Below are 57,671 nucleotides of genomic sequence, written 5' to 3' on the forward strand. Positions count from 1 at the left end.
TGGACGATGAATAACGGCTAGAGTTACTTCGGATACAAAGATCACGTCAGCATTGATGTCGATCATGGCTTTATTCGGCTCTATTCAGTGACCGATGCAGCCGTGCACGATAGTCAAGCCTTCACAACTGTGCTCGATGACGACAATGAAGACGATAAAGTATGGGCTGACAGTGCTTATCGGTCGGTGGCCCTGGAAGGGTTGCTAGCCGTCTTAAAATTCATCAGCCACTTCCATGAACGAGCCTATCGCAATCGCCCCTTGAGTGTAGAGCAGAAAGCGGCCAACCGAGAGCGGTCTCAAACCCGTGCCTAGGTCGAGCATGTCTTCGGGGCATGGGTGATGCAAATGGGCGGCAAACTGGTGCGCTCGATTGGGTGGGAGCGGGCTAAGGTGCAGTTAGGGTTGAAAAACTTGACCTACAACTTGCTGCGCTTAGTGTTCTGGCAAACGCGCCCACTTGAGGGATAGATCTGCCCAAAATCGGGTATTGAGTCAGGTTAGACGCTCTATGCGCCGCAGATTTTGCTGGCAGAAGCCCAGCAATTGACCATGAGACTGTTATGAGACTGAAAATTGCTAGAAAACCAATTAATCGAGGTGCCCGTAAGTAGGAGTAAGTTGATGATACCCCTTGCTTGATAAGCCGTTTTGCCAGATGTTGCTCTGAGTCCTGCTGACAGACGGTTCCTTTCTGCTTTGCAACTTCCAATCCCTTGCGTACTTTTTTCAGTACATACAAATCGAACGAGCAGAACTCGATGTGTGGTTGTCCGGGTTCCCAGGGGGGGCACGGCTGGTGGATACCTGGGAGCTACCGATTCCGCGTCCTCAAGATTATGACGAGCAAAGAGCTTACTATTCCGGCAAACAAGCAGATCACACGCGCAAGCATCAACTGATTAGCCTGCCCAACAGCCCAGATATTGTCGATGGGGTCATCGGTGAAAAAGGTCTATTGGTTCGGTTTCACCATGATTGGCAGTCCCCGGTGAACATATGTTTTACTATGACGAAATACAAACTCTATTTCAATGCCTCCTGTTACTCCAGCCAGGCTTCTGTTGAGATTCATTTGACTGTTCAAGCGAATCGTTAATAACAAGGTATAGTCAAGCCGTGGAACAGTAAGGAGGCACCTATGAAGTCGTCTAAACCAAGTAAAATCCTGGTCGTATTGAACGGCAAGGGTGGGGTTGGCAAGACGACAACTGCCGTTAACCTGGCAGCCACCCTTGCTGCGAAAAATCGCGTTTTGCTGGTCGATGCGGATCCACAAGGGTCAGCGACCTGGTGGGTTGAACGGGGTGATAAGGGAATGAACTTTGATTTGGTAAAGGAAACAGACCCGGCACTGTTGAGCAAACTCCGCCATTTGGGAGACTATGAAGTCGTGGTCGTTGATACTCCCCCTGCTTTAGACTCTAGTGCCCTGGCGGCGGTGGTTCCTGCCGCAGATTATGTCGTGTTACCGACTCCTCCGGCTCCAATGGATCTGGCAGCGCTGATTGAGACGGTGCGGGAAGCGGTGATGCCTTGCAAAGTTGCCCATCGGGTTCTACTGACACGGGTGGATCCGCGTAGCTTGAATGAAGCTCTGGAAGCCCAAAATACTCTACTGGAATTGGGTATTCCAGCCTGCAATGCCTTTATCCGAGCATACAAAGCCCATGAGCGGGCAGCTCTGGATGGGGTTGCTGTTTCCCAGTGGCGGGGTAAAAATGCACGGGAAGCGGAGGCAGATTACCGGCGAGTGGCGGAGGAGATTCAGCGAGACTGGAAGGGGTAAAGGGTTATGTTGCTGAATAGCAGGATGAAGTGGCACGAAGTTTGAATTCATCCAACGCTAAATTCATCCTTAGAATCGGCAATGCTGAAGGGTTAGGGAGAGGGTAGAGTGGGAGAAGGAGCGGAGGGATAGCGCACCGCTAATCACGAAACAGGACTGGAGGAATTCATGGCGAGGAAGCGATTATCGGATCTGTTGCGAGAGGAGGCACAGAAGCCAGCCGAGGAAAGAGATACAGCATCCTCAGAGGGGGCAGATGGAGAGCGCAGAAGCACCCCCTCATCCCGTTCACGGAAACAGGCTGGGGCGAGTACGGCAAAGTCTAAACCCACGGAACCGGCTGACCCCCCCCCGACTTCTGAGACGGAGGAGGAGCTAGGTCAGGTGAAAGATGCGCTGGAGCGATCGCAGCAGCGAGAAACTTCCCTCAAGCAAGAAGTTACCGAATTGCAGAGCCTGTTGGGCAAGCAGGAGGCGCTAGTGAAGTCTTTGAAGTCTGATCTGGCAAAAATAGAGGGACTCAAAACTGAGCTAGAACAGGCAAAGAAAGCCGCACTCCAGCTTGCGGAAGAAAATACCCGTTTGAGGCAGGAGTCTGAAGACGCTCAAAGCCAACCAGAACCAGAACCTGAGAAAGTAGTGGCTCCCCCTCCCAGCCCAGAAGCCAACTCCACTCTGACCCAGAGGGAAATGATTATCAAGCGGCAAACCGACTCACTGGCTCACCCGGTGTTTCCAGTGGGGAAATCTCCAGGATATTTGTCAGATCAGGATCTGGGTTGGGTGGATTAGTTAGGTGTGAGGTTGGCTCTCTATCAATGAAAAAACTATGGTTCAAAAGAGTATGGATCTGCAAACGCTCACTGTAGACATTGGTGGGAGTGGAATCAAAGTGATGGTGCTGGATACAGATGGCAATCCAGTGGTCGATCGCGATCGCCGCGACACTCCCCAGCCTGCAACCCCAGACTCCGTGATTGATATTGTGTTGCAATTGGCGGCAGATAAGGCATTTGACCGGGTATCCGTGGGGTTTCCTGGCGTAATTAAAGCCGGAGTCACGTTGACGGCTGCCAATCTGGATCCGGCATGGATTGGGTTTGACCTGGGAGGCACCCTTTCTTCTCGTCTGGGAAAGCCCGTGCGCGTCATCAATGATGCGGATATGCAGGGTTTGGGAGCCGTTGCTGGGCAAGGCGTTGAACTGGTGATTACGCTGGGGACTGGACTCGGCTCTGCCCTGTTTCTGAATGGTGTTTTGATTCCTAACCTGGAATTGGGACACCACGAGTTCCGCAAAGGATCGACCTATGAAGAACAACTGGGACGTGCCGCTATGGATAAGGATGGCAAGAAAAAGTGGAATGACCGTCTATTGAGGGCGATCGCCTCCCTTCAACCTCTTTTCAATTACGACACCCTCTACATTGGTGGCGGTAATACCAAACACATCACCGCTGAGCTACCTTCTAACGTCAAGATTGTGCCTAATATTTCTGGGTTGTTGGGAGGAATTGCACTCTGGCGAGAGTAGGGAATGAGAATTAAATAAGTTCGGAATTGGGTAGGGGCGGGTTTTACCGTCAAATCCATCGCACCAGGCAAACTGGACTGCTAAACCCGCCCGTACAGTTTGCGGGGTGATTAAATCCAGGATCCTAGGGGAGTTGGGAGCTGAAAGTTGAAAGTTGAGAATTCGCCCCCTCACCCCTTCACTCCCTTCCCCGCCTGAATTACTTGCAAACTACCACCGGCATACAGGGTTTGCTGGACAGGGTGGAAGCCGGTATCCGCCAGCAGTTTTGGTAGATCGGTTTTGATCAGTGCCCAGGCTGTTTCTGTTTCAAACAGTTCTAAAAATACGGAGACTCCAACCCAGTAAAGGGGATTGGTGGGTGCATGGAAATCGACCAGGGTGAAAATGCCCTCTGGTTTCAGTACGCGGTACACTTCCCGCAAAATCTGTTGCAGGTGTTCGGTATCCATTTCGTGTAGGGCAGTGCTGGTATGCACCAGGTCAAACTGATTCTCAGGGAACGGCATCTTTTCCGCAAAGGCTTCTACGTAGTCCGCCTGGGGAACTCGCTGTTTGGCTCGCTCAATAGCATGGGGGGAGGCATCCAGTCCGGTCACATGGCGCGATCGCTCCACCAACACCTGGGTGGCTGGTCCGGCACCACAGCACATATCCAACACCTTAGTCTCTGGCGAAATTTCCAATCCCTTCAATGCCAGCCGCCGGAACCGCCCCTCTCCTCCCACACCCAGCGCCGCCAGCCAGGAAATGCTGTCGTATAGCCACTGATATTGGTAACTCCAGTCTCTGAGGATGGTGGTCATGGGAAGGATGAAGGATGAGGGATGAAGGGTCGTTTTCCGGAGGCTGTTAAGTAGCTAAACTCAAGGATGGGCAAAGCCATGATTCCCGGTTTCTTGTGAAGCCTGTTCTATCAACCGAATGATTTTGTCAGAAACCGGGGCGCTAACAGTTATTGCACACTGCCTATCCTACCCGACAACCAATGAATGACCAATGACCAATGACCAATGACCTACTCCTCACTCCTCACCCCTCACCCTTCCCGGTGCCTGTAACTGGCTCCGACTCAATGCCGCTTCCACTGCCTGTTGCTGATCTCGACGGGTGATCCACTGGTGATAGGTGCGGGTATGGACAGCGACAGAGTGCCCCATCATGCGGGCGGCGACGGTATCGGGTAAGCCAAAGTGAATGGTGCGGACTGCCCAGGCGTGGCGCAGGTTATAGGGAGAAAAGGGCAGACCGTAACGTCGAAATTGGGAGGTCACCCGCTGCCCAATTCGTTGCAGGGTGGTACGGGTGAGATCGGTTTGAATCTGGGGTAAATTGATTTCCCGCAAATTAAACTGGTCTACCCATTCGGGATAGAAGGGCCAAACTTCATGGTCGCCTGTTTTGGTAGTGGCAAGAACCCGGACGGTGGCTTCGCGATCGCCCCTGGTCAAGCTTGAGTAGTCACAGAAAAATACTTCATGATTCCTTAGCCCATAGGTTGCCATGACACCATAAACAAACTGCCATGCCGGGTTTGGAATGGTTTTCCAGGTATCCACGATCAGTTCATCGGAGGGTAGATCGCGGAACTGGGTGCGGCTGTTACCGTACTCCCCCCAGTATTCCTTCAAATCAAGGGGCAACTCCAGGCTGACAAAGGCGGCAAAGGCACTTAAGGCGGTGCAGCATACCTGGCGACTACGGGAGTTAACTTCTGTAGAGCGGACGGTGGCGTAGATGGTTTCTAGTAGGCTAAGCCGGGGGTTGGTTTGGGCGATCGCCTCCAGCTTTCTCAGGTAAGGGGCATAGGCACTTTCCCAGGTGGTTCTGGCAGAGGCAGGATTGCCCGATCGCTTGAGTTCCATCAAAAAGGACTGCTTAAAGGCTTCAATCTGTTGCGCCAATTCCATCTGATCCAGCCGCCCCCACCCTGGACCAACCGCGTAGTGTCGCCAGTCAAAGGTTTTTTGAATCAGTTGAGCCGCAATCACCTTCACTTCCTGTTCTGCCTGCTTTAACCCAGCAGAAGTGGCGGGCAGTCCCAACCCCAACCGTTGCTGATGGGGTTTCATTTTTAAACTGCCGGGACGGGGTGGCAGGGTGCCCCGCAGATTTAGCTTTTCCCCTCGACGTTCAATTTGTAGCCCCATTTTTGCCGCTTTCAATCGTTGATTGACCTGCTCAATCCGGCTATCAATCGAGGGCTTAGGATTTGTCATACGCCGGTTGAGCCAAACCCTCCTGCTCCCCGCCTGGTGGCATCCAGATCGGGAACTTCTTCAACCCGAACATTCAGAATCGGTTTAATCACCATCTGAGCAATTTTCATACCGATCGCAACTGAAAACGGTAATTTGCCATGATTGATTAAAATAACGCCCACTTCTCCCCGGTAGCCTTCATCAATCGTCCCCGGTGTGTTTAGAACCGTCACCTGATGCTTGAGCGCCAGTCCACTGCGGGGTCTCACCTGGGCTTCTGTATAAGGTGGCAGTTGAATACTGATTCCCGTTGGAATTAAAGCGCTTTCGCCAGGATTTATCACCGTTTCCAGTGTCGAAAACAAATCTAACCCAGCATCGCCTGGGTGGGCATATTCCGGTAAGCGGGCATGGTCACTCAACCGTTTGACCTTAAGCAGATATTCCATCGGATTGGTACGAAGTTAGGAGATTTTAGCTCCCCGAAATCTCAGGGACTCCGGAGATATCGAGTAGAGGTTCTATGCTTAAATTCAGTGCTATTCTACGCTATCCACGCTTTCTAAAAGAGATCGCTCGAATTGTTATGACTGACTTCACCTGGAATGCGATCGCCGCCAGTTAAAGAATCCCTCTAGGAAATCTTGCCGCCCCGGATTGCGTTCCAATCGCTGCCGCTGCCATTCATGGGCAGTCTGGGAAATGATGTCAGCCAGGGTGGGAGAGGGTTGCACCAGCGTTGCCAGGGCTTGAATTTTGAGACGGTTCTGCATGGCGAGGGCGATCGCTCCCATCATCTCACTTGCCAGCGCTCCGACGAGCTGTGCCCCCAAAATTTCGCCATTGCGGCGCAGGATGAATTTGCAAAACCCGGTGGTTTCTGCCTGAATCTGAGCTTTTGGCACGCTTTGAAAGGGTTGGCTCAGGATGACCACATCTTTGCCGTACTGTTCCACTGCCTGAAGCTCCGTTAGTCCAATCTGGACTAATTCCGGGTCGGTATAAACCACGCGGGGAATGGTGCGATCGCTAAACTTGGTCAAGGGCAGAAACAGGGCATTTTTGAGGGCAACCCTGGCCTGGGCAAGGGTGAGATGGGGGGTATTCTGGCGATCGCTCTCCCCAATACAGGCATAAATCCGGGGATTGGTGGTCTGAAGTTTTTGATTCACCCGCAGGCTGGGATCCACTCCCACAGCAGCTAAGTTGAGAGTGGCGACATCCGCTTCCCATCCCGTTGCCAGGACAATTTCATCCACCTCCATTGCCTGATTGCCCACCTGCACCCACTTCTTGCCCTGGATCTGCTTCACCTGGGTCACAGAAGTTTCAGTCAAAATTTGGATGCCCTCTGCCTCTAGCTGTGCCTGGAGCAGACGTGCAGCCTCCAGATCAAACTGGGGCAGAATTCGGGCAGCGGGATCGACCAGCGTCACCTGCCACCCAGCACGGGCAAGGGTCTGTGCCAATTCCAGCCCAACTGGACTCGCCCCTATGATCACCAGGAAACCCGGTATCTGCCGGGATAAGTCCATTTTTTGGAGGACAGTTTCAGCCGTGAGATAGCCAGTGGTAAACAGCCCATCAATCGCTGGCAGCACTGGCTTGCAATGGGTCGCCAGCAGGTAGGTGCGCGATCGCAGATGTCGCCCATTCACAGCAAATCCAGGAGTCGGCTTGCGGCAAAACTCACCCTGCCCCTCAATCACCTCTACCCCCAACGAGGAAAGCACCGCCGGAGAATGAAGGGAATCGATTGTTTCTGACACAATCCTGCTCCATTGCTGTGCCCGTTCTAGCCACCCTGGTTGTAACGCACCAGGAGCCATCCAAATCCCAAGCTGTTCAGCCCGTCGTGCCTGGCGAATTGTCCTTCCAACTTCTTGCAGGACAGAGTGATCGAGCCAGCCAGATGGGCTTGATGATGAAATTTCCTGGGTGATCAAAGCCACCCGCGCCTTTAAGCGGGCAGCCTCAACCGCTGCATAAATTCCAGCCGTGCTGTTGCCAATTACAAGCAGATCGTAGTCAACGGGCATAGGGGGGAAGGAGCGGGGGAGTGAGGAGTGAGGGGTGAGGAGTTTATGGGCGGTGAGTACTAGCGGGATGTGCAACTAATTTGCCCTCATCCCAACCTTTCTCCCCAAGGAGAACGGCTTTGGACATTTCTGTTTCCCTCGCCCCTTGGGCTACGGTGTATACACAAGTCGTGAAAGTTGAATCGGTAGGTGATCGCAGCATTGACGGTGGGTTAGCAGAATCCTGCTTGGGGGGCTGCCCCCCCACCCCCCCGTAGCAGAGGATTTTACGGGTGAGAATACGAGGCAAGCTTTGTCAGTTCTCACTCGTAAAACAGGTTGCGTCCCCCGCACCCCCTCCAAAACGATGCAATCTCGGCGTCAATGGCACCATTCGTCCGCTTGGGTCTTCAAGCAAGGGCAAACGGGTGACAAGGGGAACGGTTGTTTTTAGATTTGAGGCAATCTGCGACCGATTTTCGTCGAGCTAGACTTGAAGACTCAGCGTCAGACCCTTAACTCCTGTGGAGACGCTACGCGAACGGGGGGTTTGGGGGAGGTAGGATCCCAAGCGGCGGCGGACTGGGGGGAAGTCCCCCAGAGCCAGATTCCAACGAAGCCAAGATCTGTATACACGGTAGCCCCTTGGGAGAGGGCTAGGGTGTAGCTTGATTCCCGAAGGGTGGGTCGTCTTTACAAGGGTTCTATACAAAGTCACACATCGCGTCATTGGTCACTATTTATTACTTACCTAAAGTATTAAACCAATAACCAATGACCAATAACCAATGACCAATAACCAATGACCAATGCTTCTATGACAGATCCCCTCCCTTCCTGGAATGATGGGGTTGCCAAACAGGCAATCCTCAATTTTGTGGCAACAGTGACCACACCGAACAGCCCATCCTTTGTGACACCCAGCGATCGCATTGCGGTGTTCGACAATGACGGTACGCTTTGGGTAGAGCAACCGCTGTATGTGCAGGCGTTCTTCGTCTTCGATCGCGTCCAGCAACTGGCACCCCAGCACCCGGAGTGGCAGACCCAGGAGCCGTTTGCCTCGGTGCTGAAAGGGGACTTGAAAGCAGCACTGGCGGCAGGCGAACCCGCACTGGTGGAACTGGTGATGGCGACCCACGCGGGGATGACAACGGATGAGTTTGCCGCGATCACGAAAGATTGGCTTGCCACAGCCCGACATCCCACCCTGAAACGACCTTACCCGGAGTTGGTGTACCAGCCGATGATAGAACTCCTCGCTTACCTGCGGGCCAATGGGTTCAAAACCTTTATTGTCTCCGGCGGTGGAGTCGAGTTTATGCGGTCCTGTGCGGAGCAGATTTATGGTGTTCCCCCAGAGCAGGTAATTGGTAGCAGTAACAAGACGAAGTATGAACTGCGCGATGACAAACCTGTAATTTTGAGATTACCAGAACTCTATTTCTTCAATGACAAAGCAGGCAAACCTGCCGCGATTCAGCATTATATTGGTAAACGACCGATCGCCGCCTTTGGCAACTCGGATGGCGATTTGCAGATGTTGCAATGGACAACGGCAGGATCAGGAGAAACCCTGGGAATGATCGTGCGGCATACAGACGGCGATCGCGAATTTGCCTACGACCACGGGGGAATGAGCAGCCTCAAGCAAGCACTGGTCGATGCCGAGCAGTCAGGGTGGGTTGTGATCGATATGAAGCGAGATTGGCAACAAATATTTGCCTTTCAATGACGTGGTTGTAATACCCATGCATATCAATTCAATCTGCCCACTTAGCTAGAAAAAAAGCAGAAAGTTATGCAGCTTTTTCAGGGGTTACGAGGGGTTAACCAGTCCGATTTACCTGCCGAGATTTTGGCGGGAGTAACCCTTGTCGCCTTGATCATTCCGTTGAATATTGGCTATGCCCAAGTCGCTGGACTCCCGGCAACGGTCGGATTGTATTCTGCCGTTCTGCCCCTGATTGTCTATGTAATTTTCTGTACCTCTCGTCAAGTTGTCGCCAGTCCCGATGCCGCGATCGCAGCCCTCCTGGGATCCTCATTGCCGGGGTTAGCGGCTCCTGACGATCCCCGCTACCTGCAACTGGCTTATGCTGTGGCGATTCTATGTGCCCTGATCTTTTTTCTGTTTTGGTTTTTCAAGCTGGGGTTTCTGGCAAACTTTCTCTCCAAAGCGGTGCTAGCAGGCTTAATTTCAGGGCTGGGGATTAAGGTGTTGACCAGCCAGATCAAACAAATTATGGGCATTTCGGTGGAAGCAGAAGGCTGGTTCCGAGAAGTGTTCGAGCTGATCAGCCAGGTGTTTGAAGCCAATCTCTATACGGTAGCGATCGGCGTTGGCAGTATCGTCATCATTTACTTGCTGAAACGAGTAGCGCCACGGGTTCCGGGAGCACTGGTGGCATTGGTGATGATGACCGTACTGGTGGCTGCATTTCATCTGGAGCAAAAAGGTGTCAAGGTGTTGGGTGAAATTCCGGCGGGGCTACCCACACTGACGATTCCTCAAGTCACTGTGAGCGATTTCGGTGATTTGTTACCCACTGCCCTAGCGGTATGTGGCATCACCCTGGCAGAAGGGTTGCTTCTGGCACGTAAATACGGCCAAAAATGGGGCTATTCAGTGCAGCCCGACCAGGAAATGTTTGCCTACGGAGCAGCCAATTTGGCCTCTGGTTTGACGGGCGGTTTGGCGATCGGTGCCAGTGCCTCTCGGACTGCTGCGATGGAAAGTAGCGGTTCCTGTAGCCAAGTTCCTAGTGTAGTAGGGGCGATCGTCGTGACGGCGGTGGTGGTGTTTTTTACCAAACAATTAGCACTTCTACCCAGCGCCGCTCTGGCGGGAATCGTGGCTAATGCTGTGATTAAATTGATCGAAGTGGGTGAACTGAAAGAGTTGTTTAGGGTGCGGCGGTCTGAGTTTTGGATTGCGATCGCTTGCCTGCTCAGCGTCCTGATTTTGGGACCCATTCATGCGGTGTTGATTGCCTTTATTCTGTCCATGATTGATTTGTTACGGCGGGCAGCCCAACCGACTACGGCTGTTCTAGTCGGTGCGCCTGGGAAAGACCGCTTCGTTGCGGCATCCCGCTATCCCGAAGCCTCCCCAATTCCGGGTTTGCTGATCTATCGCTTCAGTTCTGCTCTGATTTTTCCCAATGCGGAGTTTTTTAAGAAACAGATTCAAGACCTGGTAGAAACCTCTGATCCACCTGTGCAATGGTTTGTGTTAGATGCAGAAGCCATCAGTGATATTGACGTAACTGGATCTGAGTCATTAGAGCAAACGATTGAATGGCTGAAACATCACCACATTCACTTTGCCATGACTCGGGTTAGCCAACCCATTTATCAATTACTAAAAACTTACGATTTACTACACCACATCAGTGATGCTCAGATCTATAACACTAATCGCGAGGTCACAAAAGAGTTTCAACTGAAGACAAACAAGCGGGAAGAGGTATAGCCCTGGATTCAGAAGACTATTCAGAAATTGCTTTTCTCACTAAAGTTCAATACCCAGTTGTTAACTGTCAATTAATATCTAAAATATATTTAATTTTGCTTCTCATAGCGGTTGAACCTTTTTATGATTCTAATTTTTACAAGATTCTGATTCTTATAAAACTAGAGTTTGTTACTAAGTTAACTAATACCTGATGAATTAACAGGGTATGGAATGAAAGAGAAGCCAGAATGATAATATCCGAGGATAAATTTGCTGAAGTTTTGCAATCCGCTGTCTGAACCATAAGGTTTATTTCAATCCATTTACCTCAGAAGCCGCTATGGCGCAAGAGAAATTACGAATCTACGCCCGTCTGAAGGCACCCAAAGCCGCTGCGATCGCAGGCATTCTATTTGCGGTTTTGATCTTCATTTCCCTCGTTCTTTTACTGAATACTCTGCCTGAAAAGCCTCGCGATAGCATGGCATGGCTGACTACGAATAGTAGTACCTTGCTGCTCTCATTCAACCTGATTCCCTTTGCTGGGATCGCTTTCCTCTGGTTTATGGGTGTAGTGCGTGATCACCTGGGAGACGAGGAGGATCAGTTCTTCGCCACTGTATTTTTTGGCAGCGGGCTGCTCTTTCTGGTCATGTTGTTCATTACTGGTGCATCAACCAGTACGATCATCTTCCTGTATCAAACTCAGCCCGAACGCCTGATCACTTCCAGTATTTATGCCCTGGGTTGGGCTTTTTCGCGCAGTCTCATGCATACCTACGCCACTAAAATGGCGGGGGTCTTTATGATTTCAACCAGTTCTCTCTTCATTCGGACTGGAGCGATTCCCCGTTGGATGGCGCTGTTGGGGTATCTTCTGGCAGCCATTATGATTTTCAGACTCAGGCAGATTGATCGAGTGGGATGGGTCTTTCTATTCTTTCCCCTATGGATTCTGTTGATCAGCGTCTACATTCTGATCGCCCATTATCGAAATAAGCCTGAAGCCAAGCCAACAGAAGATTGATTCAACGAGTTTCTGACCTTGGGGATTGACGCATTATCTTTATCAATAAATAGAAATTTCATGTGTGTGAGGATCAATCGATGAAGACTGAGATCATTAATGAGATCGTTAAAAAGAAGCAGCGATCGCGCAGCCGTGGGGTACGGCAACTCAACCGATTTCAACTCAGCCTATTGGGTACGCTGCTTTTTAATCTGTCAATGACTTTATGTAGTACAACCGCCAGAGCATTAGAACCTGCACTAACGGAACCACCCCCTCTATCCCCAAAAGTAGAATTATCCCCTGTAGCTCCTACGGAACAATCCATTCCACCCCCCCCGTCAACCGATTCTGTGCCCACTGTTTCTGAAGTTCTTTTGGCAACCGAGAACATCAACTATCAAAACCAGTCAGTCCAGGAAATAGCGCCAGCACCCTCAACCAAAGTGCTTGAAGTGGCTCCGGCTACACAGAACATTAGCAAACAGTCCAGTGATTTATGGGGAGCGAGTACTCCTCAGCACATCGCGCAAGAAACACCCGCTCACATAGAGAACCCGACTCCGACTGACAGTTCATCAGATGCGAAAGATGTCACAACCAACCAATCTGTTAACAATCCCCTGATTCCTCCCCCCGGTTGGCGGTTTGATTTTGAGCCTTACCTCTTTCTGCCCCTCGACGTGCAAGGTGACATCTTCTTTGGCAGAGGTAGAAATCTCCTGTTTCCCAATCGTCCGGGGGGAAGTCCGGGGAGAATTTTAGGCAACGCAGGGATTAATTTAAATGTGAATGCCAGACTCTCTGATGTCAGGGCAAGACTCACCAATATTTTTGGTGTATCGGGGCGGTTGCAAGCCTGGAACGGGAACTTTGGCATCGTTTCTGAAGGGTTGTATGTCAATTCAGGGTTTCGGGGCAGTAGCAACGGGGGCACCCTTACCTTCCGCGATCGCTTTGAAGTCCCCATTCCAGGGTTCCAGATCGATACACGAAATACCCTATCGTCCTTCGCGCTGGGAGCCAGTTATCGCTTCTTAACCGTCCCCTTCAGAAGGATCACGAATCCCGCCGATCCAACTCAGTACTATCCGGCAATTTCCTTTGAAGCCTTGGCAGGTTTTCGCTATCTCTCCGTGTTCCAAAGTGTTGAGTTTGAGCGAGGGCCCAGCTTTGAATTCAGCGGGAGTGGGATCAACCCAATGCTAGGGGGAACTGCCAAACTCATGTTGAGCGATAAATTCGCCTTTTTCTTCAGAGGCGACACCTCTAATCTGGGAGGCGGCAATCTCAAACAGTATTACAACCTTTATGCCGGAGTCGATTGGAAGTTTTCAAGCAGTTTTGCGCTGCGGTTGGCTTATCGGTTCAATCAAATCGAGTTCGTCAAACAAGGTCGATTTGAAGGGGATAACGGCTTAAATCTCCGTAGTCAAGGTGTGCAACTGGGATTATCTTGGCAATTTTGATCCAGAATAAATTCAATGTTTATCATTTTCGGCAATGAAGGCTATACAGCAGTCTCCAATCGCTTTAAGGCAAGGGGTTTAAGCCCCGTGTTCAGTGCAGCCTCATAAAGAACTGGTTATTACGTCTGTAAGGGTTTGTATGGAATTGATGCTTGTGCATTCAATAAATTCATTCTCCCTCCAATGGCAGAATCTCCGGTCTACCCTTTGAGCGATTTGCGCTTCTAAATCGTTCAATCCCAACCTGGAGAGTGAATGAGTACCCATCCCTCCTCTCCTCCTCTCCCCACCCCCTGGCGCAAAACTGCTGCCATCAAGCAGTCATCCTACAGATCGCCAGCCAGCATCTCATACAACGTAATCAATGCTGAGTTATCCAGATCGCCTTTGCCCTGAGCCAACAGTGCATCCATCAAGCTTGTGACCTGGGCGGTTCCCAACAGGGGCAGATGGATCTCCCGTCCCGTTTGCAACACAATATTCATATCCTTCCGGTGCAGATCGAGCTTAAACCCTGGCTGAAAGTTGCCCTCCAGCATGCGTTGACCGTGAACTTCCAGAATACGGCTTTGGGCAAACCCACCCAGTAGTGCTTCTCTCACCTTTGCCGCATCCACTCCCGATTTCCGGGCAAAGGTCAGTGCTTCTGCCACTGCCTGAATGGTCAGGGAAACGACGATTTGATTGCAGGCTTTGGTGACCTGTCCTGCTCCCGCTGCACCCATGTAGACTATGTTTTTTCCCATCACCTGAAGGATGGGCAGCACGCTTTCAAAAGCAGATTCATCCCCACCCACCATGATGGATAAGGTTCCTTGCTGTGCCCCAATGTCTCCCCCAGAGATGGGGGCATCCAGCGCATCCACCCCTTTTGCTTTCAACGCCTGGTAAACTTTACGGGCAGTGGCAGGGGCAATGGTAGACATATCCACGTAGAGCATTCCTGGTTTTGCCCCTGCCATGATGCCATCGCTGCCCAACACAATAGCTTCCACGTCGGGCGAGTCGGAGACGCAAGTAATTACCACATCTGTTTGCTGAGCAACTTCCCTGGGCGACTCTGCCACCGATGCTCCTGCTGCTGCCAGTTCTTCGATTGGCGATCGGCTGCGGTTATAAACAACCAGGGAATAGCCCGCTTTGAGCAAGTTCCGCGCCATTGGCTTGCCCATGATGCCAAGCCCGATGAATCCAATCTGTTGCATAGTCGGATGAAGCGTGAGAAGGTGAGCAGAAAACTATTATCCAGAAGCCTGGGCTTCGCTTTTATTCAATCGTTGATACACGGTTGCCAGAGCATTGGCATCCCCCACATTACCGGGGAACAGCACAACGGGTAAATTGGGAAATTGAGGGTGCTCTGCTGGGGTTCGGACCATCGAAACACCGGGTAATACCTGCCCCAAGAGGTTTGCGGTTCTAAGTGCCAGTCCTTTGCTAAGGGTATCGTTTGAGGTAATGCCACCTTTGCTGATGAGAAACCCAATGTCATTGGGTAGGTGACGCAAGATATCCATCAGTAATGCGGAGACGGATTCCCCAAAATCTAAACGGCTCTGGGTATCCTCAAAAGTTAGCTCCTGGCGGCTGGTGTAGACAACGGGGGTTTTTCCTGCGGCATGGATTTGATTCACCTGTTGCACGGTCTTGGTCAGTAAAGCGGCTTGTGGATCGCCCGTTTGCTCTAGCAATTGGGCAACGTCTACTTCAACACCAACCGTGCCAGGTTCTTGCAGAAGTTTCTTCAGTTGCTCGGTGGTTTTTTGAACATGGGAACCGACGATGATTGCACCGGGTTTACCGTTACGAACATAGGTTGCCATGTCTTCTGGGGCGATCGCTTGGGGCGGGAGGGCGGCAAGGGCAGTCAGCAGGCTGGCAGCACTGCGAAACAGAAGGCGTTTGCCTTGAGCAGCGGCAGTCAGCACATCCGCCGCAAACTGGTTCAAATCTGCCTGGGTTTCGCCATCCACGACACCACACTGGTTATCGTGCAGATGCATTAACCGTTCCAATACCCCTGAACGAATGTCTGCTAACAAAAAGCGCTCGACCGAAGGAGCTGAAATTTGCCCTTGGGTCTTTTCTTCCACGTAATCTGGCAGGTAGCTGTGGTGGTAGCCAAACACCGAGTCCTGGGCAAATTCCGTTTCATGAACGGGGGTATCAACCCCATTCACCTTAAGGTAATGAATACTATCGCGGGTGGTGCGCCCTCCCTCAAAAAAGGCAGGCGTGAGGAAGTGGGCATCAAAGGGACCCAATTCCTCAGCAATGACATCGGTTTCAATTGGGTAATGCCCCCGTAGCGTTGAGTCAGAGCGGCTAACCACGAGAAAATCGTGAATGGTTTCCAGAGCGATCGCCTGCTTCAAATTGCGGCAAACTTCCCGCGTCACCATTGCTGCTTTGTCTGGGGTTAATGCCCTAGTATTGGTCAGCACAAAGAAAATCGGTGCCTCATCTGCCAACCCCAAGCGCAACGTTTCCACATCCCACTGCATCAACAGCAGACAACTATGCACCGTTTGAGAACCCGTCGGGTCATCGTCCAGAACAATAATTTTCGGTTTTGTCATGGGTGGAGGGCGATCGCTTGCACATGAAGATTAACACGGTAAGGAGCCGTTACGAAATACTGCAATAGGCTTATACAGCGGTTCTCATGCTGATGTGGTACAAGCTAGTGGTTTGTTATGAGTCATTAGTCCTTAGTCCTTTGTGGGCGACCAATGACCAATGACCAATGACCAATGACCAATGACCAATGACCAATGACCAAGAACGTACCGCACAAAGCTGAGAACTGCTATAGCTGTTGGCTAATAGCTATTAGCCAGTCAAATCGGTGAAGGTGTTGTTTAACCTAACCCTACGGGGTGTTATGAACCCCAGGGTGAACGCTCTGGTTGCACAGTTGGATAATTGGCTTTAGCAATACAAAACTTGGTGCTGACCTGACTTTTAATAGAGACTGCTTTCTACCTGGAAAAACCTGTAGCGATTCTTAAAGCCTATCCGACAAGCCTTAACTGCGATCGTGCAGCACTAAGGTAGAAAATTTTCGGACAGGCTTTAACATTTATTTGATTCATACTCGACAGTGGAGATTTCACCCCATTCAGTCCAACTCCAACCCTATGCGGCAATCAATTAAAAATATTCTGACTGGGGTCGTCTGTTTTCTGCTGATCGCGATCATGGCAGTCACCGGTTACGTCCTTTCCGGTTGGAGCCTGATTGACTCCATCTATATGGTGATCATTACCGTTTTTGGGGTTGGCTTTGGTGAAATTGGACCAATGACTCCGACACTGAGGGTATTTACGATGCTGGTCATCGTGGCTGGTTATGTGTCGGTTGTTTACATTGTGGGTGGATTCATCCAAGTGGTCACAGAAGGAGAATTCAACCGCGCCCTAGGAGCAAGACGCATGACGCGAGAAATTGCAAGTTTAAAGGAGCATGTCATCATCTGCGGATTTGGACGCATTGGGCAAATTCTAGCGCGTAAATTGGTTGAAGCCCGAATGCCCTTCGTTGTTCTGGACAGCAATCCCGATCGCATCGCCGCCGCCGAAGCCAGGGGCTATCTTGTCCGCCTGGGCAACGCCGCTGATGAAGTTATTCTGGAAAGTGCTGGGATTGAACGGGCAAAGGTGCTGGCAAGCGTTTTGCCGGACGATGCCATCAATGTCTTTATTACCCTAACTGCCCGCAACCTCAACTCTGAGCTGATCATCGTCGCACGAGGTGAGTTTCCCTCGACCGAAAAGAAACTGCGTCAGGCAGGGGCAGACCACGTTGTTTTACCAGCAGAAATTGGCGCTTTGCGCCTGTCCCACATTATCACTCACCCTGCCTCCCTCAACTTTTTGCAGGAGAGCGATGGGCGCAAGACACTGAATGAACTGTTGGCTCAGATTGACCTGCAAATGGATGAACTGGTCATTCCAGCAGGTTCCCAGCTTGTTGGCACCAGTGTTGGCACCGTTGAAGTGCGAGGGCGGGGCACCTTTCTGGTCGTCGCCCTATGTCGAGCAGATGGCACCACTATCATCCATCCCGGACGTGAAGTATTCCTGCATGAGGGTGACACTGTCATTGTGATGGGACATCAAGGTGACATGCCTAGATTTATGACAGATTACACCGTGAAGCCAAAGATGCAATATCGCGGAGCAAGGCATCGGAAATAGGGGTGAGGGGTGACGTAAACAGGTTGTTGGTTTTTAGTTGTAGTCATTAGAGGGTCAACTCCCCCTAGTACCCTGTCAAACCTTGCCTTTCAATTGAGCTAGTTCTTCTCGGATGGAGGGGGGAGTGTAGCCCAGGGCAAAGGCTTTGGAACTGTCGAGGGAAACATCGGGTGGACGGGGGGCGGATGTCTTAAAGTCTTGCTGGCGGGAGGCTATGATGCCCCTATCAGGCAACTCCAGGACTTCCACCATTAACTGTCCAAAGTCATAGCGGGAGATGCGCTCTCTGCCGCCCAGGTGGAGCAAGCCCTGTGCTGTTTGGAGTGCCAGCAGCAGTCCCCTGGCGGCGGTTGTGCCACTCACAGGAGTGCGGATCTCATCAACAAACAGGTTTAACGCTCGTCCTGCCCTCAGGGTTTGGATGAAGGGTTGCAGAAAGCTACTGGCAGTGGCAGGAACCGCCCCAAACATGAGTGGCATCCGGCAAACAGCGGTTTTGGGGTAACGTTTTAGAACTTCCTGTTCTGCGAGTGCCTTTTGTTCGCCGTAGCGTTGAATGGGCGAGACAGGATCAGTTTCCCGGTAGGGCGGATTTAAGCCATCAAACACCTGGTCGGTAGAGGTAAAGGCGCAGGGAATGCCATAGTCAGCACATAAACCTGCCACATTGCAGGCAAGGGTGACATTGAGTAGATAGGATGCTTCGGGTTCAGTCTGGCAGCGATCGAGCCTTGCCTGGGCTGCCAGATGAATCACAGCATCGGGTTGAACGGTTTGGAACAGGTCTTTCAGAGCCTGAAACTGGCGCAGGTCAGCTTTGAGCAGGGTTGTCCCCGGAATCGGAGCGGCACGGGAGAAATAGGTGCCGTAAATGTCCCAGTCAGGAGCGGCAACGTGACAAAGGTTCCAGCCAAGAAAGCCACTGGCTCCTGTAACAAGGAGTTTTTGCATAGGGAACTTAAATGTCTGAATGATTGCGCTTAAGCATAAGAAACTATTTAACCATTGGCTTTTAGTTGTTGCAGCATCGCCTTCACATCTATGATTAACCACTAAAAACTAATCATCAAACGCTTCTAAGTTTCCAGCATTTGTAGCTGATAGAGACTGGCGTACAATCCACCCTGTGCCAATAACTCTTCATGACTGCCCGATTCAACCAATCGACCACGTTTGAGCACGAGGATGCGATCGCAGTTCCGAATCGTAGACAGTCGATGCGCAATAATAATTGCCGTTCTGCCGACCAACAGGCGATCTAAAGCTTCTTGAATTAGTGCCTCGGTACCCACATCCAGGCTGGCGGTCGCTTCATCCAGTACCAGAATACGCGGGTTACGGATGGCTGCACGGGCAAATGCCAGGAGTTGTTTTTGCCCCCCGGACAGGTTAGCACCCCGTTCTCGCAAAAGTGTATCGTAGCCCTGGGGGAGTTGCTCAATCAGGCGATCGACATTGGTACTGTGAGCCGCTGCCTGAATGACCTCAAAGGGATAGGTTTCGCCCAAGGTAATATTGCTCTTGACATCTCCTGCAAACACAAACCCATCCTGGAGAATGACACCAATATGACGGCGGAGTTCCGTCTGGGGTAATTCGCGAATGTCAATACCATCAACCAGGATGCGCCCTTCGGTCGCCTCATAAAGGCGACTGAGCAGGCGAATAATGGAACTTTTGCCTGCACCTGTCGGACCCACAAGCGCCACCTTCTCGCCGGGATGAATCACAAAATTCAGGTCTTTGAGGACGTATTCATCGGGCTTGTAGCCAAACGAAACATGCTCAAATCGAATTTCGCCCGTCATGATATCGGTTTGGGGGGCAAACGATTGCGGCGTTTCCGAGTCACGGATCTCAATCGGTTCCCTCAGAACGTCGCTCACCCGTTCAATCGCGGTCAGCCCCGCCTGGATTGCCGTAAACTTTTCGGCAAACTGCCGCAGGGGGTCAAATAAGCGCTGGGCAAACAGAATAAACGTGGCTAGCAAACCAAAGTCCAGGGTGCCATCCAGGATGAAGATGCCGCCGAGCCAGAGGACTCCCGCGATCGCCACCAGCGAAATCCATTCCAGAGTTGACGAAATGGCTGAATCGTGGAAAATGGTGCGATCGACTTCCTTGATGTAGCGCTGGTTAACAGTGCGAAACAGATCGGCATTAAAGGCTTCCCGTCGAAATAACTGCACCACGCCAATGCCGACAATATTTTCTTGCAGCATCGAATTGAGGGCAGATAGTTCTTCCCTGGCGCGGTAGTTCGCCTTCCGGTACTGGTTCTGAAAGTAAATGATCAGCACTGTAACGGGCAGCAACATGACGACCAGCAGCAGCGCCAGTTGCCACTGCTGGAAAAACATGAAGACAACCAACACCAGGATGGAAAACAGATCGCCAATAATGCCGATCGCCCCCGTCGAAAACACATCCCCCAGGGCTTCTACATCACTGGTAAGGCGAGTAATCAACCTGCCAACTGGCGTGCGGTCAAAGAAGCGCATTGCCAGGGAGGTGACATGGTAAAACAGGTCATCCCGAATATCAGCGGTGATCTGCTGCCCCACCTTTTGCACCAGGAACCCCTGCCACGCATCCAGAATGCCCCGCACCAACAGGGTAAACAGTAGCAACCCAGCCAGAATATTGATTCCAGTCGATAAAGGCAACTGGCGCAAAAACTCCCAGGCAGTTGACTCCTGCCCAATCAGCGAAACAGCCTGTCCGACCAGGATGGGCTGAACGGCTCCGGCGATCGAGGAGGGAACCAGCAGCAGCATCGAAAACATAAATAGCCGCCGCTGCCGCATGCCATAGGGAATCAGGCGGGAGAATAAACGCCAGTCAGTTTCCCGCATCGGGCGTTTTCGAGAGATTTCTGAGAGGTAGGAATCCGCCATGCCACCAACGGAAAAAGTACGCCTTCTAACTGTAGCGCTACTTACTCGGTCCTTCCATCCCTGCTAGCAGTTGGGGGAGGTACCAGATCTGCTGATCCGTAGCAACCTCATTGGCTTTGACATACTCAGTGCCATCCTGGAGGGCGATCGGACCTTTGTAGAGGTTAATGCTGCCATCTCCCATGCCTTTGATGAACTGATCAATGTACTGCTTCTTGTCACCGAGGGCATTCCCTGGCAGGAAACCAATCATCGAGTCAGCCGCGTTAATGTCTTTCCAGTTGGGACCCAGCCAGACAAACTCATCGGGTTTCTGTCCATTCATAGCTTTCTGCACGGCATCGGTGTACGGCAACGCCCAGTTATAGTAGGGAACTCCAAGACAAATATCGGGGGCAAGTTCACAGCCCGTCTTCAAATCATAGTGGACGTACCTTACGGGCCTACCTGCATCTGCCGCTTTTTTTCCTTGGACGGCGGCTTCCGGGGTATCAATGCCTGACATTACGACATCGTATCCACCGTTGTAGTAGTCATCAGCGACCTTGGTGGGATCCAGGGTTTTACCAGGAATGTTAAACCAGAAGCCAATCCAGGTAACCTTAAACTCCAGATCCTCTGGTTTCTTCTTCAAGTAATTTTCCCAACAATAGCGGGCACCCAGGTAAGCAGCGGCGGAGTAGCGGCGAGTTTCATCGTTAATCAGGGGTCCAAGGTAGCCAATTTTGCCGGTTTCGGTACCCAGGGCAGCGGCGCATCCGGCAATCATTTTGCCGTACTCCATGCGCCCCATGATGTTAATCAGGTTGGATTGATTCTTGTAATTCTTACCTTCTTTCCAGGAATAGTCGCCAGAAGCATGGATGATGGGAATTTCCGGGTGCTTTTGGGCAGCTTCAAGGGCATCATCCTTAAAGTCATCAGAGTTAAAAATGATCATTTTTGCGCCTTTAGCAATTAGATCATCTGCAACCTGAACACCCTTTACGTTGGGGCGATCGCCAGGGTTGACCTTATCCACATATTCAAACTTGATCTTGAGGTCTTCAGCAACCTCTTGCATGCCCTCATAGTGAGCCTGATTCCAACCACCATCATTTCTGGGACCCACGATGACCATACCAACGGTGAAGTCGTTCCCCTCTGCCTGGGGTGAGGGGGATGCAGTGGGGGTTGGATTGCTACAGGAGCTGACGATCGCCCCCAGAGCCGCTATATACCAGAAGCGTTTAATGAATGAGCAGGAACGTACAACGGATGAGAAAACGATCGGGTTGAGAGAATTACTCATGGATTTGTCAGAATTCTTGGGTCGGATGTTCATGGTTCACTACTCAATACCACACGAGGTTCAGCGTTATAGATCAATGCCTTCAAAGGTTAAAACCTTTCCTGAAGGCAATTCACCCAATTCTTGCTTTTCCATTAATGGCGATCGCACCATTCAGAAAAGTATCCGAAGTAACATTGCAGCCGATTAAATACGGTTGTGGTCGCCCTTGCTCCCGTGCCCTTTGACGGGGTTGAGGCGGTTGGCTTTGCCGTGAGGCAGACTAAATGAGTGGGCGAATGGGTGGTTGGGAAGCGGGCGTTCCAACCGGTCCAAAAATGGGGGTTGGATCCAATCCGGTAATTTGCTGGAATTGCTCAGGGGCGATCGTACTGACAATCTCCTGCCCTTCCCAGGCTTTTAACTGCTCCTCAACTTTGGTCAGGTACTTGCAACCTTTTGGCATGGGTACTTGTAACCAGCTCTCGACCAATACTTCTACCAATGCCAGCTCAATCAACGGTGCAGGATAGACACGCAACAACTCTTCCAGGCAAGCGTTGAACGTTTCCGTTTCATCCCCTTCTAGCTGATAGCTGCTGACAATATGCTTGACTCGTTGTCTGCTCAATTGCGTTCCAAGTTCCATCGAAACCTCAATTCAGAAATGAAAATTTAATTCAGTTCCTGATTAGTAAAGGATAGGCGTTTCCAACTTACGCTTACAAAAATTCCTGGACTAAGACGTAGGGCTGAACAATCAAAGCAGTAAATCTTTTGGACTGATCCTGGTTCCAATGTTCTAATTGAGCAGAGGAAGGTTTATGGATGAGTGACTCATCGATCCAGCGTTGAACGCAAACAACATCATCACTCGCGATCGCCATCCCAACATCCACCAGATCTAGTATTTGCTCTACCACAATTACCGAATCTCGTTTGGCATGGGGAGCCAGCCAGTTCCATTCTGCTTCATCCAGCGATTCTGTTAGGGTTGCTCTTAGGTCACTCATTAGCGGACGGTGGTGGTAGGTGGTAGGTGATCGGCAATCCCTATGGGCGCGCTTTAGGTTATCACCTGCTCTGTTCAGGGCTAATTCTAGCTTACGACTCCCTAGCCATTCCATCTCCCTATTCCCATTCAGCCGTTGACCGAGTGATGGAGAAAAGGAATATGTTCCACTCCATACTGCCTGAACAAGGATTACCGAACTTACGTTGCTACTCTGCTCAGTCCTCAAAGGCTGAAATCCTGGGTAGCGTTCTAGATCTGTTGTTTGCGTTCCGTAGGGGCAATGGAATGCATTGCCCCTACCGACACCGACTTTGCTTGATAATCCAAACCCAGAAAAACCAATTTGCGAGGTTTTGAAAGGTTCGCAACCCTTCAAAATCTGCTTGGCAGACTATTAGCGCCCTTTTTTATGCAGAGCAGGGCAGGTTGTAAAGGACTTTGAGGTAGCTTGAGCAGATATTACCTGGCACATGCCCGCCATTAAACGTTTGAAGGGAGCGTGCATTGAGCACAATCACACTGGGTCCGGCTTCAGACTGGCTCACCGCACCCAAAGGGCGATATTGCGATCGCGCAACAGCAACCGTTTGGGGCAATACACCTGCCAGCAAAGCCAGCACTTCGTCCGACAAATTATCTAAAACCAGATCCCCAAAAAAGGCTTCTAACCCAGAGAACAGCTTTTCTAACCTCTGAACGGGATCGGAGTGATCGGTAATTTTCTGGAGCCAGCGAATCCATTGGATTCGGCGGCTATAAGCACGCTGCCGTTCCTCATGGGAAACCATTTCAATAATTTCCGGGGAACCAATGGCAATCACAGTCGCACACTCATCATCCACCAGCGTACCCACTGCTGCACCGGGTCCAGCAAATTCGGCATGGAAGGGCTTGCACAAAATCAAACCACTCCGCTTGTGCTCACTAACCGCTAATAGAGGTGCAGATTCCGTCACAGTTGATAATTTTTTTGCCATTAAGGCAGGAGAGATTAGAGTATCCACACGGTCACCCAAGAAGCCTTGCGCGTGCTGAAAGACACGGACGACTATCCGTGACCTAATCCTAGTGCAGGTTTACATTCCTGTAAGAATTAGTTACCCCAGCTTTGCCGAATCTATATATAGATTGATCCCAACAACAAAGTTTTATAAATCCCAGGGCTGAACGTTGATCCAATGGTTCAAACGGGAACAGGGAAAGAGCAGGACATAAGCCGGGTTCTGTTCTTCTGATGCAATGCATGAGAAGGGCGATTATCTATCTGGGACGCTTGTTACCAAACGCCTCAAGCGGACGGGCAGGAGCAGAAATCCTACGCCTGCAAGGAACCGGTAAAAGACCAACCGGGGTTCCATCTGCCTTGCTTCCAACCGGGGTTTACCGAGCCAGCACCTCTCGATACTGCTGGTACGCTCTTACCGCACCTTTGCACCCTTACCTGTGAAACGCTCAAAGCTCAAGAAAAAAGGATGAAATCTAGCCTTTAGCCTGTAACCTTAAGCCTTTCCATCGGCGGTATGTTTCTGTGGCACTCTCCTCACGGTCACCCGCACTGGGCGTTACCCAGCAAGTCTGGTCTTTGGGAAGCCCGGACTTTCCTCAAGTTGCTGAGGGTTCTCCCCAACCACCTGCAATCGCCTGCGCCTACTCTTCCCAGATCCAGTCTAGTGTAGGGAAGGGGGGAGTGGGGAGTGAGGGAGTAAGGGAGTGAGCTATTTCTTTGGATTCCAGGGTAGACCAACTGTCCAGGGGTATTTTCTGAGGATAAATTTGCTCAGGACGTAGAAGCGTTCTCCTCCCAGCGATCGACTGGGACCCACTAAGCGAAATGCCAGGTTCAAGAAAAACTCTAGCTCGATCGCCCGTTGCATAAATTTTTCATACTTCTTTTTGTCGGCTTTGAAGTCTATCAGCGGTTTGCCAACTTCAAACTCCAGGTTCAGGGGAGAGTCTTTTTCCTTTTCCTTTTTCCGTTGAAGTAAATCTTCGGCAGTGATCTTTTCTTTCAGGGTGGTGTTCGGGGTAACGGTGCTGAACACCTGGTTTTGAAATAAATCCGTTGTGACTCCAGGCATTAACCGGGTGACTCGACGCGATCGCCCTCCCAAATCCGTTAATGTGCTGTAGTCCCAGTCTACATAAATGGAATGATTACTCGATTTGTTGGTAATACTAATTTCAAGCTGTTTTAGCTTGTCAAACTCATATCGTTTGTCGAACTTAAAGCTAATTCCAATCACATCATTGAGTTTTTGTTTATCATCCAACTGTTTCTCTACCAGCAGATTTTTCAGAGCCTCTTCATCCACCTGAATACTGAACTCGTCGTTAAATGACTTGATAATTCGCGATAGGAAGTAAGCAATACATAGCAAATAAGCTACCAGGATAATAGGGTCTACCGGGTTCATTGTTGACGCAGTGCTTTAATAAATTTTTTAATCGGAGCTTGTTGATACTCTTCTTTCACGGTCATTGTAGAGAAATTTTCAAACCATCCCCTGCGCCAGAAAAAGAAGACCAGCACAATGGCAATCAAGCCCATTGCCGCCAGACAGATGGGATACCCCCAGTAAGCCTGCAATTCTGGCATATTGAATGGGGATTTTTCAGGGTTGAAGTTCATGCCGTAAACCCCTGCAATAAAGGTCAGGGGAATGAAAATGGAAGACATGACTGTCAGGAACTTCATCACTTCGTTCATTTTGTTGCTGACGGAGGAGAGGTAAACGTCCATCAAGCTGGATGATAGTTCGCGATAAGTTTCCACCATGTCCAGAACCTGAATGGTATGGTCGTAGCAGTCCCGCAGGTAGACCCGGACATCATTGCTAATCAAACTGTTGCCATCTCGAATTAGGGCATTAATGGCATCCCGTTGGGGCCAAATTGCCCGTCGCAGGGTCAATAGTTCACGCTTGAGTTCGTGAATTCTTTCCAATGTTTTGCGGGTGGGGTTAGAGACCACTTCATCTTCCAATTCCTCGATCTGTTCGCCATAGGTTTCTAAAACGGGGAAAAACCCATCGATAATCGAGTCGAGTAGGGCATAGATCAGGTAGTCGGCGCCGTGTTTCCGAATCGAACCTTTGCTGAGGCGAATCCGCTCTCGAATCGGTCCAAAGGAGTCGTACTCTGGCTCTTCCTGGACAGTCAACAGATAATGTTTACCTAAAATGAAGCTGACCTGCTCAGTAATAAAGTTGGTTCTACTGCGATTCAGCGTGACCATGCGGGCAATTACCAACAGCTGATCGTCATATTCTTCTACCTTTGGGCGTTGGGGAACGTTGACCACATCTTCCAAAACGAGGGGGTGAAGGTTGAAGACCTTCCCAAGTCGTTGCAATACATTTTCGCTACCCAACCCCTGTACATCTACCCAGGAGACGGATTCTGAATCGAGATAGGGAGCGCATTCTTCGGGGGTTGCAATTTCTGCCCGGATAGCCTTGGCTTCGCTGTAGTCAATCAGTACAATAATAGGCGGTTCAGCATCCGCAGCGATGGTCAGGGTGCCGGGTACACTACCGGGCTGATCATAGAAATAATCGACATAGGATTCTTCTTCTTCAAGCTCGTCTTCAAGTTCACTATCGGTTGGTGAATCGGATAAAGGGGAGCGGTTTTCTAACATCCAGATGGTGCCTCACGGTCTTTTATAGGGAGTCTTTCTCACCAATGTAATCGACAACATTAGCAGCGGGTTTGTAAAATACTGTGTTGTTTCAGACGGCGAGAGGAGACAAGCTAGTGTTGCAAACACTAATTTTGCAACATGGGGGTTTGGGGGCTTCGCCCCCATGAAAGGGTTCCACCCCTTCACCCCTTATAAAACTTTTGTTTTGCTGTACTAGTACCCGGGGGTGATAAGTTTGCTAACTCTTGTAAAGGTGTTAGGTGTCAGGAATGATACTTTTATTGCAGCTAGAAAGTATCAGAAAGGGAATGCTGGAATAGATTCTGACCGGGGAGGCAAACTGTTCTGCCTGGAGACCGAGGGAAAAACCAGGGAAAAACTGGCAGGTTGAAGTATAGAAAACGACATCGGTACTGGTGGTCTATTTTCGAGGCAGGAGAGGATGACGGCTATACAGAGTTATAAAAAAAAATCCGCAGAGATGATGCGATCGCCCACCGAAGTGCGGATGGAAGAAGAACGGTTGCGGGATATTTTGCTACTTCTGGATAGTCTTTTTAGACGGGAGGAAACCTCCACAAAACTAATTCTGAATTGCCTGTATGACATTGGTTCAGTCAATTTGATTAACCACAAGTTTCGTTCCCGTCCAGTGAATCGGCTGATGAAATGGATTGCCCGCCTCTCAAAACCAGCCTTTCGGGTGGTGGCACTGCGATGGATGCAGCAGAAGTGCCCTGAACTGATCACTCGCTGGATGCATTCTAAGGTGACCTTTGAGGAGCCGGAAAATACCCCAGAAGCTGCCATTATTGAGGCGGAGACTACCTCCCTGAAAAGCTCAGAGGAGTTGGAAACCTGTACGAGAGAAATTTTGCGGTTGCGATCGCAGGTCAGAACATTGACGGTTCTGTTAATTGGGGTGACGGTTTCCCTGGGTAGTGCGGTGGTCTGGTCAAGCTGGAGAACCCAGGAAAGTTCATTACAACCGATCAGGCAATCAGGAGTTACGATTGCACCATCCTTTGGTAAAAGCCTTGCGTCTGATCGGGCAGACAACAGGTGATCAGTGCCAAGCAACCCGTTGGTTGCGGTATGTTTCACCTTTGTTAACCGTAATTACCTGTACAAAACCTGCCCTGCTATCGGCTTAGAAACAGAGCTGCTGTTGTGTTTTGTAAAACTTTTAGCCCCTTTAAGGAGCCTTGAATCAGACGAGCAGCGGCAAGCGGCTGGCGGAGCATTGCGATCGCCACCTTTCCTGCCTGAAGATTGCCTTCCCCATTGAAGGCGGTTGAGAGATCGGGAAGGTCGTGATGGCAATCGTCGCTGACCACTCGCAAAGTGGCGACTGAGATCCCTAACTGACTGAAAAACTCCAGGGTCGTGTAGCCTTCCATATCGACAACATCCCCACCCTGAGCCAGCGATCGCTTCTCGGCAGCGGCACCAATCACGCGATCGCTGGTAATCGCTTTGACGAGCGTTGCCCGGTTTGCCAGTGGTTGGTGCAAAAGGGCAGTGAGGGGGCGATCGTAGGTGAGGGGTGGTCGGGTGGAGGATACCAGGTGTTGGGAGGTGGAGCGGGTGATGGACTCTTGATAAAGCACGATATCCCCAACGTTGAGATGGGGAACCAGGCTACCGCATAAGCCCATCATTAAAACTTTGGGCTGATTAGCAAAGTGACCATTTTGGTGAAGCTGCCCTAGATGACGATCAATAGGGGCAGGTCCCACGGGCACGGGTAACACGATTGGAGGACTGACAACCTGCTTTAATCCCTGACAGACTGCCCGGTACTCTGCCCCCTGGGGGACAAGAATGATTTGAACTGGATGCATGGGGGGAGAAGTTAAAAGTTGAAAGTTAAAAGTTAAAAGTTGGAAGTTGGAAGTTGGAAGTTACAGCGATTTCATTGGTTAAGCCACACGATTCCCTACTCCCCACTCCCTACTCCCCGTTTCTGCTGTGGTCTACGCATCTGAAAACTGCTGTAAATCTGAATATTCGGTCATTGGTCATTGGTCGTTAGCAATAAACTCCTACTACCTATCCACCTCTCTACAAAATTTTGCTTCATTTTGAGATTCCTGAGCTAACCTGTATGCGATATGCATTCACCTGGGCATAGAGGTTGCCAGACCCATGTTTTGAATGTTCTGGGCAGTCTCGTGGATCTTTGCTGGAATCATTTGGTGGTTGAGGAAGGAATGACCAATTCACTCGCGTTATACAGACCCTCGATTCTTGAACTGGCACAGGAAGGTAACTTCCGGGCGATCGCCTTCTGGATCAATAGTTTACTGGGTCCCTACGGCATCTATATTCGCGCTACACCAAGTCGTTCTGGGCAAATGAACATCCTGGTTGACTTCAAGCAGTCCAGGCGACGGGAGTTTTATATTGCCCTGCGGAAACATCTGGTGCGGTTTATTTGCTATCGCCTCTGGACGCTCAACTCAGAAAAAATTCGAGATGTTCGGATTATCGCCCGGATTGCTGGTGAGCAGGACATTCTCTGGAAGCAATCGATTCGGATTGTGACTCCTGCAAATCGGGAAAACCTGCTGTTGCCTAATCGCGGCAAAGAGGGTACTCCCCTGCGGAGGCTGGCACGCCGGGGCACTGCCTGGATTCGGTTTCTGATTATGCGATCGGCAGTGGTCAGCCGGTTGGCAGTCGCAAGTTTCTTGCTGTGTTATTGGTTGATGTATTGGGATGCCGCAGGTCAGCACATTGCTGATCAATCTCTGGCAGCCATGGCATCCAGCGCAATTGAGCAGCCAACCGATCCATCCTCTCCCAAAGGACAACTGCGAGCAGGCACTCCCTCCAATCAAACTCAGGAAGGTAGTCTTGCCGTGATTGGTAATCAGATTCAGCAAGAGCTGGTGCAGAAGATTGTTGCCGAGAAGTTTGTTGGACAAACTATCTACGAGGTAAAACCAGCGGATGGGGAAAAGGTCATTGCCCTTACCTTTGATGATGGTCCCTGGCAAAATACGACCGAACAGGTATTGGACATTCTGAAGGAAAATGACATCAAGGCAACCTTCTTTTGGGTTGGTCAGGCATTACAAAAAAATCCGGAGACTGCCCGCAAAGTGGCGGCGGCGGGTCATGCCATTGGTAATCACACCTGGCGGCACCCAATGGAGACTGTAAATGAAGTCACGGCAGCAGAAGAAATTAACAATACCGCACGGTTAATTTACGAAACGACTGGACTGAGAACTAACTTATTCCGTCCACCAGGAGGCAATCTAGAAGGTTCAATGGTGCCGCACGCCAAGAACCAGAAGCATGTCGTTACTATGTGGTCAGCCGAGTCGGATGATTACTATGTTTCTGCCCCCATCATTGTGGACAATGTGCTGAGACGGGCACAACCCGGAGGCATTGTGTTAATGCACGATGGTGGCGGCGATCGCACCGAAACCGTAAAAGCATTGCCCCAGATTATTACCACGCTCAAGCAGCAGGGTTATCGGTTTGTCACCGTTCCAGAACTGTTGGCAACCCAGGCAAAGGAAGAAAATATCGTTCAACCCCCTTCTACTGGCTTAACCGATCCGTCTCCGTTTGACCCCGGTTCTTCCCCTAGCGAGGGAACTGGTGAGGGAGGATCTGGGACAGAGCAGCCTCCAGTGATCGCCCCTACCACTGACCCAACCCTGGATCCAGACTACGATCCGTTCAAAAGTTTTCAAGAAGATCCTGCCCTCTCGCCAACGGTAACCCCCACCCCAGGACTCAATGACAGCGGGAATTTCCCTCAGCAAAATCCTGTCTCGCCAACGCGAACCTCAGTTCCAGAAGTGAGCGAAGAGGAGATTTCCCCTCAGCAGAATCCTTTTAGTGACCCGACCAATCCCCTGCTCGAAGGAATGCCCGGAACGCCGTCAGAAATTCCGTCTACAGCCCCCCTGAACCAGATGCCCAGTATTGACCGGGGGCTAACCGAAGGCTCCGAAGATACCCTGGCAAGTGCGCCTCACCGAGATAATTGGGAACTTTGAGTTTTGGTAAAAAGTCATACAAGCCTGGGCACACTGAGCAGTCCGCTTGGCTGAAATGGTTAGTGGCTAAACCTCACCAACTTAAGAACCCACCGTTTTTCCTTGGAAAAATCTCCAGTTCTCAACTTGGTGAGATTTATCACTGGTTGTCAGGGTTACAGGCGTGTCTGAATTACAGCGGTTTTCAGACAAGTGCCCCACAGGCGATGCCTTTAGATTCATGCGAAACAATGGATCGGTGTGGCATACACCAATGAAAATGGCTGTAAGTGTGCCTCAAGTTGGGTTTGTCTGAAGTTGTCTAGCGCTATACTTCGGAGTCAGTTCTTGCTATCAGGAATTGGCTTTTCAGATGTTTGAGCATTTCGTTCGGACATTCAGATACGGTCATTGTGCAAACTTTTTTTATCATGCTTACAAAAGCAGTTCATTCTTGCTGGGAGATTACACCATGATTAAACGTAAAGGTTGGAGTCGGTTTGTGGCGACTGTGGCGGTAACAGGGATGCTGGTGGGGGCGATCGCCAGCTTTTCCAACGCTCAGAATGCCCTTCAGTCAGGAGATAACGTCAGGGGTGGGGTTCAAAATAATTCACCCAGCTTCACGTTCAATAATCAGTCTGTGAGCGGAGCACCCGCCCAAACTGCCCGTGGTACTCAATATAACTTCACAGCTCGGCGCGGAGAAACGGTTGAAATTTCGGTTTCTCCTGCGGGAGGCGGTACACTCAGACCTACGCTCGTATTGTTTGACCCTAATGGCAGACAGGTAGGCTTTGATGCGACTTCCAATTCGCTCAGGTATCGAGTTCCCAGGTCAGGAACTTACCGGCTTCTGGTTTTGGGAGGCAACAACACTCGCGGACGGTATACCCTGTCCATGACTGGCTCAGGTAGTTCTACCTCACCCACCCAGGTTGGTCAGGCAGACCAAGTGATGACGGATGTGCTGCGGCTTAGAATCATCGGCTGTGGCGTTCCCAATGTTGCCCGCATCACGATTGGCAATGAAGAACGCTGCACCAGGGATATTGAACCCGGTATGTACACCTACGATGCAAATACCCAGCGCATTTCAATGGTGGACTCTCGCCGCGACCTGTTGGCACAGCGGCTGCAACTAAACGTCTTGGAGCGTTGTCCTTCGCCTGCCACTTCCGTTGCCCAAATTACCATGACCGATCCTCAAGACGGTAGGGACTATACTTACTGCGCTACCCCGACCCGCTTTGTTAGAGCCGGAGCCTACCGCTACAACCCCAATACAGACGATCTTTCTCCTATTAGCAGTACTGGTACACCCACCCAGCCAACCTCTCCGATTGGTACCCAACCGGACAACAGACGGCAAATGCTTCAGACGGAGTACGGTCTGACCGTTTTGGATGGTTGCCCCGCTGCCAGAACGGGTCTGGTCGTAGTTTCCTTCCCAGAGAATAACCAGAGCTATACCTATTGTGCTAATCCAAATCGTCTGGTTCGGGCTGGAGAATATACCTACAACGCATCCACCGGAAATCTGGATACCGCTCAACAGGCAGCTCCCGCCTGTACGGTGTCGATCGGGGGAGTGTGTTTAGTGAAGTAAGAGTTGAGAGTTACGTCTAATTCATCAGACGTAACTCCCCACTCTTATAAAACCGTCATCCTGGAATGGTAAGCTAACAAATGCACTCAAACTTCTAGGATGACGTTAGATGACCGGGTCAACCCAGGTTCCCTACCTATTGCGGGCTGCGCGTGGTGAAGTGTTAGATCGCCCTCCTGTCTGGATGATGCGTCAGGCGGGACGCTACATGAAGGTGTATCGAGAGTTGAGGGAAAAGTACCCTTCCTTTCGAGAGCGCTCTGAAAAAGTCGATCTGGCAGTTGAAATTTCCTTGCAACCGTTTCGGGCATTTCAGCCGGATGGGGTGATTCTGTTTTCTGACATTCTGACACCACTACCAGGAATCGGCATCCCATTTGACATCATTGAAAGTCGGGGTCCGGTTATTGATCCGCCGATTCGTAGCCTGGAGCAAATTGACCAGTTGCATCCGCTGGAACCAGAAGCTTCCCTGCCATTCATTCGTGAGATCCTGCAAACTCTACGCCGTGAAGTGGGCGATCGCGCTACGGTTCTGGGCTTTGTCGGTGCCCCCTGGACATTAGCTGCCTACGCGATTGAAGGCAAAAGCTCGAAAGATTACGCGATTATCAAGAGTATGGCGTTCAGTCAGCCAGAGATGCTGCACAAGTTCTTAGGTAAGCTGGCAGACTCGATCGCAGTTTACCTGCGCTATCAAATTGACTCCGGCGCTCAGGTGGTACAGATGTTTGACTCCTGGGCAGGACAACTGAGTCCCCAGGACTACGATACCTTTGCCCTTCCCTACCAGCAGCGCGTTGTGCAACAGGTGAAGGCAACCCATCCCGACACACCCATGATTCTTTACATCAATGGCAGTGCTGGCATTTTAGAGCGAATGGGGCAATCTGGGGTTGATATTGTCAGTGTGGACTGGACCGTAGACATGGCAGATGCCTGCCGTCGATTGGGTCCCAACATTGGGGTACAGGGGAATGTGGATCCCTGTGCTCTGTTTGGCTCCAAAGAGTTTATTCGCGATCGCATCCTTGATACCATTCGCAAAGCCAATAATCGGAAACATATTCTGAATCTGGGGCATGGTATTCTACCCAACACTCCCGAAGAAAATGCTGCCTATTTCTTTGAAGTTGGTAAGCAGGCTGATCAGTTATTAGCTGTTCATGCTTAATCCTGACCCCTATCTAACTCCTGATGACATCCAAGCGGATTTTCGTGACTGGCGCGAGTGGCTGTATAGGTCACTATGTGGTCGAATCTTTGATTCAAGAAACTAACCACGAGCTTTACTTGCTGCTTAGAAATCCAGACAAGCTAAAGGTAGACTATAGAGCGCGTCCCGGAATCACGGTTCTGCAAGCCGACATGCGCGAGATTGAGCAGTTTAGCGCTCTGCTAAAAACGATAGACTGTGCAGTGTTGATCGCCACTGCCTGGGGAGGACCAGAGGAAGTCCACGACATCAACGTGGTCAAAACCATCGGTCTGATGAATCTGCTCGACCCGGAAAAGTGTGAGCAGATTATTTATTTCTCAACCGCCAGCATTCTGGATCGGCACAACTGTTTACTCAGGCAAGCGGGCGAGATTGGCACAGACTACGTCCGCTCCAAGTACACCTGTTACCGGCAGATGGCAAATCTGGCGATCGCGCCCAAAATCACAACGCTGTTTCCCACCCTGTTATTGGGTGGCGGCGACAATAAGCCTCAATCCCATATTTCTTCGGGTATCCCCCAGGTAGAGCAGTGGCTATGGCTCCTGCGTTTTCTGCAAGCCGATGCCAGTTTCCATTTCATTCATGGTAAGGATATTGCGCAAATTGTTTGTCACTTGATTGACCACCCCCCAGCCGAAACCGACTCCCGCCAATTAGTTCTGGGCAATCAGCCTGTGACTGTAAACCAGGCGATCGAAGAATCCTGTACCTACTTGAATAAACGAATTTTCTTCCGCATTCCGCTGACGCTGGGGCTGGCAAATCTGATTATTCGCCTGTTCCGCATTCGCATGGCAGCCTGGGATCGGTTTTCTATGAACTACCGCCACTTTACCCATCAAACGGTAGTTAGCCCAGAAAACTTCGGCTTACCGACCTTTTGCGCCACATTTACCGATGTCCTGAAGATCAGCGGAGTCGGACGAAAGAAGCTGTAAGAGGGGAGAAGGGAAACAGTTGAGAATTAAGAGTTAAGAGTTAAGAGTTGAGAATTAAGAGTTGAGAGTGTAAGAGTGAAGAAGTAACCATTTCTCACTAGAACCTAAAAGCTCAAAACTCCTGTCTCCCTATCCCTCACACTCGAATTATGGTGATTGAAAAACTGGAACAACTGAAGGCTCTATTTGCGGGCATGGAACGGGCGTTGATTGCCTATTCGGGCGGAATTGACAGTACCCTGGTGGCGAAGGTTGCCTATGATGTGCTGGGCGATCGCGCCCTGGCGGTGACGGCGGTTTCACCGTCTCTGTTGCCAGAGGATCTGGAGGATGCCTGTGTGCAGGCAGCAGAGATTGGCATTGCCCATGAACTGGTAGAAACCCACGAACTAGAGAATCCCAACTATGCGGCGAATCCGGTTAACCGCTGTTACTTCTGTAAAAGCGAACTGCACGATACGTTGAAGCCGCTGGCACTGGAGCGGGGGTATCCCTACGTGGTAGATGGAGTGAATGGGGATGACCTGAGGGATTACCGTCCCGGCATCCAGGCAGCCAGGGAAGGGGGAGCGCGATCGCCCCTGGCAGAACTGGGCATCACTAAAGCGGAAGTGCGAGAAATTGCCAGACTCTTAAACCTTTCCTGTTGGGATAAACCCGCCCAACCCTGCCTCAGTTCCCGCTTTCCCTACGGTGAAGCAATCACCATTGCCAAACTGCAACGGGTGGGCAGAGCCGAGGCATATTTGCGCCGGATGGGGCTAAAAACCTATCGAGTGCGATCAGAAGGCGATACTGCCCGGATTGAGCTATCAGTTGAGCAAATTAAGGAGTTTGTTCTGACTACAGATTTGCCAATACTGGTTAGTACTTTTCAGTCCTTTGGGTTTCTCTATGTCACCCTCGATCTGGAGGGCTTCAGCAGTGGTAAGTTAAACCGGGTGCTTCCCTTAGCGACCTCCCAACCGCATTAGGGTGTACTTATTTACGTCCATTTGGATCAGGCTCTTGCAGCAAAATTTGTAGAATATTGCTTTCGGTCGTGGAGCCACAGGGGGTTGCTTGACTGGGAGAATTGGAGCCGGGTTCGGGCGATCGCGGGTCAGCCGAACGGACTGACCCATTGTCTAACGCCGCCGCCACCCCAGATGGGTCACAAATCGGTTGATTGGTTTGGGAATTCAATTGCTGTTGAACGGTTTGCCCCTCTGTTTGCAGAGTACCCGTTTGACTACTGCCCGTTTGACTACCGCTTGTTTGATTACCACTCGTTTGATTGCTTTCTGTTTGAATGGTTCCTGTTTGGAGATTACCTCCCCCTACTTGACCAACGCTACCACCACCACCCGTAGGATTAGATGTGCCATTGCCCGTTGGATCAGAATTACCACCGCCAATGTTGACAAACGGGATATCTTGAACCGATGTAAACAGGTTGCCATTGCCACCTCCGCCTACGGAGATCGAACCGACGGTACCGCTCACCCCATTGGGAATGGGGCGGGGAGCATACAGTTCATTTCTGGTGATGCCGACTAAGTCTCCTGCATTGGGATCAATTTTGCCAATTACCTCCGGTCCAACGGAGATGGGGGCACCATTCCCGCCAATGCTGATGGTTTGCCCTGCCAAGATAGGATGGGTACTGACCACACTAAATGCCGGATCAGATGTGGTCGCTCCTCCATAAAAAATTCTGATTGGGTTTAAGTTATCTGAAGCATCAAGACCAATACTGACCGGAAGATTGAGTACCGCTGGGACTAAATTGCTCTCCTCTCCTGACACAAAATCGAACCCGATGAAATTGGCAAGAAAGGAGTCAGTAGCCTGAAAAGTTCCCGCTGCCGAAATCTGAATGGTGGTATTTCCCCTTCCCCGATGCCGGATTGTGGCAACTTCGATATTGCCTGCTTGTGAAAACAGAACAACCGATCTCTCTTGCAATGAAAACGCCTGTTCGATTCTAAGTTGCCCCGTTCTCATATCTCCAACACTGGATAGGGTAACCGAACCGTTTTCGGCTGTAATGTTGCCCGTTGTCAAGGTTCCCGTCGATGCCAGATTGACTGCACCTATGACCTCCGTTGGATTGCCCACCAGTGAAGTGTCAATATGACCTGTGGTAATGCCTGCACCAGTAATGGCGACTGCCCCGCCCTGGGTGCGAATGGTATCCCCCGGATTCATCGCAAAGGACCCAGTGCCATCACTATTGCTATCAGCCGTAAAAGTGATCAATTGCCCCGGACCTGCGGCAAAACTTAAAACCCCATCCGACAGGGGATTGATAATGATGTTGTCCGTCGCCTCCAGACGCACATTGGTGGTAGCGGGTAACGCTTCCAGGGCAAACTCTGAAATTGTGAAATCTCCGGGTAGTCCGTGACCAGCCAGAATCTGCCCTTGCGGATCACCCGCCGGAACTGCGGCATTGAGCTGATTGTTATCGGTCAAACCACTCCCGTTCCCACTGACAATGATCAGGTCTCTGGGGTCTAGCAGCAGAGTACCGGCAAAACCATTGGGAGCACGAGTATCTACATCACCCCGAAAGATTAGCTCTTGCTGACCGGAAACCTCCACCAAACCGCCATTACCCGATTGGCTCCCCCCACGCGCCTGGATGTTGCCGTAAAATCCTGTAACTTCCTCTGCCCAGATGACCACATTGCCCCCATTATCCATCTGTCCGGCATTGGCATAGATGGAGGAATGGCTGTCAACATAGGTGCGACGGGCAGTGGGAAGGGTCCCCTCTCCCCTGTAATCACCGCCAATCAGGACTGTTCCACCGCCACTGTTGCCCGTTGCCTCTACTGTTGCCCCAACAAGCCCTATTTGTTGACCCAGCACATGGACTGTGCCGCCTGTTTGCGGTGTGGGAAATGGGGCGGGGGAGACATCCAGGGTGCCAGCCACGATCGCCGTTCCTGCCTGATTCGGAATGGCTACTTCAGAACCCGTCAGCCGCACCTGACCGTTGCCATCGACTGTTAGACCCGTTGCATTGTTGAGGTTGCCCCCGGTTAGTAACTGGGGCAAAGAAGGGGGAGTATAGGGGTAGGGCAAGGGATTGGAAGCAGACAAGGGCTGAAACTCTAGACTCAGAAGGCTGCCTGCTTGACTGAGCCGTACCAGTGTTTCACCGGGAACAGCAGCGATCGTAATTTGTCCTCCTGGCGCTGAGACGGTGCCCGTACTGATTACGGTTCCACCAATCAAGGCAAGGCTTTGTCCCGCGCCCACTCCCAGATTTCCGGCATTCACGATCGCCCCTGGCTGCGTCAGCGGAAAGGCAAAGGTATTGGCGTTCCCCACTAGCGAAGCATAGTCATTGGCACCCACTGCGCTGAACCAACCCCCACACCCTCCGCCTGACACTCCACACCCCAACCCAATTCCCGCTGCGGTGGTTGCTGTAAACGACCCTGGCACATTCAGGCTGGCATTGGCTCCAAAGATCATCCCTGCCGGATTCATCAGGTACAGATTAGAGGTTCCTCCTGTAACCTGAATCAGTCCATCAATGACAGAGGGACTCCCACCCACAACCCTACCCAATATGTTTTGGATGGAGGGATTAGAGAGAAAATTGGCGATTTGCTGGGGGTTGAGTCCAAATTTCTGAAAGCTGTGGAACAGGTTTGCCCCATCCCTGGAAAGTTGTCCCCCTGTAATATCCAGGCGATTGCCGTTGGGGATGACCAGCGTGTTGGTGCCATCGTTAGCGGGGGCGATCGCCTGTGCCACCAAAGCAGGGACAGGAACCGCATCGGAAGGGACTGGCACATCTAGGGGCATGGGGAGTACAAGCATAGGATTTATGAATGATTTTCAAAATTGCTGTAAGTAAGGCATCCTCAGAATCGGCACAGCCCAAATCCGCAAGTTCCTTGCAACGCCATACCAGAATCTATACACTGCCTGTAGATCCACCTGCGGTTGAGAAGAAAGGGTGTTAACCCATCCTTCAGCCCTTTGCCATTGTCAAGCTAGATATAGCACCCAGCAAATGTCCTGGCTGCTTGAAACTTCATTTCATTTACGCTTTTCAGCAGCATCCTGATTTAAATGACAAATATTTTTGTCAGAGTAATACTACCCAAAACTAACTTCAAACTAAACAATTCTCCCAACTCACCCACAAACTGTAACTGAATGGCTTCCTGGCTTCTTGCCTGAGGCAGCATTACCTCAACACCTTCCCCATCCAAGACCTTCAGTTCCAGGTTGGCAGGCAAATCAGTCTGACCATTTGCAGGGGCAATCTGCACCCAAATTTCAAATTCTGATTCGGAAATTGGTAGCACCCCCATCAGCAGGGATACCTGCACACCCGTTGTGTCTAACACAAGTTGCTGACTGCGTTTGATGGTGGGAGATTCTACTGGGGGAGACAGCGACTCACTCCCTCTAAAACTAAATGCCGGTTGGGCAGGTTGCAGTAGTGAACCCCAAAACTCCTCGATCGCCTGCCAACCACTATTTACCCCATCCTGCAACCACTGGCTAATGGGTATTGCGAACGGTGCCGCTTCGGTAGCGTTCACCTGAAGCATATGGGGCAGCAAATCATCCAGTGGCTTCAGTTGGCTGAGGGAGACGTTTTCTGTCGTTACCTGGGTGACAAATCCCAGAATCGTCGCTTCTCTCAAAGACTCGCTCAACTGCACCGCCAGGTAGCCGATCCGATTTTCCCAGGTTTCGGCTGGAACCACCATCTGGTCTGAGTCTGGTAAAACGGGACGACATTCCAATTTGCCATAACCGTTCACCACTAAATCAGCCCTATCCAGCAATGCTTGCTGAGCCGGATTCCCGCTATCACTGGCTGCCCAATCTGGCTCAAACTCCAGGCATTCCAGATAAAAATGAACCGCGTAAATTGCCAGCGTGTTGAGATAGACCTGCTTCGCCTTGCGGGGATTGGCATGGTGGCGCTGAAACTGCTTTGCCCTTGTGTGCGCTTCCAGGGATAGGGAAACCGTAAATGTCGTCTGCTCAATCTCTTGATTCATCATTCTCCCCCGCTTAGTTAATGGTTAACACTACAGATACTCCTGAAATTTGGGGGCAAATTTGTCACAGCAGCGCTGGAAGAAACTGCTGAGAGTAGGCACCTTGATGCCAAACTCGGCGGCAATTTCTTCCCAGCTTTTCTCCGCCAATCGCGCCAGGGCGATCGCGCGGAAGTTTGCCTGCGGGCGATCGCGAATGTGGGTCTGCTGAAAGATCCGATCCACATCAGACTCAATACACTCACGAATGATTTCTCCGGGTGATTCAGAATCATCCGTTACTGCAAGCTTTTCCAGGCTATTCAGGTCGGGCAACTCCTGAATCTCCTGCTCACGAAACTCACGCCGACACTCAATCAAAACCCGGTCAAGGCGAAAATTGACCCAGTTCATAAACTTCTGGTTCTGACCCCGTGCTGGATCATAGGTATCAATGGTTCGGCAAACGTAAGTTAAGGTTTTGTTGACTGCCTCCTCATACAACAAGTCATAGAACTGGGGCGTAAATTTGGCACGATGGGGACGCGCCAACCGACCCGACAACCGGATTGCTTCTACTAGTTGGGTCAGAGCATGACACCGTAACTCCGTTCGAGGCGGGTGCTTTTGTGCCTCCAATGCCAGACGTTTCAGTTGGTTATCGTCCAGAATCGCACGAAACGCCTGCTGTTGCAGCGCGATCGCCCATTCTCTGGTAGATTCCCAGCGCGAAACCCCGCTACTGAGCAAGGAGTCCAGGTTATCCAAAAGGTACTGACGGGCACGGTCGTAAATTTCCTGGTAAATACCTGTCAGCGGATGACCCTTAGGGGCACGCCCAATTTTGCGCGATCGCAAAATTTCTTCAACCAGTTGAGTCGCCACCCTCAACGACTCCTGAGACGGGGGTGTGCTTTGTTGCGCCGATTGGATCAGCAGTTCTAATCGTTCATTCATTGTGCTTAGACCAATGATGGACATTGAACATTGCCGGTCTGTTCATCATGCCAAACAATTCATCGGTGCTAATCCCCACTCAGGGATCCCCTGGTCTGGATATGCATTTTTTTACAAAAGTTAATATTTGTGGTTTTACATCGCGATTTGCATAAAACGCAGATTTTCACCATGAGTTATGGGCAGCAGCAAGGCAAGCAAACAAATATCTAACCCTCACCAACTTAGAAACCCGTAGTGTTTCCTGGGAATAAATCTCCAGTTCTCAACTTGGATGAGGTTTATCACTGCTTGGTGACGCAATTAAACTTCACCATTCTTGCTACTCATCAATCTGAATCTTCACTGTTCAAGGAGAACTCATGAAAAGGCTAATCCTAACAACCCTATCCCTTACTCTGGCAACTACAACCTGGAGTTCCCTGGCGATCGCCCGCCCCCTTTCTAATCAAAGGTTAATGGCTCCGGAGAGTAACATTACTTACCTGTCACGTTCTCAATTTCAAGCAAAACTCAAAACCGTTAAAATCCGCCATCGTCTTGCTACTCCGCCAACCAATCCCCAACCCTACTGGAAAGTTTACTGGTCTACAGACAAAAGATTCGCGCTGGTTTGCTGGGTCAATGATGATTCAGGTCAAATTGAGTACTGCGATCTCTATGCATAAAACGCATTTTCCCTGCATGAATCATCGATGGAAGCAAGAAAGAACAATTGCTTTTTACCTACTTGCAATCGACTGATAGCGTTTTTGAATCCAGTGAGGAACATGGATGCCGTAGAACCTTTGAGTCAAAACGATGAGATGTACCTCACTCAGAAAGGAACCGCTATAGCATCACCAATGCAGCAGTAAAAATTCGATGGAGCAATTCTGTAGAAACAGATGATTCTCTCACTTAAAGGGCTTTTTCCCATGAATCAAAAAACTCTCAACTACATTCACTGGTTAAGACGGCTCACAATCCACAGTCGCCTCTGGCGTACTGCAACAACAGCGGCTCTAGCCACGGGGGTATTCGCTATCCTGGCACCAGCAGCAGATGCCGCACAAATCATCATGTATTGGGATCAGGGGCATCTGGACGGCTTAGCACCTACCGCTGGAATAAAAATACATGGTAATCATTACGGGAATCAAATTGAAATTCCTGCCCATGCCTGTGGATTTCACCTGGGAAAACCAAACCATGATTGGGATGGCGGCTGGCATTTTGCGGAACCTCAAAAGCTGGGTTCTCCGGTCAAATATAACGGACTTACCTATTCATCTGCCTCGTTTGGCACGGGTCCAGGTCCCATAGAAGCGATCGGTCCTATTAACGGTAACTGCAACACCAACACGGGGCTTTACCAATTTCAAACGCCTGCATCTAGCATTGTTGGTTCCCAAATGCCCCCTGGCGCAGGTTCTTTTGTAGCAGATGTTTATGACGGGTCAGATATCGAGTGGCTCGATTCCCAAGGCAAACCGATCAAGATTAAAGAAGAAAAACCTGCCAAACCCCCCAAGCTGCCAAAGGAATTCTTTGAAGATTTGAGCAAGCAAGGCTGCATCCAGGATTTTGAGCAAAAACAACATTGTGAGAAGCAATCTGCTTTAATGCCCAAACCTGGGGACAAAATTCGCCCAATCAGTCTGGCAGCGGCTCCCTCAGGTCAAACCATGTTAGCTGTGATCAACCCCAATACCGCTTCCACTACTGCAAGAAGTACGGCTAGACAGAGCAACAAAATAGAAATGAGCTGTCCTGCTGAACTGATTCTCAAGGGCACCATTTCTAAAACGCATGGGTTCGACCCGGCAACCGTGGAGTATCGCTTCCGCTGGGCACATGGACCCGTTTCTACGGTTTTCTCAACCTTCGTTGCAGAAAACACTGCCACTGTCCTCCACAAGGTTCCATTGCCACTACCGGCACCAGTCCAAGGCGGTTCTACTCCAGGGCAGAGAGGTGCGGGTGTCCAAACGATCGCTCCCGTTTTTCAGGCTGGTAGCGGCGGCGGTGGTAGCGGTAGCGGTAGTAGCCACAGTATCTCCCCTGTCTTCACAGATAAGCCTCTACCCAGCAACGAGCATAAGAGTGCCGTGAGGTTAGAGATTGTGAACATCGAGAACGGAGATGTCGTGGCATCCAACTGGTGGAATTACCATGTCGCCTGCAAGCCTAGGATTAACCCTGGAGTTGGCGGACCCCGCAATCTCCAGAACAGATGAAACTGAGACAAATTTGAATGAACTCAGATTCAACAATTGTCCTTTGGAGCGATCGGGTGCATCCCAGAACTTCTTGAAGTTTTACTCCTCTTCATCCAAATCTTCATCCTCATCAGCCGGATCAGTTTGCCCGACTGAATTGGCAGAGACAACCGCGCCCATCTCTAACTTCTGCCGAACTTCCTGCTCAATCTTTTGGGCAAACTCCGGTCTTTCATCGGCATATTTAATCGCATTATCCCGTCCCTGGGCAATATTGTCGCCGTTGTAGCTGTACCAGGCTCCCTTACGAATTACGACTCCGGTTTCTTCTGCCAGATCGATCAAACAGCCCAGCGTGGAAATGCCCCGCCCAAAGATGACATCAAACTCAGCCACCCGGAAAGGGGGAGCAACCTTATTTTTCGCAACTTTAACCTTTGCCCGAATGCCATACTCTTCTGTCCCTTTCTTGAGGGTTTGAATTCGACGGATATCGAGACGAACCGAAGCATAAAACTTAAGCGCCTGACCACCAGTCGTCGTCTCTGGGCTACCGTAAGTCACCCCAATCTTCTGCCGCAACTGGTTCAAAAAGATAACTGTGCAGCCTGACTTGCCCATATTGCCTGCAATTTTTCGCAATGCCTGACTCATCAAACGAGCTTGCAGACCTACATGGGTGTCACCCATTTCCCCTTCAATTTCGGCACGAGGGACGAGGGCAGCAACCGAGTCAATCACGATGATATCCACGGCTGAGGACCGCACCAGTTGATCTACGATTTCCAGGGCAGCTTCACCTGTATCCGGTTGAGAAACCAGGAGATTGTCAATATCCACCCCCAATGACCTGGCATAGGCAGGATCAAGCGCGTGCTCTGCATCCACAAAAGCAGCAATCCCTCCTACTTTTTGCACTTCAGCCAGAGCATGTAGCGCAACAGTGGTCTTACCAGAACTCTCTGGACCATAAATTTCAATGACTCGTCCCTTGGGAAGCCCCCCGCCTAGTGCCAGGTCAAGGGTCAGCGCTCCAGTAGGAATGGTTTCAACCTTCATGCGACTGGCATCTCCCAGCCGCATAATGCTGCCTTTACCAAAGTTCCGCTCAATCTGAGTCAGCACTAGGTTCAAGGCTTTTTGCTTATCTGAACTATCGGTTTTAGTAGCCATCAGCGCCTCAATCGGGAAGTGTCTATGGAAGTAGGGGGTACGGAATCAAACTTGGAGGAATTCTAATTCAAATATTCCCTTCTGGGTGAGGAGATACAGCGATTTTCAGATGAGTAAACCACAACGGCGTATGGATGAGTGGATGGATGTGTGGCTTAGATTGAGTGGAAAGCCAAAAATAGAATTGAGTGTATCGATTAAATTAAATGCAGTGTAGTTAATCTATAGGTGGCTAGAGAAGACCATCACATGCTATGACTTCCTATCTTCCAAGCTTACTAGTTCCAGATACTGCACTTTCGGTAGCTGGGTTGACCGGATACATCCAAGCCCTCCTTGAACAGGATGTTCAGTTGAGGCAGGTTTGGGTGACGGGGGAGGTGTCTAGTGCAAACCGTTATCGGAGCGGACTGTTCTTTACCTTACAGGACCCAGACGCGAAGGCGGCAATTAGTTGTGTGGTGTGGAATAGTTACCTGGAAAAGCTGGCAACTGAGCCAGTACCGGGCGAACAGTTGATTATTCTGGGAAGAATCCATGTTCATCCCCAAAAGGGGCAGTACCAATTAATCGTCTGGCAAGCATTACCGGCAGGAGAAGGACTACGGGCATTACGCTATCGCCAACTACGCCATCGATTGGAGGCAGAGGGGCTGTTTGATCCAGCACGAAAGCGTCCATTACCAGTCCACCCCAAAACGGTGGCAGTTGTCACTTCGCCTCAAGCGGCTGCCTGGGGCGATATTCAGCGTACTTTGCGGCGGCGGTATCCAGGGTTGCATGTGTTGTTCTCTCCAGCACTTGTGCAGGGTGATCAGGCTCCAGTTGCTATTATCAATGCAATTCAACGGGTTGAACTGGATAGTAGATCAGACGTACTAATTCTATCACGGGGAGGAGGAGCGGTTGAAGATATGGCCTGTTTTAATGATGAACGAGTCGTGCGGGCGATCGCCGACTGTTCTATCCCCGTGATTGCTGGAATTGGACATCAGCGAGATGAAACGCTGGCAGATTTGGCGGCGGATGTGTGTGCCCATACCCCCACGGCAGCGGCAGAGCAGGCAGTTCCCTTGCTGGCGGATTTGTATGGGGAACATCTAGAACGCATTTTGACCCTCAAAGGAACAATGGATTACTACCTGGAAGCCAGCCAGGAACGCTTGCAACGACTGGGGATTCGACTCCGCCAGCTTCAGCTCGATCGCAAGCTTCAGCAGGAAGCTCAGATGCTGGCATGGATGCGGATGCGGCTCGTTCAAGGGAGTGCCCTGCAAATTCAACAGGCAAGCCAGCATTGTCAGTTGCTGAGGCAAAAGTTGGAAACGCTTGATCCACGCGCCGTGCTAAAGCGAGGTTATGCCGTGGTGCGACAAATGGATGGAGCGATCGCCCGCTCTGCTGAAGAATTGCTGCCTGGTCAGGATTTGCAGATTCAGCTTGGACAGGGTCAGTTAAAGGTCAAGATTACTGAAGTCCTCAATACACCCCCTGAAGCTTGAATATAACTATAGTAACGATGGGTTCCTTTAGATACTGTGTGGGAGCAAATGATAAAAGCTCTAATGGAGCCTGCGATAGTCTGGCGCAAATCTGCCTGCTATTCCTGACCCCTGACCTCTGGCACCCCGAATAGTTGCAAACCTACGCCGCTGAGTACTATATCCATACCCCCATGAATAATTATCGTCTCGATTCCACGTCTGAACCGTTTCAGGCAGGTTGGAATTACGAGACAACGGTTAAAAAGGTTGAAGAGATCATGGCACGCATTGAGGCGGGCGAACTAGAACTTGCGGATGTTTTTGATCAGTTCGCTGCGGCTGTGGAATATTTACGTCAGTGTGAAACCTTTCTAGCTCAACGACAAAAGCAGGTTGATTTATTGATCGAAACGTTGACAGATGAGGCGGAGTTTTGAGGCGTCAGGTAGTCGGTAGCAGCCAGGGCAAGATACTCTAAAAGGATCTCTGCCACCATTTTGGCTGATTGATTTTTTCATAACCCGGATTCGTTCGTTTGTGCCAAAAACTCGCTCCCTGCTTCATTTCCCACCGTCTGTCAGTCCAGTCCGCCAGTGGGGATTGCTGGCAATGGGCGCGATCGCCTTTTCCCTCTGGCAAGCCGGAATTTTTCAAAGAGACCTATTCAACGTTAATGGACTACCCCAGTTCTGGCGGTTTGTCAGTGCCAGCGTTCATCCAGATTTGAGTCCTGAGCTGTTACAAATAACCTGGAACGCAACCCTGAAAACCCTGTCATACGCCGTTTGCGGTACTTTCTTCAGTGTGTTGTTGGGGTTCATTGGCGGAATTTTATGTTCCGAAGTCTGGTGGGAGGCAGTTTTTAGGCGACAGCCGATAGGTGATAGGCGACAACCCCGTTTCCCCTCCTCCCTCTTCCCCACCCTCCATTCCCCGTTCTTAATTGCCCGTGTAGGACTGGCAGTTCCCCGTGCGATTCATGAACTGATCTGGGGGCTGATCTTTATTAATCTGTTTGGGCTGGATCCATTGGTAGCCGTGCTGGCGATCGCGGTTCCCTTTGGAGCGATCACGGCAAAAGTCTTCTCAGAACTCCTGGATGAAACTCCACGCCAGCCGTTACAAGTATTGCTGAATAGCGGGGTTGCCCCTTTAACGGCTTTCTTCTACAGCTTGCTGCCCCAGGCATTTCTCAATCTCCTCTCCTATAGCTTTTACCGCTTCGAGTGTTCCATTCGGTCGGCTGCGGTTTTGGGCATTATTGGCGCGGGTGGCTTAGGCTACGAAATTATGCTCAGCCTGCAATCCCTCCGTTATGAACAGCTCTGGACATTTTTCTATGCCCTTTTCATCCTGAATGGGTGCGTTGACTTCTCAAGTGCATGGCTGAGACAGCAATGGGGGTGTGCCAGTCGATTGGATTTGAATGTGAGGACGCAGGGGGCAGAGCGGCAGAGCGGCAGAGCGGCAGAGCGGCAGAGGAGTGATTTTCAAGCTTCAACTCAAAACTCCCAATTCAAAACTCCCAATTCAAAACTCTCAACTCAAAACTCTCAACTCAAAACTCTCTCCCCCTCTCCCCGCCTCCGCCCCGCCTCGTTCGCCTATTCCCTATTCCCCCTTCTCCTGCTTGGCTTCTGCTTCTGGTATGTCGGTGCTGACTTCACCAAACTGTGGGCACCTGTGACGTGGCAGCGATTGGTGGATATGGTGCAGTCCTGCTTGCCACCAGATTGGGAGGCGGCTTCGCAATTATTCCGGTTGTCTGGACAGACGGTGGTAATGTCGGTGCTGGCGATCGCCCTGGCAGCGGTTGGAGGAGCGTTCCTAGCGTTTCCTGCGGCGCATAACTTCTTTTTGCCAGGAGGGTTATTAAATCCGGGTCGAGCCAGTGTGTTCAGCCGAATTGGGGCATGGGTTGGGCTGTTGCTGAGCCGGGCGGTGTTGTTACTAAGTCGGGCAATTCCGGCTCCCATTTGGGCGCTAGTGGTGTTGTACGTCCTGTTTCCAGGGATTTTGCCAGGGGCGATCGCCCTGGGGCTTCACAACCTGGGCATTTTGGGGCGATTGAAAGCAGAAGTGATTGAAAATTTGGATTTCCGTCCTTTGGAGGCACTCAAAGCACAGGGCGCACCTGCCGCTTCAGTATTTCTTTACGGGGTGTTGCCCATGACCCTGCCCCGGTTTCTGGCATACGACCTGTATCGCTGGGAGGTATGTATGCGGGAAACGGTGATTGTAGGGTTGGTAGGAGCCGGAGGCTTGGGGCGAGTCTTGATGGAGCAATTGAGTAGCTTTGACTACCAGGGAATGGTGGTGACTCTGGGCGGATTTGTGCTGCTGACCTTCCTGGTCGATTGGCTAAGTGCAGCGGTAAGGCGATCGCTCCGGTAAGGGGAGGGGAGTGGTTAGTGGTTAGTGGTTAGTGGTTAGAGAGGGGAAGGGGGCAGAGGAGCAGAGGGGCAGAGGGGCACTTTCCACTCTCAACTCTGGGAGCATGTCACTTTTGCAAGTTCCTGATTTACCCTCATCCCCAACCCTTCTCCCCAGGGAGAAGGGGGCAGGATTCAAAGTCCCTCTCCTTGGGGAGAGGGATTTAGGGTGAGGGTACAAAGGTGACATGCACTCTCAACTTTCCACTGTCAACTCTCAACTTTCCACTCCTCAATTTGTCTTGGCTGAAATTTTGGGGTAAGTTGGCTAAAAATTATATCTGCCTTGAACAGAAGAGATTGAATGGGAAGGTTTCGCAGTTTTATTGGTTTAACCGCTTTTGTGGCAGCGTCAGTCGTCTATCCTGGGGGTACCCGTTCTGCCAGAGCCGCCCTGGACGTTTGTAATAACTCCTCTAGAGTTGCCTATGTTGCCGTGGGCTATAGTCTGGGCAAAGGACGCTGGCAGTCTGAGGGGTGGCTACTGCTGGGGCAGGGGCAATGTGGGACGGTGGTTCCCGGCGACCTTGAACCGGGCAGTTACTACTATCTCTATGCGGCGGATAAGGATGAGGATCGGGTTTGGCAAGGAGATACAGGAGAGCAGTGGTTCTGTATCAAACCCGATGCAGACTTTCGTCTGATTTTTGAGGGGGAAAAATGTCCAGAAGCAGAAACCGACCGGCGAATCTTTTGGGAAGTTCGGGTGAAGGGGGTATCCCATACGGAGAATTTGGTTGATTGATGGAGATAGGGAGATGGGGAGAAGAATTTTGATAGGGCTGACTATAGGACTGGCTATGGGGGTGGGAGGATGTTATTTGGGGCGATCTTCTTCTGCCCCGGTGATTCCTTCCCAGACTCAGGCAATGCCAAAGCCAGAAATCGTTTATCAAACCCATTCCTTGCCACGGGCGATCGCCTACAGCTTGCAGATTCCAGCGCTGGGGTTTGAAGTTGTCCCAGCGCTGGCAGAGGGTACTCGTGAGGTAGGTGATTTTGCCCACCAGTATCAGGCGATCGCGGCTATCAATGCAGGCTTTTTTGATCCAGCCAATCAAAAAACAACCTCCTATGGGGTTCTCAACGGAAAATTGGTAGCTGATCCTGGTCTTAACGATCGCCTGATGAATAACCCTGATTTAACCCCTTATATGGACAGGATCCTGAATCGTTCAGAGTTTCGGCGTTACCGCTGTGGAGAGACTTTCAGGTATGCGATCGCCCGTCATCGTGATCCGATTCCTGCTAATTGCCAGTTGGCGGATGCGATCGGTGGTGGTCCCCAATTGCTTCCAGAAAATACCTCCGTTCAGGAAGGGTTTGTCGATTTTGGCGAGGGCGTGGTCATTCGAGATGCAATTGGCAGCCGCCAGCCCAACGCCAGAAGCGCGGTTGGTATTACCTCCAATGGCAGTATCCTCCTGGTCATGGTGGCACAGCATCCAACAGATCCTGTCTCCTCTGGAATATCTCTACCCGATCTGGCAGCTTTGATGAAAAGATTAGGGGCACAGCAAGCCATGAACCTGGATGGTGGTACGTCCTCTGCCCTCCACTTCCGGGGTACAACCCTCTATGGCAAACTGGATGACACCGGGAACCCTGTGGGCAGACCCGTCAAGTCGGTCTTACTGGTTCAAGCTAAAAGGTAATGAGAGTAAGCTGTCAGAAGGCGATAGGGGAGGGATAAGGAGTTGTTGGTTGTTAGTTGTTAGTTGGCAGTCAGTGATCAAGTCAATCACCTTTTGCTTTCAGCCTTTAGCTTTTCGCCTTTTGCTTTCAGCCTTTAGCTTTTCGCCTTCAGCCTTCAACTCTCAACTCAAAACTCTCAACTCTCAACTCTCAACTTTCCCCCTCCCTTCCCCATGACTTCCAACCTTCCTCACCCAACTGAGACTTGCCAATCAGATACCCTGGCTGTGTGTGTGCGGGCATTGGGGATGAGTCAGATCCAGCGCCATATCTTTCTCTGTGCGGATCAAACTAAGCCTAAGTGTTGCTCCAAGGAGGTTGGCTTGGAGGCATGGGATTATCTGAAAAACCGTCTGAAGGAACTGCAACTAGATCAACCCACGGAAACCCGACCCGACTGTGTCTTTCGCACCAAAGCAAACTGCCTTCGGGTTTGTACCCAGGGTCCAATTCTAGTGATCTACCCTGATGGAGTGTGGTACCGAAATGCAACACCTGAGGTAATTGAGCGTATCATTCAAGAACATCTAATTGGAAATCAAGTGGTGCAGGAATATGCATTTCTAACTCATCCGCTACCCGGTAATTCCGTTTCTTCCAGCCCTGTTCAAATTGGGGCAGGAATCGAAGAAGATGGGGGCGATCGCCATTCCACAGGAGCAATTTAATGCTTGAATCTTCAGTTTCACAGAATATGAACGATCTATCCCTCAACCATTTCAGCCAATGGTTTTATAAGTATTATGCTTTCTGGTAAAGCTATATAATGGCACAAGGTTTGTGTTGCAAATCTGTATGTTCACGAGTGTTCAGTTAGTATTTAGAATTATTGAAATTTCAGCAAATACCCTGAGGCTACCTAAAATAGTGTTCAGAGACATGGATTAGTTTGTCTTATGGGTTGAGGAGATTGAGTTTGAAGCCTTTTTTTTGATGTTTGAAATTCTCTGAAAGCTTTTATTAATGACCATCCCATCGATATTCAGGAATAGTGAGTAGCCCAGCATGAAGGAAACCAGTGTAGGAAATCATAAGCGTCTGTTGCTTATTGACGATGACCCTAACCTAATCCTGCTAGTCAAGGACTACCTGGAGTTCCGAGGTTATGAGGTGGTCACGGCTGAGAATGGTCGGGAAGCACTGGAAGTTCTAGAATCTGACATTCCAGACATGATTATTTGCGATGTGATGATGCCCGAAATGGATGGGTATTCGCTGGTGAAGCATGTCCGGGAAGATCCCCGCACCAGTTGGATTCCAGTCCTGTTCCTTTCCGCTAAAGGGCAAAGCCAGGATCGGGTCAAGGGGCTGAATACGGGTGCCGATGTTTACATGGTGAAGCCGTTTGAGCCAGAAGAGTTAGTCGCCCAGGTCGAATCGTCCTTGAAACAAGCTGCCCGGATTGCTGAACGCCCAGGGAGAAATTCTGACAGTGGTCCTAAGATCCAGGTGCCGTTTGATGTAGAGTTGACCCCCACTGAACTGCGGGTGGTTCAATTTGTGGCACGAGGGATGGCGAACCGGGAAATTGCCGATGAGCTAAACGTTAGCCAGCGAACCATTGAAAGCCACGTCAGCAATATGCTGGGTAAAACAGGACTCCATAACCGAACCGAACTGGCACGGTGGGCAATTGAGAATAATATGGCATAGTTAGTTACGTTACGATCGCCGCACATTCAAGCAGCACCAGTCCTGTCGTTTCCAGAGGGCAGCAACGATCCAGCCGTTCTCCTCTAAGGTATCGGCGACGGGTTTTACCTGATCCAGCAGAATACCGCTGAGAATGCCCCAGGCATTTGGTTTGGTAATGGCGGTCATACCTGGAATCAGGTCGATGATGACTTCCGCCAGGATATTGCTGACGATGCCATCCAGGGGAGCTTCAATCATCTGGGCTACGTGGTCTACACTACCCTGCTCGACCACCAATCTATCGGGAGCAATCTGGTTCAGTTCCCGGTTCTCCAGGGTGGCTTTAACTGCCAGAGGATCTGTGTCTACGGCATAAATTTTTTTCCCTCCTAATAAAATCGCCCCAATGGAGAGAATGCCAGAGCCGCAACCAATGTCAGCAATGGTTAAGCCTTCTGTGTCACTTTTCTCACCCTCAAACGGAGAGACTAAGCGCATTTCCAGAGATTCCAAGCAAAGCTGGGTGGTCTGGTGGTCTCCAGTGCCAAACGCAACCCCCGGTTCTAGACGTAGCAAAATTCGATCAGACTGGGCGGGCACAGGAAGCCATGCGGGATAAATCAGAAAGCGATCGCCCACTTCCTGGGGTTGCCAGTGCTGTTTCCAGGTGCTTGCCCAGTCCTCCTCATCAATTAAATCCCACTGAATGGCTGGGATAGGATGCCCCATGCAGAGGGCATCCTGGCGCAGCAACAGCGACAGCGCTGATAGATCCAGCACATGCGCCTGCTCCTGAGGTAGATAAGCACACATCAGACAGGAGTAGCCTCTTTTCTCAGTAGAAGCCCCCCGGCAGCCAAATTTCTCTAATCGCCAGAAGACTATCTCTTCCAGCGCTAGATCACAGAGAACCTGAATTTCCCACCAACTGTTTGCCATAGAGTTATGAGCGATAAGTTTTGAGTTCTGAATTCAGAGGGCGAACTTAAACTCAACACTCAAAACTCAACACTCAAAACTTTCTACAACGTTACCGTATAAGCATCCCGAATCCCTGGAACCTTCAGGATTTCACTCAAAATTCCGTCGGGAAGAGGATCATCAATACTCAGAACCATGACGGCATCCCCTCTGACAATCTTACGCCCTACCTGCATACTGGCGATATTGACATTAAAACTACCCAACAGTGACCCAATCTTGCCGATAATACCTGGCATATCCCGGTGCAGGGTAAACAGCATATAGCGGTTGGGTGGAACGTTGACCGGAAATTCATCCACACTGGTAATCCGCATTTCTGACTCGCCCAGTAACGCCCCAGTCACGGAGTGTTCGCCGAGGGATCCCGTTGCGGTCAATGATAGGGAGCCAGTGTAGTCACGAATCGTGGCATCGCGGGTTTCAATCACATGAATCCCCCGCTCTTTTGCTTCCAGGCTGGCATTCACATAGTTGACCCGCTCTTGCAATGCGTGGGAAAGCAACCCTTTGAGGGCGGCAACGACGATCGGTTGGCTCTGGTTAGTTGCCAGTTCGCCCTGGAGCCGGATGTTAAGCGACTCAATCCGCCCACCTGCGAGTTGGGCAACCAGATTTCCGAGGGTTTCTGCCAGTTGCAGGTAGGGACGCAGTTGCTCCAGCAGGTCGGGGCGTAGTCCGGGAATGTTAACGGCTGACCGGGCAGGTAAACCCAGCAACACATCCCGAATTTGTTCTGCTACATCGATCGCCACATTCACCTGAGCTTCTTCGGTTGAGGCTCCCAGGTGAGGGGTCATTACCATTTCCTTACCCAGCACCTTCAGGGGCGATTCCTTCAGGGGTTCCTCTTCATAAACATCTAGGGCAGCTCCGGCGATTTTACCTGCTTTCAGCGCCTCTGCCAGAGCAGTTTCGTCAATAATGCCACCACGAGCACAGTTAATAATCCGGGCAGTCGGTTTCATTTTGGCGATCGCCTCGGCATTAATCAAATGCTTCGTTTCTGGCGTTTTGGGAATATGCAGCGTGATGTAGTCAGACTCCTGAAATAGCAGATCCAGCTCGACCAGGCGACAGCCCAACTGCTCGGCACGGTCATGGGAAATAAAGGGATCGTATGCGAGCAGTTTCATCCCCATTGCCCTGGCGACAGTCGCAACATGGGCACCAATTTTGCCCAGACCCACGACACCCAGGGTCTTTTTGTACACCTCAACCCCCGTGTAGCTCTTGCGATCCCACTTGCCACTCTTAACCGATTGGTTAGCATCCGCTACATAACGGGACATCGCCATCATCAGCGCCAGAGCGTGTTCAGCCGCTGCGATCGTGTTGCCCTCTGGGGAGTTAACCACCACGATCCCCTTACGAGTGGCTGCCAACACATCAACATTATCGACACCAACCCCAGCTCGACCAATGATTTTCAGATTATCACTGGCTTCAATCACCTCTTTGGTGACGCGAGTGCCAGAGCGAATCATCAGCGCGTCATATTCCGAAATTGTGCGAATTAAGTCCTCAGGGGAAAGATCGGTCTTGACATCGACCTGGGCAACTTGGGAGAGGATATCGATCCCAACCTGGTCAATTGGATCTGAAACTAAAACTTTAGGCATGGCAAGCTAAGAGATTAAACAGAATGTGCCGTGGAAAACAGTGCAGGAGCCAATAAACCAGCGACCACCATCAAAGGTATCAACCCAACCATAAAGGCTTTTCTCTCTGAGGCAGAGCGAACAGTTGCCGGTAGGCAGAACTTTTAAATTACGTCATTTTGGGCATTAATTAACTGAAGAAACTTGATTTTTTAATCTCAGGAGGGGGGAGGTTTGAGTTGTGAGTTGTGAGTTGTGAATTGAAAAGCCCCCGCTGCCCCTCTACCCCTCTGCCCTTGCTCCTCTCTCCTCACTCCCTATAGGGAACTTGCCCTGGTAGGCTGGTAATGGAAGCTTGCTGGTGATCCCATGAATTATCTTGTGGCTGTGTTGAGCGATCGCATTCAGGCAGAGTCTGCCTACTCTGCTCTGGAGAAAGAGGGTTTGCCAATGGATAGCGTGGCAATTTTGGGGCGCGGGTATAAGAGTGCCGATGAGTACGGCTTGATTGACCCGAATGAGGAAGCGGGCAAACTGGCGAAGCTGATGTCTTCCTGGCTGATCCCTTTCGGATTTGCCGCAGGCTATGTTTTTAACCTGATCACCGGACTCAATACCTTTGCCTGGGCGGGAGAGGTTGGCAATCATGTAATCGGTGGGCTGTTGGGGGCGATCGCGGGAGCAATGGGTAGCTTTTTCGTAGGAGGGGGGGTTGGTCTGATTGTGGGTGGCGGCGATGCCCTGCCCTACCGCAACCGATTAAGTGCTGGGAAGTACTTGATTATCGTCAAGGGTTCAGAAACACTGACCAAAAAGGCAACCGGAATTCTGCGCCAGTTTGACCCTGAAAATATTCAAGGTTACTCAGAGCCTTTGGAGAAAGGATTATGAGTAGTTGTTAGTTATTAGTTGTTGGTTGTTAGTTGTTGGTTGTTAGAGAAGGGAAGAGAGGAGGGGGAGCAGAGGCGAAGGAGGGAAATTCTCAACTCTCAACTCCCCCCTCCCCTCATTGAGGCTTGGTGATCCCCGAACGACTTGTGTTTACCAAAGGAAGAACCAGGCGGCTGAGGGTACGATTATCTTCCAACTTGTAAAAGTTGAGATCGCCTCCAATTTTTTTCATCAGAGTCTGGCAGATCATTAGATGCAAACCGGGGGGATGATCTAAGAGGGATGGAGCCAGTACGTCCAGAATCCGTCCGGTTTCAAGTTCCTCAAATAAGCGAGGTTCAACGATGCCGTTATCGGTGATTGAAATTTCTAGCCAGCGGTTGTCGATCTGACGGCACCAGATGTCAATCCGATTTCCAGACTGCGATCGCTCACAGGCAATCAACAGCAGTTCATAGATGACCAGTTCCATCTTGACGACATCGCCGCTAATCGTCAGGTTGGTTTCATTGTGAACCTGGGACCAGAGTTGGCGTTGTTTAATCAGGGCATCCACCCGCTCTAATGCCCGCTTTAGTAAGGAAATCAGGGGAATGGTTTGGGTAAAGGTCCGGGTTCGCCACAGTTCTTCCTGAATCAGTTGGGGTAGGGTGCCAATGGATTCTGTGAGTTGCTTGAGTGCTTGCTGTTGGCGGGTGATGAATAGGGGATCTTTGGGGTTATCCAACTGGTTCAACCGTTGCAGGCTGCCAGTCAGGGAGCGATACAGTTCTTCTAACCGACGATGCTTATACCAGTTCAGTCGCTCCAGTTCCTCTCGTTGGATGGAGAGCGTGTGGGTCAGGTTGAGGTAGCGACGTGACCAGGCAAGCTGGCTAACCAGGGTGCCAAAGGCACTCAGGTATCGGTCTGCCCACCGCCGATCGCTCACATCTGCCACCAGCACAATTCCCGTAGGTTCGTGCTCTGGGGCAGTTCGCAATGCCATGGTCAAAACCTGACCGATGCCCATTCCAGACAGCCACTGGCGGGTGTCAAAGGGAATATCTTCAATCGTCAATGGTAGTAGAGCATCACTTTCCAGAGTCCAACCTAGCAGAGCATCGGTGCTGATCGGGATCTCCCAATCCATGTTGATACCAAAGCGATCGTTGGTAATCATCGCGTTTCTGATCTGCCCCGTCGCCTGACCGGGAGACCAGGTAATGAGAGCAACCAGTGGCACCTGAAGCACCTGGGAAATTTGCTGAAGGGCAGACCGTTCCAGCACCTCAAGCTGGTGGGTTTGCTGAATCATAGTCAGCCCCCACTGAATTGTCTGCATAATTTTCTGCTGTTGCTCATTCTGCTTCTGTAACTGCCACTGGTGCAGGATTAAACCAATTTGCTGGCTAACGACTCTGACCAATTCGCGCTCAGTCCGGCTCCAGGTACGGGGTGTTTCATGGCAAATGATGACCACCCCTTCCAGCGAGTGCCCAATCGAGGTGTTGCACAGCATTAGTGACCGAACCCCTATCTCTAACAGGCGATCGCGCCACGCCAGCAATCGCAGATCCCCATCCAGGTTTTCCAGCCCAATGGGTTCGCTGCTTTTTTCCAGCAATTTGCGGTCTGTATCATTCAAAGCATCCAGGGGAACGCTCAAATGTCGGCGGTTGTGGGGCTGACTTTGATAGCAAATCTCAAATTTTGCCTGGTCTTTGTCATAAACCAGTACAAGAAATCGCTCTGCTCTCAACCGTTTACAAAGCTGGTCGGCTGACATCTTTAGCGTTGCCTTCCAGTCATCGTCGCTGTAGATGGAATGGGCAATTTCGGCAGTCAACACCTGATCCAGCCGAATCTGGTCAATGGATTGTTCCATCTCATCCAGGGGGGCTATGAGCGCTACAATCTGGGCGGCTCCCCGGACGTAGTTTTTCTCCTCATCCTCCCAAATCCGAGGTTCATTGCCCTCGACTGCCAGAAACCCCAGAAGTTCGTTTTGGAACAGAATGGGGGCTGCCAGCAGCGATCGCGCCCGAATTTGTTGCATTAACCGACTGGTCGTATCCGCCTTGAGGGAACTGTGCGCTTCACCAATCGAGACAATTTGGTCGGAGAGGAGCGCCTGGTAAAATCCGCTCACCTCTTGTACCGTAATGCCGGAGGATGGCTGGTTTGTCTCACTGAAACCAGTGGCTTTTTGGCGATTTCCCACCCTGCGCCAGAAGTAGCGCCGTTCCCGCTCAAACCAGTAAACACTGGTGCGGGTGGGATGAATGAACTGGTGGGTTTCTTCGACAATTGCTTCCAGACGGGCACCTAAACCGGGGAGCGATCGCAGCTTCGTTAACAATGCCAGGAGAGGCTGATCAGGGCGTTTAATTTGTTGCCGTTGCCACTCGACTTCAATCTGGTAAAGCGCTGTTCCCAGCCCTCCCAAAATCATGGATAGGCGTGCCTTTTCATCGGTTTTAGGCGACACCCCCCAATGGGGAGTTCCTAATAATGTCACCCCATAGCAGCGGTCTTTGTAGCGAATCGGAAAAACGACCGTGCCCTGGATGTTGTAAGTTTGTGCCACCTTGCGCCACTCCCCCGCCCTTAGTTCTTCGCGCAGATCGGGAACCGCCAGGGGACGCTGTTGAATGACGACCTGTTCTAAAATATCGCCAGGATTGAGTGTAAACCGTTGCTTGAGCAGCCCCACCTCACCCGAAGGGGTCGCCCCGCCCTTACCATGTAGCCGATGCTCCAGTCGGTCATACAGCCCAATCCAGATCAGGTCATAGTCAAATTCTGTCCGAAGATAATTCAAAACGGCATCAATCAGAACGTCTGAATTTTCCTCTTCCCGTAGGGTTTGCAAAACACGCCCCAGGGAAACTAGCTGTTTATCATATGGGGCATTTGGCTCTTTCTGTTGAACCATGTGATAAGAGCGGCAGATAGGCTAATACAACTAGAGTAATGAGCAGAACCGATGGCGTGCAAAGATATACAAGGTAAAAATTTACACAGGAACCCTTTGGGTAAAGCCAATTGTTCAACCGCTTTACCTTTAGATTGCATTGCTTCCATCCTAGTTGGTTTCTAATCGTTCAGATGGATATTTATCGGGCTGCCATTCGTCCAATTCTATTCTCTGGATTAAATGCCGATCCAGAGTGGCTTCACCAACAAACGCTAAGGGTACTGGGTTGGTTAGATGGAAATCGCGATCGCCCCCCCAATCCCTGGCTCTGCCACCAATTACGTCAGGCTTATAGTCTTTCTGACCCTCGTTTAGACCAAACCCTTTGGGGGCTAAATTTTTCCAACCCCATTGGTCTTGCTGCCGGGTTTGACAAAGATGGGGTTGCCTC

General features: G+C 50.8%; 48 protein-coding genes, 1 other RNA gene and 1 pseudogene (1 of these 50 running past the window's edge). 27 read left to right on the forward strand and 23 right to left on the reverse strand.

What is annotated here, in order from left to right; genetic code table 11:
• Positions 1-36 precede the first annotated feature (36 nt).
• From AC1S52_RS23080 to AC1S52_RS23100, 5 genes and pseudogenes are all read left to right on the forward strand, one after another.
• Positions 37-315 (forward strand): annotated as a pseudogene (locus AC1S52_RS23080) (transposase); the annotation flags it as partial.
• Positions 316-763: 448 nt separating this feature from the next.
• A complete protein-coding gene (locus tag AC1S52_RS23085) occupies positions 764-1,099 on the forward strand; it encodes a hypothetical protein (RefSeq protein ID WP_482028750.1) in 336 nt (111 codons plus the stop codon).
• 42 nt (positions 1,100-1,141) lie between these two features.
• Positions 1,142-1,789, forward strand: coding sequence for a ParA family protein (locus tag AC1S52_RS23090; RefSeq protein WP_482028751.1), 648 nt, complete (start codon positions 1,142-1,144; stop codon positions 1,787-1,789).
• A 168-nt stretch (positions 1,790-1,957) separates the two neighbouring features.
• Positions 1,958-2,581 carry a hypothetical protein gene (locus tag AC1S52_RS23095; protein ID WP_482028752.1) on the forward strand — a complete coding sequence of 208 codons (624 nt, stop codon included), beginning with the start codon at positions 1,958-1,960 and terminating at the stop codon, positions 2,579-2,581.
• 37 nt (positions 2,582-2,618) lie between these two features.
• Positions 2,619-3,323 carry an ROK family protein gene (locus tag AC1S52_RS23100; protein ID WP_482028753.1) on the forward strand — a complete coding sequence of 235 codons (705 nt, stop codon included), beginning with the start codon at positions 2,619-2,621 and terminating at the stop codon, positions 3,321-3,323.
• Positions 3,324-3,493: 170 nt separating this feature from the next.
• Here the strand turns inward: AC1S52_RS23100 and AC1S52_RS23105 are convergent, their stop codons facing one another.
• The 4 genes from AC1S52_RS23105 to AC1S52_RS23120 form a co-directional block, all read right to left on the reverse strand.
• Positions 3,494-4,129: a class I SAM-dependent methyltransferase gene (locus AC1S52_RS23105; protein WP_482028754.1), complete on the reverse strand. Its 636-nt coding sequence runs from the start codon at positions 4,127-4,129 to the stop codon at positions 3,494-3,496.
• Between the two features lie 219 nt (positions 4,130-4,348).
• A complete protein-coding gene (locus tag AC1S52_RS23110; protein ID WP_482028755.1) occupies positions 4,349-5,542 on the reverse strand; it encodes a site-specific integrase in 1,194 nt (397 codons plus the stop codon).
• Entirely contained in the window at positions 5,539-5,973 is a 435-nt protein-coding gene (dut, locus tag AC1S52_RS23115; protein WP_482028756.1) for a dUTP diphosphatase, read from the reverse strand. The genes AC1S52_RS23110 and dut overlap by 4 nt, the downstream gene beginning before the upstream one ends.
• Before the next feature lie 147 nt (positions 5,974-6,120).
• Positions 6,121-7,563 (reverse strand): dihydrolipoyl dehydrogenase family protein, encoded by a 1,443-nt coding sequence (locus AC1S52_RS23120; protein WP_482028757.1) that lies wholly within the window; start codon positions 7,561-7,563, stop codon positions 6,121-6,123.
• 781 nt (positions 7,564-8,344) lie between these two features.
• Between AC1S52_RS23120 and AC1S52_RS23125 the strand changes: the two genes are divergently transcribed.
• From AC1S52_RS23125 to AC1S52_RS23140, 4 genes are all read left to right on the forward strand, one after another.
• Entirely contained in the window at positions 8,345-9,277 is a 933-nt protein-coding gene (locus AC1S52_RS23125) for an HAD family hydrolase (RefSeq protein WP_482031394.1), read from the forward strand.
• Between the two features lie 66 nt (positions 9,278-9,343).
• Positions 9,344-11,017, forward strand: a complete 1,674-nt coding sequence (locus AC1S52_RS23130) for a SulP family inorganic anion transporter (RefSeq protein WP_482031395.1) — start codon at positions 9,344-9,346, stop codon at positions 11,015-11,017.
• A 322-nt stretch (positions 11,018-11,339) separates the two neighbouring features.
• The gene (locus AC1S52_RS23135; protein ID WP_482031396.1) at positions 11,340-12,026 is read left to right on the forward strand and encodes a hypothetical protein; all 687 of its coding nucleotides are present in this window, start codon (positions 11,340-11,342) and stop codon (positions 12,024-12,026) included.
• 80 nt (positions 12,027-12,106) lie between these two features.
• Complete coding sequence (locus AC1S52_RS23140; protein WP_482031397.1) at positions 12,107-13,477, forward strand: hypothetical protein; 1,371 nt, start codon at positions 12,107-12,109, stop codon at positions 13,475-13,477.
• A gap of 326 nt (positions 13,478-13,803) precedes the next feature.
• On the opposite strand, the gene AC1S52_RS23145 is transcribed toward AC1S52_RS23140, so the two are convergent.
• Positions 13,804-14,682, reverse strand: coding sequence for a 2-hydroxy-3-oxopropionate reductase (locus AC1S52_RS23145; RefSeq protein WP_482031398.1), 879 nt, complete (start codon positions 14,680-14,682; stop codon positions 13,804-13,806).
• A 36-nt stretch (positions 14,683-14,718) separates the two neighbouring features.
• Positions 14,719-16,056: a four-carbon acid sugar kinase family protein gene (locus AC1S52_RS23150; RefSeq protein ID WP_482031399.1), complete on the reverse strand. Its 1,338-nt coding sequence runs from the start codon at positions 16,054-16,056 to the stop codon at positions 14,719-14,721.
• 561 nt (positions 16,057-16,617) lie between these two features.
• On the opposite strand from AC1S52_RS23150, the gene AC1S52_RS23155 reads away from it, so the two are divergent.
• Complete coding sequence (locus AC1S52_RS23155; protein ID WP_482031400.1) at positions 16,618-17,676, forward strand: potassium channel family protein; 1,059 nt, start codon at positions 16,618-16,620, stop codon at positions 17,674-17,676.
• Positions 17,677-17,751: 75 nt separating this feature from the next.
• Here the strand turns inward: AC1S52_RS23155 and AC1S52_RS23160 are convergent, their stop codons facing one another.
• From AC1S52_RS23160 to corA, 9 genes are all read right to left on the reverse strand, one after another.
• Complete coding sequence (locus AC1S52_RS23160) at positions 17,752-18,627, reverse strand: SDR family oxidoreductase (RefSeq protein ID WP_482031401.1); 876 nt, start codon at positions 18,625-18,627, stop codon at positions 17,752-17,754.
• A gap of 125 nt (positions 18,628-18,752) precedes the next feature.
• A complete protein-coding gene (locus AC1S52_RS23165) occupies positions 18,753-20,573 on the reverse strand; it encodes an ABC transporter ATP-binding protein (protein ID WP_482031402.1) in 1,821 nt (606 codons plus the stop codon).
• A 37-nt stretch (positions 20,574-20,610) separates the two neighbouring features.
• Positions 20,611-21,897, reverse strand: coding sequence for a BMP family lipoprotein (locus AC1S52_RS23170; RefSeq protein ID WP_482031403.1), 1,287 nt, complete (start codon positions 21,895-21,897; stop codon positions 20,611-20,613).
• Positions 21,898-22,126: 229 nt separating this feature from the next.
• Positions 22,127-22,492 carry a hypothetical protein gene (locus AC1S52_RS23175; RefSeq protein ID WP_482031404.1) on the reverse strand — a complete coding sequence of 122 codons (366 nt, stop codon included), beginning with the start codon at positions 22,490-22,492 and terminating at the stop codon, positions 22,127-22,129.
• Between the two features lie 73 nt (positions 22,493-22,565).
• The gene (locus AC1S52_RS23180; protein ID WP_482031405.1) at positions 22,566-22,856 is read right to left on the reverse strand and encodes a DUF2288 domain-containing protein; all 291 of its coding nucleotides are present in this window, start codon (positions 22,854-22,856) and stop codon (positions 22,566-22,568) included.
• Positions 22,857-23,265: 409 nt separating this feature from the next.
• Positions 23,266-23,835 carry a cyclic nucleotide-binding domain-containing protein gene (locus AC1S52_RS23185; RefSeq protein WP_482031406.1) on the reverse strand — a complete coding sequence of 190 codons (570 nt, stop codon included), beginning with the start codon at positions 23,833-23,835 and terminating at the stop codon, positions 23,266-23,268.
• 220 nt (positions 23,836-24,055) lie between these two features.
• Positions 24,056-24,512: RNase P RNA component class A (gene rnpB, locus AC1S52_RS23190), an RNA gene on the reverse strand.
• A 61-nt stretch (positions 24,513-24,573) separates the two neighbouring features.
• Positions 24,574-25,272 (reverse strand): hypothetical protein, encoded by a 699-nt coding sequence (locus AC1S52_RS23195; RefSeq protein WP_482031407.1) that lies wholly within the window; start codon positions 25,270-25,272, stop codon positions 24,574-24,576.
• Complete coding sequence (gene corA, locus AC1S52_RS23200; protein WP_482031408.1) at positions 25,269-26,498, reverse strand: magnesium/cobalt transporter CorA; 1,230 nt, start codon at positions 26,496-26,498, stop codon at positions 25,269-25,271. Before corA ends, AC1S52_RS23195 begins: the two co-directional genes overlap by 4 nt.
• A gap of 445 nt (positions 26,499-26,943) precedes the next feature.
• Between corA and AC1S52_RS23205 the strand changes: the two genes are divergently transcribed.
• Complete coding sequence (locus AC1S52_RS23205; protein WP_482031409.1) at positions 26,944-27,567, forward strand: hypothetical protein; 624 nt, start codon at positions 26,944-26,946, stop codon at positions 27,565-27,567.
• 76 nt (positions 27,568-27,643) lie between these two features.
• Here AC1S52_RS23205 and AC1S52_RS23210 read toward each other — a convergent pair whose 3' ends face one another.
• On the reverse strand, positions 27,644-28,345 hold the full coding sequence (locus AC1S52_RS23210; protein ID WP_482031410.1) for a 5'-methylthioadenosine/S-adenosylhomocysteine nucleosidase family protein: 702 nt from the start codon (positions 28,343-28,345) through the stop codon (positions 27,644-27,646).
• A 369-nt stretch (positions 28,346-28,714) separates the two neighbouring features.
• Between AC1S52_RS23210 and AC1S52_RS23215 the strand changes: the two genes are divergently transcribed.
• From AC1S52_RS23215 to larE, 5 genes are all read left to right on the forward strand, one after another.
• Positions 28,715-30,523, forward strand: a complete 1,809-nt coding sequence (locus AC1S52_RS23215) for a polysaccharide deacetylase family protein (protein ID WP_482031411.1) — start codon at positions 28,715-28,717, stop codon at positions 30,521-30,523.
• Positions 30,524-30,974: 451 nt separating this feature from the next.
• Positions 30,975-32,111 (forward strand): hypothetical protein, encoded by a 1,137-nt coding sequence (locus AC1S52_RS23220; RefSeq protein ID WP_482031412.1) that lies wholly within the window; start codon positions 30,975-30,977, stop codon positions 32,109-32,111.
• Between the two features lie 109 nt (positions 32,112-32,220).
• On the forward strand, positions 32,221-33,285 hold the full coding sequence (gene hemE / locus AC1S52_RS23225; protein ID WP_482031413.1) for a uroporphyrinogen decarboxylase: 1,065 nt from the start codon (positions 32,221-32,223) through the stop codon (positions 33,283-33,285).
• 23 nt (positions 33,286-33,308) lie between these two features.
• Complete coding sequence (locus AC1S52_RS23230) at positions 33,309-34,271, forward strand: NAD-dependent epimerase/dehydratase family protein (protein ID WP_482031414.1); 963 nt, start codon at positions 33,309-33,311, stop codon at positions 34,269-34,271.
• Positions 34,272-34,420: 149 nt separating this feature from the next.
• Positions 34,421-35,245 carry an ATP-dependent sacrificial sulfur transferase LarE gene (gene larE, locus AC1S52_RS23235; RefSeq protein WP_482031415.1) on the forward strand — a complete coding sequence of 275 codons (825 nt, stop codon included), beginning with the start codon at positions 34,421-34,423 and terminating at the stop codon, positions 35,243-35,245.
• A gap of 7 nt (positions 35,246-35,252) precedes the next feature.
• On the opposite strand, the gene AC1S52_RS23240 is transcribed toward larE, so the two are convergent.
• The 3 genes from AC1S52_RS23240 to AC1S52_RS23250 all read right to left on the reverse strand — a co-directional run bounded on the left by AC1S52_RS23240 (position 35,253) and on the right by AC1S52_RS23250 (position 40,228).
• Positions 35,253-38,090 (reverse strand): two-partner secretion domain-containing protein, encoded by a 2,838-nt coding sequence (locus AC1S52_RS23240; protein ID WP_482031417.1) that lies wholly within the window; start codon positions 38,088-38,090, stop codon positions 35,253-35,255.
• Between the two features lie 251 nt (positions 38,091-38,341).
• Positions 38,342-39,295: a DUF1822 family protein gene (locus tag AC1S52_RS23245; protein WP_482031418.1), complete on the reverse strand. Its 954-nt coding sequence runs from the start codon at positions 39,293-39,295 to the stop codon at positions 38,342-38,344.
• Between the two features lie 27 nt (positions 39,296-39,322).
• A complete protein-coding gene (locus AC1S52_RS23250) occupies positions 39,323-40,228 on the reverse strand; it encodes a hypothetical protein (protein ID WP_482031419.1) in 906 nt (301 codons plus the stop codon).
• A gap of 362 nt (positions 40,229-40,590) precedes the next feature.
• On the opposite strand from AC1S52_RS23250, the gene AC1S52_RS23255 reads away from it, so the two are divergent.
• A complete protein-coding gene (locus AC1S52_RS23255; protein WP_482031420.1) occupies positions 40,591-40,896 on the forward strand; it encodes a hypothetical protein in 306 nt (101 codons plus the stop codon).
• A 249-nt stretch (positions 40,897-41,145) separates the two neighbouring features.
• On the forward strand, positions 41,146-42,447 hold the full coding sequence (locus AC1S52_RS23260; protein ID WP_482031421.1) for a hypothetical protein: 1,302 nt from the start codon (positions 41,146-41,148) through the stop codon (positions 42,445-42,447).
• Positions 42,448-42,528: 81 nt separating this feature from the next.
• Here AC1S52_RS23260 and recA read toward each other — a convergent pair whose 3' ends face one another.
• On the reverse strand, positions 42,529-43,602 hold the full coding sequence (gene recA, locus AC1S52_RS23265) for a recombinase RecA (protein WP_482031422.1): 1,074 nt from the start codon (positions 43,600-43,602) through the stop codon (positions 42,529-42,531).
• Positions 43,603-43,856: 254 nt separating this feature from the next.
• On the opposite strand from recA, the gene xseA reads away from it, so the two are divergent.
• The 7 genes from xseA to AC1S52_RS23300 all read left to right on the forward strand — a co-directional run bounded on the left by xseA (position 43,857) and on the right by AC1S52_RS23300 (position 50,866).
• Positions 43,857-45,104 (forward strand): exodeoxyribonuclease VII large subunit, encoded by a 1,248-nt coding sequence (gene xseA / locus AC1S52_RS23270; protein WP_482031423.1) that lies wholly within the window; start codon positions 43,857-43,859, stop codon positions 45,102-45,104.
• 173 nt (positions 45,105-45,277) lie between these two features.
• Positions 45,278-45,523 (forward strand): exodeoxyribonuclease VII small subunit, encoded by a 246-nt coding sequence (gene xseB / locus AC1S52_RS23275; protein ID WP_482031424.1) that lies wholly within the window; start codon positions 45,278-45,280, stop codon positions 45,521-45,523.
• A 100-nt stretch (positions 45,524-45,623) separates the two neighbouring features.
• Entirely contained in the window at positions 45,624-47,480 is a 1,857-nt protein-coding gene (locus tag AC1S52_RS23280; RefSeq protein ID WP_482031425.1) for a PhnE/PtxC family ABC transporter permease, read from the forward strand.
• A gap of 342 nt (positions 47,481-47,822) precedes the next feature.
• On the forward strand, positions 47,823-48,263 hold the full coding sequence (locus AC1S52_RS23285; RefSeq protein ID WP_482031426.1) for a DUF1036 domain-containing protein: 441 nt from the start codon (positions 47,823-47,825) through the stop codon (positions 48,261-48,263).
• Between the two features lie 13 nt (positions 48,264-48,276).
• Complete coding sequence (locus AC1S52_RS23290) at positions 48,277-49,173, forward strand: phosphodiester glycosidase family protein (protein ID WP_482031427.1); 897 nt, start codon at positions 48,277-48,279, stop codon at positions 49,171-49,173.
• A 213-nt stretch (positions 49,174-49,386) separates the two neighbouring features.
• The gene (locus tag AC1S52_RS23295; RefSeq protein ID WP_482031428.1) at positions 49,387-49,881 is read left to right on the forward strand and encodes a (2Fe-2S) ferredoxin domain-containing protein; all 495 of its coding nucleotides are present in this window, start codon (positions 49,387-49,389) and stop codon (positions 49,879-49,881) included.
• Between the two features lie 337 nt (positions 49,882-50,218).
• Complete coding sequence (locus AC1S52_RS23300) at positions 50,219-50,866, forward strand: response regulator transcription factor (protein WP_482031429.1); 648 nt, start codon at positions 50,219-50,221, stop codon at positions 50,864-50,866.
• 9 nt (positions 50,867-50,875) lie between these two features.
• Here AC1S52_RS23300 and prmA read toward each other — a convergent pair whose 3' ends face one another.
• Positions 50,876-51,787 carry a 50S ribosomal protein L11 methyltransferase gene (prmA, locus tag AC1S52_RS23305; RefSeq protein ID WP_482031430.1) on the reverse strand — a complete coding sequence of 304 codons (912 nt, stop codon included), beginning with the start codon at positions 51,785-51,787 and terminating at the stop codon, positions 50,876-50,878.
• Positions 51,788-51,870: 83 nt separating this feature from the next.
• The gene (gene serA, locus AC1S52_RS23310) at positions 51,871-53,451 is read right to left on the reverse strand and encodes a phosphoglycerate dehydrogenase (protein ID WP_482031431.1); all 1,581 of its coding nucleotides are present in this window, start codon (positions 53,449-53,451) and stop codon (positions 51,871-51,873) included.
• A gap of 348 nt (positions 53,452-53,799) precedes the next feature.
• Here serA and AC1S52_RS23315 point away from each other — a divergent pair, with 348 nt between their 5' ends.
• Positions 53,800-54,321, forward strand: a complete 522-nt coding sequence (locus tag AC1S52_RS23315; protein ID WP_482031432.1) for a hypothetical protein — start codon at positions 53,800-53,802, stop codon at positions 54,319-54,321.
• Positions 54,322-54,436: 115 nt separating this feature from the next.
• Here AC1S52_RS23315 and AC1S52_RS23320 read toward each other — a convergent pair whose 3' ends face one another.
• The gene (locus AC1S52_RS23320) at positions 54,437-57,238 is read right to left on the reverse strand and encodes a sensor histidine kinase (RefSeq protein ID WP_482031433.1); all 2,802 of its coding nucleotides are present in this window, start codon (positions 57,236-57,238) and stop codon (positions 54,437-54,439) included.
• A 173-nt stretch (positions 57,239-57,411) separates the two neighbouring features.
• Here AC1S52_RS23320 and AC1S52_RS23325 point away from each other — a divergent pair, with 173 nt between their 5' ends.
• A protein-coding gene (locus AC1S52_RS23325) for a quinone-dependent dihydroorotate dehydrogenase (RefSeq protein WP_482031434.1) crosses the window boundary here: on the forward strand, positions 57,412-57,671 show its beginning. 913 nt of this gene lie beyond the right edge of the window; the window shows 260 of its 1,173 coding nt (coding positions 1-260); it begins with the start codon at positions 57,412-57,414; the stop codon falls past the right edge of the window.

This window comes from Kovacikia sp. CALU 1929, from assembly GCF_056784235.1.

Bases quoted from the DNA above. Each gene is read 5' to 3' on its own strand.
- AC1S52_RS23090 (WP_482028751.1), top strand. From the start codon at position 1,142: ATGAAGTCGTCTAAACCAAGTAAAATCCTGGTCGTATTGAACGGCAAG.
- AC1S52_RS23095 (WP_482028752.1), top strand. From the start codon at position 1,958: ATGGCGAGGAAGCGATTATCGGATCTGTTGCGAGAGGAGGCACAGAAG.
- AC1S52_RS23100 (WP_482028753.1), top strand. From the start codon at position 2,619: ATGGTTCAAAAGAGTATGGATCTGCAAACGCTCACTGTAGACATTGGT.
- AC1S52_RS23105 (WP_482028754.1), bottom strand. From the start codon at position 4,129: ATGACCACCATCCTCAGAGACTGGAGTTACCAATATCAGTGGCTATAC.
- AC1S52_RS23110 (WP_482028755.1), bottom strand. From the start codon at position 5,542: ATGACAAATCCTAAGCCCTCGATTGATAGCCGGATTGAGCAGGTCAAT.
- dut (WP_482028756.1), bottom strand. From the start codon at position 5,973: ATGGAATATCTGCTTAAGGTCAAACGGTTGAGTGACCATGCCCGCTTA.
- AC1S52_RS23120 (WP_482028757.1), bottom strand. From the start codon at position 7,563: ATGCCCGTTGACTACGATCTGCTTGTAATTGGCAACAGCACGGCTGGA.
- AC1S52_RS23125 (WP_482031394.1), top strand. From the start codon at position 8,345: ATGACCAATGCTTCTATGACAGATCCCCTCCCTTCCTGGAATGATGGG.
- AC1S52_RS23130 (WP_482031395.1), top strand. From the start codon at position 9,344: ATGCAGCTTTTTCAGGGGTTACGAGGGGTTAACCAGTCCGATTTACCT.
- AC1S52_RS23135 (WP_482031396.1), top strand. From the start codon at position 11,340: ATGGCGCAAGAGAAATTACGAATCTACGCCCGTCTGAAGGCACCCAAA.
- AC1S52_RS23140 (WP_482031397.1), top strand. From the start codon at position 12,107: ATGAAGACTGAGATCATTAATGAGATCGTTAAAAAGAAGCAGCGATCG.
- AC1S52_RS23145 (WP_482031398.1), bottom strand. From the start codon at position 14,682: ATGCAACAGATTGGATTCATCGGGCTTGGCATCATGGGCAAGCCAATG.
- AC1S52_RS23150 (WP_482031399.1), bottom strand. From the start codon at position 16,056: ATGACAAAACCGAAAATTATTGTTCTGGACGATGACCCGACGGGTTCT.
- AC1S52_RS23155 (WP_482031400.1), top strand. From the start codon at position 16,618: ATGCGGCAATCAATTAAAAATATTCTGACTGGGGTCGTCTGTTTTCTG.
- AC1S52_RS23160 (WP_482031401.1), bottom strand. From the start codon at position 18,627: ATGCAAAAACTCCTTGTTACAGGAGCCAGTGGCTTTCTTGGCTGGAAC.
- AC1S52_RS23165 (WP_482031402.1), bottom strand. From the start codon at position 20,573: ATGGCGGATTCCTACCTCTCAGAAATCTCTCGAAAACGCCCGATGCGG.
- AC1S52_RS23170 (WP_482031403.1), bottom strand. From the start codon at position 21,897: ATGAACATCCGACCCAAGAATTCTGACAAATCCATGAGTAATTCTCTC.
- AC1S52_RS23175 (WP_482031404.1), bottom strand. From the start codon at position 22,492: ATGGAACTTGGAACGCAATTGAGCAGACAACGAGTCAAGCATATTGTC.
- AC1S52_RS23180 (WP_482031405.1), bottom strand. From the start codon at position 22,856: ATGAGTGACCTAAGAGCAACCCTAACAGAATCGCTGGATGAAGCAGAA.
- AC1S52_RS23185 (WP_482031406.1), bottom strand. From the start codon at position 23,835: ATGGCAAAAAAATTATCAACTGTGACGGAATCTGCACCTCTATTAGCG.
- AC1S52_RS23195 (WP_482031407.1), bottom strand. From the start codon at position 25,272: ATGAACCCGGTAGACCCTATTATCCTGGTAGCTTATTTGCTATGTATT.
- corA (WP_482031408.1), bottom strand. From the start codon at position 26,498: ATGTTAGAAAACCGCTCCCCTTTATCCGATTCACCAACCGATAGTGAA.
- AC1S52_RS23205 (WP_482031409.1), top strand. From the start codon at position 26,944: ATGACGGCTATACAGAGTTATAAAAAAAAATCCGCAGAGATGATGCGA.
- AC1S52_RS23210 (WP_482031410.1), bottom strand. From the start codon at position 28,345: ATGCATCCAGTTCAAATCATTCTTGTCCCCCAGGGGGCAGAGTACCGG.
- AC1S52_RS23215 (WP_482031411.1), top strand. From the start codon at position 28,715: ATGACCAATTCACTCGCGTTATACAGACCCTCGATTCTTGAACTGGCA.
- AC1S52_RS23220 (WP_482031412.1), top strand. From the start codon at position 30,975: ATGATTAAACGTAAAGGTTGGAGTCGGTTTGTGGCGACTGTGGCGGTA.
- hemE (WP_482031413.1), top strand. From the start codon at position 32,221: ATGACCGGGTCAACCCAGGTTCCCTACCTATTGCGGGCTGCGCGTGGT.
- AC1S52_RS23230 (WP_482031414.1), top strand. From the start codon at position 33,309: ATGACATCCAAGCGGATTTTCGTGACTGGCGCGAGTGGCTGTATAGGT.
- larE (WP_482031415.1), top strand. From the start codon at position 34,421: ATGGTGATTGAAAAACTGGAACAACTGAAGGCTCTATTTGCGGGCATG.
- AC1S52_RS23240 (WP_482031417.1), bottom strand. From the start codon at position 38,090: ATGCTTGTACTCCCCATGCCCCTAGATGTGCCAGTCCCTTCCGATGCG.
- AC1S52_RS23245 (WP_482031418.1), bottom strand. From the start codon at position 39,295: ATGATGAATCAAGAGATTGAGCAGACGACATTTACGGTTTCCCTATCC.
- AC1S52_RS23250 (WP_482031419.1), bottom strand. From the start codon at position 40,228: ATGAATGAACGATTAGAACTGCTGATCCAATCGGCGCAACAAAGCACA.
- AC1S52_RS23255 (WP_482031420.1), top strand. From the start codon at position 40,591: ATGAAAAGGCTAATCCTAACAACCCTATCCCTTACTCTGGCAACTACA.
- AC1S52_RS23260 (WP_482031421.1), top strand. From the start codon at position 41,146: ATGAATCAAAAAACTCTCAACTACATTCACTGGTTAAGACGGCTCACA.
- recA (WP_482031422.1), bottom strand. From the start codon at position 43,602: ATGGCTACTAAAACCGATAGTTCAGATAAGCAAAAAGCCTTGAACCTA.
- xseA (WP_482031423.1), top strand. From the start codon at position 43,857: ATGACTTCCTATCTTCCAAGCTTACTAGTTCCAGATACTGCACTTTCG.
- xseB (WP_482031424.1), top strand. From the start codon at position 45,278: ATGAATAATTATCGTCTCGATTCCACGTCTGAACCGTTTCAGGCAGGT.
- AC1S52_RS23285 (WP_482031426.1), top strand. From the start codon at position 47,823: ATGGGAAGGTTTCGCAGTTTTATTGGTTTAACCGCTTTTGTGGCAGCG.
- AC1S52_RS23290 (WP_482031427.1), top strand. From the start codon at position 48,277: ATGGGGAGAAGAATTTTGATAGGGCTGACTATAGGACTGGCTATGGGG.
- AC1S52_RS23295 (WP_482031428.1), top strand. From the start codon at position 49,387: ATGACTTCCAACCTTCCTCACCCAACTGAGACTTGCCAATCAGATACC.
- AC1S52_RS23300 (WP_482031429.1), top strand. From the start codon at position 50,219: ATGAAGGAAACCAGTGTAGGAAATCATAAGCGTCTGTTGCTTATTGAC.
- prmA (WP_482031430.1), bottom strand. From the start codon at position 51,787: ATGGCAAACAGTTGGTGGGAAATTCAGGTTCTCTGTGATCTAGCGCTG.
- serA (WP_482031431.1), bottom strand. From the start codon at position 53,451: ATGCCTAAAGTTTTAGTTTCAGATCCAATTGACCAGGTTGGGATCGAT.
- AC1S52_RS23315 (WP_482031432.1), top strand. From the start codon at position 53,800: ATGAATTATCTTGTGGCTGTGTTGAGCGATCGCATTCAGGCAGAGTCT.
- AC1S52_RS23320 (WP_482031433.1), bottom strand. From the start codon at position 57,238: ATGGTTCAACAGAAAGAGCCAAATGCCCCATATGATAAACAGCTAGTT.